Annotated in this window: 47 protein-coding genes and 2 pseudogenes (1 of these 49 cut by a window edge); 16 read left to right on the top strand and 33 right to left on the bottom strand. The window is 73.9% G+C overall.

Annotated features, from left to right (window positions below):
• Positions 1–593: 593 nt before the first annotated feature.
• The 12 genes from AC07FJ_RS31995 to AC07FJ_RS32050 all read right to left on the bottom strand — a co-directional run bounded on the left by AC07FJ_RS31995 (position 594) and on the right by AC07FJ_RS32050 (position 15,904).
• The gene (locus AC07FJ_RS31995) at positions 594–3,359 is read right to left on the bottom strand and encodes a SpoIIE family protein phosphatase (RefSeq protein ID WP_479052706.1); all 2,766 of its coding nucleotides are present in this window, start codon (positions 3,357–3,359) and stop codon (positions 594–596) included.
• Positions 3,360–3,416: 57 nt separating this feature from the next.
• On the bottom strand, positions 3,417–4,472 hold the full coding sequence (locus AC07FJ_RS32000) for an MBL fold metallo-hydrolase (protein WP_479052707.1): 1,056 nt from the start codon (positions 4,470–4,472) through the stop codon (positions 3,417–3,419).
• A gap of 224 nt (positions 4,473–4,696) precedes the next feature.
• On the bottom strand, positions 4,697–6,103 hold the full coding sequence (locus tag AC07FJ_RS32005; RefSeq protein WP_479052708.1) for an FAD-binding oxidoreductase: 1,407 nt from the start codon (positions 6,101–6,103) through the stop codon (positions 4,697–4,699).
• Positions 6,104–6,189: 86 nt separating this feature from the next.
• Positions 6,190–6,933 carry a GntR family transcriptional regulator gene (locus tag AC07FJ_RS32010; protein ID WP_479052709.1) on the bottom strand — a complete coding sequence of 248 codons (744 nt, stop codon included), beginning with the start codon at positions 6,931–6,933 and terminating at the stop codon, positions 6,190–6,192.
• A 23-nt stretch (positions 6,934–6,956) separates the two neighbouring features.
• Positions 6,957–7,958, bottom strand: a complete 1,002-nt coding sequence (locus tag AC07FJ_RS32015) for a proline racemase family protein (protein WP_479052710.1) — start codon at positions 7,956–7,958, stop codon at positions 6,957–6,959.
• 2 nt (positions 7,959–7,960) lie between these two features.
• The gene (locus tag AC07FJ_RS32020; protein WP_479052711.1) at positions 7,961–8,860 is read right to left on the bottom strand and encodes a dihydrodipicolinate synthase family protein; all 900 of its coding nucleotides are present in this window, start codon (positions 8,858–8,860) and stop codon (positions 7,961–7,963) included.
• Positions 8,857–10,224, bottom strand: coding sequence for an FAD/NAD(P)-dependent oxidoreductase (locus AC07FJ_RS32025; protein WP_479052712.1), 1,368 nt, complete (start codon positions 10,222–10,224; stop codon positions 8,857–8,859). The genes AC07FJ_RS32020 and AC07FJ_RS32025 overlap by 4 nt, the downstream gene beginning before the upstream one ends.
• On the bottom strand, positions 10,214–10,486 hold the full coding sequence (locus AC07FJ_RS32030; RefSeq protein ID WP_479052764.1) for a (2Fe-2S)-binding protein: 273 nt from the start codon (positions 10,484–10,486) through the stop codon (positions 10,214–10,216). The genes AC07FJ_RS32025 and AC07FJ_RS32030 overlap by 11 nt, the downstream gene beginning before the upstream one ends.
• A gap of 47 nt (positions 10,487–10,533) precedes the next feature.
• Entirely contained in the window at positions 10,534–11,733 is a 1,200-nt protein-coding gene (locus AC07FJ_RS32035) for an NAD(P)/FAD-dependent oxidoreductase (RefSeq protein WP_479052713.1), read from the bottom strand.
• Positions 11,734–11,813: 80 nt separating this feature from the next.
• Entirely contained in the window at positions 11,814–14,150 is a 2,337-nt protein-coding gene (locus AC07FJ_RS32040) for a collagenase (protein WP_479052714.1), read from the bottom strand.
• 153 nt (positions 14,151–14,303) lie between these two features.
• Positions 14,304–14,702 carry a RidA family protein gene (locus AC07FJ_RS32045; protein WP_479052715.1) on the bottom strand — a complete coding sequence of 133 codons (399 nt, stop codon included), beginning with the start codon at positions 14,700–14,702 and terminating at the stop codon, positions 14,304–14,306.
• Positions 14,699–15,904 (bottom strand): acyl-CoA dehydrogenase family protein, encoded by a 1,206-nt coding sequence (locus tag AC07FJ_RS32050; protein WP_479052716.1) that lies wholly within the window; start codon positions 15,902–15,904, stop codon positions 14,699–14,701. Before AC07FJ_RS32050 ends, AC07FJ_RS32045 begins: the two co-directional genes overlap by 4 nt.
• A gap of 137 nt (positions 15,905–16,041) precedes the next feature.
• Between AC07FJ_RS32050 and AC07FJ_RS32055 the strand changes: the two genes are divergently transcribed.
• Complete coding sequence (locus AC07FJ_RS32055) at positions 16,042–17,655, top strand: AMP-binding protein (protein WP_479052717.1); 1,614 nt, start codon at positions 16,042–16,044, stop codon at positions 17,653–17,655.
• Positions 17,656–17,675: 20 nt separating this feature from the next.
• Positions 17,676–18,494, top strand: coding sequence for a PaaX family transcriptional regulator (locus AC07FJ_RS32060; protein WP_479052718.1), 819 nt, complete (start codon positions 17,676–17,678; stop codon positions 18,492–18,494).
• On the opposite strand, the gene AC07FJ_RS32065 is transcribed toward AC07FJ_RS32060, so the two are convergent.
• Positions 18,472–20,760, bottom strand: coding sequence for a bifunctional salicylyl-CoA 5-hydroxylase/oxidoreductase (locus AC07FJ_RS32065; protein ID WP_479052719.1), 2,289 nt, complete (start codon positions 20,758–20,760; stop codon positions 18,472–18,474). The two genes, AC07FJ_RS32060 and AC07FJ_RS32065, sit on opposite strands and share 23 nt — an antisense overlap.
• Positions 20,761–20,766: 6 nt before the next feature.
• The gene (locus AC07FJ_RS32070; protein ID WP_479052720.1) at positions 20,767–21,594 is read right to left on the bottom strand and encodes an enoyl-CoA hydratase family protein; all 828 of its coding nucleotides are present in this window, start codon (positions 21,592–21,594) and stop codon (positions 20,767–20,769) included.
• A 371-nt stretch (positions 21,595–21,965) separates the two neighbouring features.
• On the opposite strand from AC07FJ_RS32070, the gene AC07FJ_RS32075 reads away from it, so the two are divergent.
• Positions 21,966–22,397: an ATP-binding protein gene (locus AC07FJ_RS32075; protein WP_361424502.1), complete on the top strand. Its 432-nt coding sequence runs from the start codon at positions 21,966–21,968 to the stop codon at positions 22,395–22,397.
• Here the strand turns inward: AC07FJ_RS32075 and AC07FJ_RS32080 are convergent.
• The 4 genes from AC07FJ_RS32080 to AC07FJ_RS32095 all read right to left on the bottom strand — a co-directional run bounded on the left by AC07FJ_RS32080 (position 22,369) and on the right by AC07FJ_RS32095 (position 28,326).
• Positions 22,369–23,814 carry an amino acid permease gene (locus AC07FJ_RS32080; protein ID WP_479052721.1) on the bottom strand — a complete coding sequence of 482 codons (1,446 nt, stop codon included), beginning with the start codon at positions 23,812–23,814 and terminating at the stop codon, positions 22,369–22,371. The two genes, AC07FJ_RS32075 and AC07FJ_RS32080, sit on opposite strands and share 29 nt — an antisense overlap.
• A gap of 166 nt (positions 23,815–23,980) precedes the next feature.
• Positions 23,981–24,979 (bottom strand): ornithine carbamoyltransferase, encoded by a 999-nt coding sequence (gene argF, locus AC07FJ_RS32085; protein WP_479052722.1) that lies wholly within the window; start codon positions 24,977–24,979, stop codon positions 23,981–23,983.
• Positions 24,980–25,185: 206 nt separating this feature from the next.
• Positions 25,186–26,418, bottom strand: coding sequence for an arginine deiminase (locus AC07FJ_RS32090; RefSeq protein ID WP_361424493.1), 1,233 nt, complete (start codon positions 26,416–26,418; stop codon positions 25,186–25,188).
• Positions 26,419–26,502: 84 nt separating this feature from the next.
• Positions 26,503–28,326, bottom strand: a complete 1,824-nt coding sequence (locus AC07FJ_RS32095; RefSeq protein WP_479052723.1) for a hypothetical protein — start codon at positions 28,324–28,326, stop codon at positions 26,503–26,505.
• A gap of 334 nt (positions 28,327–28,660) precedes the next feature.
• Between AC07FJ_RS32095 and AC07FJ_RS32100 the strand changes: the two genes are divergently transcribed.
• Both AC07FJ_RS32100 and AC07FJ_RS32105 read left to right on the top strand, forming a co-directional pair.
• Entirely contained in the window at positions 28,661–30,124 is a 1,464-nt protein-coding gene (locus tag AC07FJ_RS32100) for a 3' terminal RNA ribose 2'-O-methyltransferase Hen1 (RefSeq protein ID WP_479052724.1), read from the top strand.
• Complete coding sequence (locus AC07FJ_RS32105) at positions 30,121–32,685, top strand: polynucleotide kinase-phosphatase (protein ID WP_479052725.1); 2,565 nt, start codon at positions 30,121–30,123, stop codon at positions 32,683–32,685. Before AC07FJ_RS32100 ends, AC07FJ_RS32105 begins: the two co-directional genes overlap by 4 nt.
• A 28-nt stretch (positions 32,686–32,713) precedes the next feature.
• Here AC07FJ_RS32105 and AC07FJ_RS32110 read toward each other — a convergent pair.
• Both AC07FJ_RS32110 and AC07FJ_RS32115 read right to left on the bottom strand, forming a co-directional pair.
• Positions 32,714–32,803 (bottom strand): annotated as a pseudogene (locus tag AC07FJ_RS32110) (RidA family protein); the annotation flags it as partial.
• A 14-nt stretch (positions 32,804–32,817) separates the two neighbouring features.
• Complete coding sequence (locus AC07FJ_RS32115; RefSeq protein ID WP_479052726.1) at positions 32,818–33,741, bottom strand: LLM class F420-dependent oxidoreductase; 924 nt, start codon at positions 33,739–33,741, stop codon at positions 32,818–32,820.
• 170 nt (positions 33,742–33,911) lie between these two features.
• On the opposite strand from AC07FJ_RS32115, the gene AC07FJ_RS32120 reads away from it, so the two are divergent.
• Positions 33,912–34,094, top strand: a complete 183-nt coding sequence (locus AC07FJ_RS32120; RefSeq protein ID WP_361424479.1) for a hypothetical protein — start codon at positions 33,912–33,914, stop codon at positions 34,092–34,094.
• Between the two features lie 157 nt (positions 34,095–34,251).
• Here AC07FJ_RS32120 and AC07FJ_RS32125 read toward each other — a convergent pair.
• The 4 genes and pseudogenes from AC07FJ_RS32125 to AC07FJ_RS32140 all read right to left on the bottom strand — a co-directional run.
• Positions 34,252–34,761, bottom strand: a pseudogene (locus AC07FJ_RS32125) (DUF6099 family protein); the annotation flags it as partial.
• 124 nt (positions 34,762–34,885) lie between these two features.
• Positions 34,886–35,254 (bottom strand): nucleotide pyrophosphohydrolase, encoded by a 369-nt coding sequence (locus tag AC07FJ_RS32130; RefSeq protein ID WP_479052727.1) that lies wholly within the window; start codon positions 35,252–35,254, stop codon positions 34,886–34,888.
• Entirely contained in the window at positions 35,251–36,405 is a 1,155-nt protein-coding gene (locus AC07FJ_RS32135) for an AAA family ATPase (RefSeq protein ID WP_479052728.1), read from the bottom strand. The genes AC07FJ_RS32130 and AC07FJ_RS32135 overlap by 4 nt, the downstream gene beginning before the upstream one ends.
• Before the next feature lie 54 nt (positions 36,406–36,459).
• Positions 36,460–36,861, bottom strand: a complete 402-nt coding sequence (locus AC07FJ_RS32140; RefSeq protein WP_355364334.1) for a cell division protein SepF — start codon at positions 36,859–36,861, stop codon at positions 36,460–36,462.
• Between the two features lie 97 nt (positions 36,862–36,958).
• Here AC07FJ_RS32140 and AC07FJ_RS32145 point away from each other — a divergent pair, with 97 nt between their 5' ends.
• Complete coding sequence (locus tag AC07FJ_RS32145) at positions 36,959–39,664, top strand: SpoIIE family protein phosphatase (RefSeq protein ID WP_479052729.1); 2,706 nt, start codon at positions 36,959–36,961, stop codon at positions 39,662–39,664.
• Positions 39,665–39,673: 9 nt separating this feature from the next.
• Here AC07FJ_RS32145 and AC07FJ_RS32150 read toward each other — a convergent pair whose 3' ends face one another.
• A complete protein-coding gene (locus tag AC07FJ_RS32150) occupies positions 39,674–39,916 on the bottom strand; it encodes a hypothetical protein (protein ID WP_479052730.1) in 243 nt (80 codons plus the stop codon).
• Positions 39,917–39,967: 51 nt separating this feature from the next.
• Entirely contained in the window at positions 39,968–40,291 is a 324-nt protein-coding gene (locus tag AC07FJ_RS32155; RefSeq protein WP_361424461.1) for a hypothetical protein, read from the bottom strand.
• Between the two features lie 285 nt (positions 40,292–40,576).
• Here AC07FJ_RS32155 and AC07FJ_RS32160 point away from each other — a divergent pair, with 285 nt between their 5' ends.
• Both AC07FJ_RS32160 and AC07FJ_RS32165 read left to right on the top strand, forming a co-directional pair.
• The gene (locus AC07FJ_RS32160; RefSeq protein ID WP_479052731.1) at positions 40,577–41,380 is read left to right on the top strand and encodes a lantibiotic immunity ABC transporter MutE/EpiE family permease subunit; all 804 of its coding nucleotides are present in this window, start codon (positions 40,577–40,579) and stop codon (positions 41,378–41,380) included.
• A 3-nt stretch (positions 41,381–41,383) separates the two neighbouring features.
• Entirely contained in the window at positions 41,384–42,142 is a 759-nt protein-coding gene (locus tag AC07FJ_RS32165) for an ABC transporter ATP-binding protein (protein ID WP_479052732.1), read from the top strand.
• A gap of 69 nt (positions 42,143–42,211) precedes the next feature.
• Here the strand turns inward: AC07FJ_RS32165 and AC07FJ_RS32170 are convergent, their stop codons facing one another.
• From AC07FJ_RS32170 to AC07FJ_RS32200, 7 genes are all read right to left on the bottom strand, one after another.
• Positions 42,212–43,006, bottom strand: coding sequence for a helix-turn-helix transcriptional regulator (locus AC07FJ_RS32170; protein ID WP_479052733.1), 795 nt, complete (start codon positions 43,004–43,006; stop codon positions 42,212–42,214).
• 111 nt (positions 43,007–43,117) lie between these two features.
• On the bottom strand, positions 43,118–43,540 hold the full coding sequence (locus AC07FJ_RS32175) for a DUF2511 domain-containing protein (RefSeq protein WP_479052734.1): 423 nt from the start codon (positions 43,538–43,540) through the stop codon (positions 43,118–43,120).
• Between the two features lie 13 nt (positions 43,541–43,553).
• Complete coding sequence (locus tag AC07FJ_RS32180; protein ID WP_479052735.1) at positions 43,554–44,456, bottom strand: ABC transporter ATP-binding protein; 903 nt, start codon at positions 44,454–44,456, stop codon at positions 43,554–43,556.
• The gene (locus AC07FJ_RS32185) at positions 44,453–45,247 is read right to left on the bottom strand and encodes a hypothetical protein (RefSeq protein ID WP_479052736.1); all 795 of its coding nucleotides are present in this window, start codon (positions 45,245–45,247) and stop codon (positions 44,453–44,455) included. Before AC07FJ_RS32185 ends, AC07FJ_RS32180 begins: the two co-directional genes overlap by 4 nt.
• Positions 45,244–45,888, bottom strand: coding sequence for a hypothetical protein (locus AC07FJ_RS32190; RefSeq protein WP_479052737.1), 645 nt, complete (start codon positions 45,886–45,888; stop codon positions 45,244–45,246). The genes AC07FJ_RS32185 and AC07FJ_RS32190 overlap by 4 nt, the downstream gene beginning before the upstream one ends.
• Before the next feature lie 239 nt (positions 45,889–46,127).
• The gene (locus tag AC07FJ_RS32195) at positions 46,128–47,168 is read right to left on the bottom strand and encodes an anti-sigma factor (protein WP_479052738.1); all 1,041 of its coding nucleotides are present in this window, start codon (positions 47,166–47,168) and stop codon (positions 46,128–46,130) included.
• Positions 47,165–47,722 carry an RNA polymerase sigma factor gene (locus AC07FJ_RS32200; protein WP_361424435.1) on the bottom strand — a complete coding sequence of 186 codons (558 nt, stop codon included), beginning with the start codon at positions 47,720–47,722 and terminating at the stop codon, positions 47,165–47,167. The genes AC07FJ_RS32195 and AC07FJ_RS32200 overlap by 4 nt, the downstream gene beginning before the upstream one ends.
• Positions 47,723–47,952: 230 nt before the next feature.
• Here AC07FJ_RS32200 and AC07FJ_RS32205 point away from each other — a divergent pair, with 230 nt between their 5' ends.
• From AC07FJ_RS32205 to AC07FJ_RS32235, 7 genes are all read left to right on the top strand, one after another.
• Positions 47,953–48,123: a gallidermin/nisin family lantibiotic gene (locus AC07FJ_RS32205; RefSeq protein WP_361424432.1), complete on the top strand. Its 171-nt coding sequence runs from the start codon at positions 47,953–47,955 to the stop codon at positions 48,121–48,123.
• A gap of 98 nt (positions 48,124–48,221) precedes the next feature.
• Positions 48,222–51,560, top strand: coding sequence for a lantibiotic dehydratase (locus AC07FJ_RS32210; RefSeq protein WP_479052739.1), 3,339 nt, complete (start codon positions 48,222–48,224; stop codon positions 51,558–51,560).
• Positions 51,557–52,903: a lanthionine synthetase C family protein gene (locus tag AC07FJ_RS32215; protein ID WP_479052740.1), complete on the top strand. Its 1,347-nt coding sequence runs from the start codon at positions 51,557–51,559 to the stop codon at positions 52,901–52,903. The genes AC07FJ_RS32210 and AC07FJ_RS32215 overlap by 4 nt, the downstream gene beginning before the upstream one ends.
• Before the next feature lie 14 nt (positions 52,904–52,917).
• Complete coding sequence (locus AC07FJ_RS32220) at positions 52,918–53,850, top strand: ABC transporter ATP-binding protein (RefSeq protein ID WP_479052741.1); 933 nt, start codon at positions 52,918–52,920, stop codon at positions 53,848–53,850.
• Entirely contained in the window at positions 53,847–54,653 is an 807-nt protein-coding gene (locus AC07FJ_RS32225) for an ABC transporter permease (RefSeq protein WP_479052742.1), read from the top strand. The genes AC07FJ_RS32220 and AC07FJ_RS32225 overlap by 4 nt, the downstream gene beginning before the upstream one ends.
• The gene (locus AC07FJ_RS32230; RefSeq protein ID WP_479052743.1) at positions 54,650–55,852 is read left to right on the top strand and encodes a DUF6895 family protein; all 1,203 of its coding nucleotides are present in this window, start codon (positions 54,650–54,652) and stop codon (positions 55,850–55,852) included. Before AC07FJ_RS32225 ends, AC07FJ_RS32230 begins: the two co-directional genes overlap by 4 nt.
• A 111-nt stretch (positions 55,853–55,963) precedes the next feature.
• Positions 55,964–57,010, top strand: the 5' portion of a protein-coding gene (locus AC07FJ_RS32235) for a vanadium-dependent haloperoxidase (RefSeq protein ID WP_479052744.1). It continues 348 nt past the right edge of the window; the window shows 1,047 of its 1,395 coding nt (coding positions 1–1,047); its start codon is at positions 55,964–55,966; its stop codon lies off the right edge, out of view.

A 57,010-nucleotide genomic window follows, 5' to 3' on the forward strand; every position in this document is an offset into this window, starting at 1 on the left:
GTGGGGGCGGGGTAGTCGTTGTCGTCGAGGTTGGCGATGTGGGGGAAACGGCCGGGGGGCATAGACCTCTTTTTTCGGGGACGTGTCGGGGGGCCTGGGTGCCGCACCGGCACCCGGGCCCCGAGCTTTCAACACCATCTACCGGCACACCGTGCCGGCCTTCTTCGTCCGCAGGTTCCGTCTGAAAGAGCGGGACTGCGGGGATCGCGGATGCGTGACCGGGGACCACCTTCCAATCCGGGGCCTGCGGTACCCGGGCGGCTACGTCCTCGCCCGGGCGATCCTGATGGCGTTCTGCTCCTTACCTCGGTTACTCGCTTGCACTGCTGGATACCGCGGGTACTGCTCACGGCCCCTGAGGCCGTGTCCTTCTCGACCTTCTTGCACGGCAGTTCGTGTCTGCCGTGCCCACTTCGACTTCCTGGGTACGAGGAAAACAGTAGCCCTGCGACGGGGCAATGTCTACCGTCGCCATGACAGATTTTCTCCAGAGCCGACGCATGTAGTTCTCCCTTGAGTACATCCGTAAAAGTGCTGCTCCGGGTTGCGGTCCGTTCGGCCCAGCGGGCACGACCGGAGCCTGGCGAGCCGTCTCAGAGGGAATCGTCGGCCCACTGGTCGAGGAGGGCGTCGGCCGAGAGCCCCGCGGCTTCCGGGGCGCCGTGGAGGGACTGCTCGGCCCAGATGACCTTGCCGGCGGGGGTGTAGCGGGTGCCCCAGCGTTCGGTGTACTGGGCGACGAGGAACAGGCCTCGGCCGCCCTCGTCCGTGGTCTTGGCGCGGCGGAGGTGGGGCGAGGTGCTGCTGGCGTCGGCGACCTCGCAGATCAGGGTCCGGTCGCGGAGCAGCCGGACGGTGATGGGCTCGGCGCCGTAGCGGATGGCGTTGGTGAGGAGCTCGCTGAGGACCAGCTCGGTGGCGAAGCCGATGTCCTCCAGGCCCCACTCCGCCAGGCGGCGGGCGCAGGCGGCGCGGACCGGGGCCACCGCCGAGGGGTCGCGGTCCACCTCCCAGTGGGCGACGTTCGCGGGGTCGAGCCGGCGCGTACGGGCCACGAGGAGCGCGATGTCGTCCCTGGGTCGGGCGGGCACCAGGGCCTCGATGGCCGCGGCGCAGGTGTCCTCGGGCGTACGGCCGGTTCCGGTCAGGGCGTCGCGCAGGATGTCCAGGCCGGTCTCGAGGTCCCTGCCGCGGTCCTCGACGAGCCCGTCGGTGTAGAGCACCAGGTGGGAGCCCTCGGGCAGGACGAGCTCCCTGCTCTCGAACGGCAGGCTCGCGCTCAGGCCGAGGGGAGGCGAGACCGGCAGCTCGGGGAAGTCCACGGTTCCGTCGGGGTGGACCACGGCCGGTCCGAGGTGGCCGGCGGTGGCGGCGGCCACCCGCCCGGAGACCGGGTCGTAGACGGCGTACAGGCAGGTGGCCCCGGTGATCCCGTCCCCGTCGTGCACGTCCCCGTCGTGCACGTCTCCGGCGCGTACGTCACCCGCGGTCTCGTTGGCGTCGATGTGGGCGACGAGCTCGTCGAGGCGGGTCAGCAGTTCGTCCGGCGGCAGGTCGAGGGTGGAGAAGTTGTGCACGGCGGTACGCAGCCGGCCCATGGTGGCCGCGGCGTGCACACCGTGGCCGACGACGTCGCCGACCACGAGCGCCACGCGGGCGCCGGACAGGGGGATGACGTCGAACCAGTCGCCCCCCACTCCGGCCTGGGCCGGCAGGTAGCGGTACGCCACGTCCAGCGCGTTCTGCTCGGGCACGCCCCGGGGCAGGAGGCTGCGCTGGAGGGTGACGGTCATGGAGTGCTCGCGGGTGTAGCGGCGGGCGTTGTCGATCGCGACCGCAGCCCGGGTCGCCAGCTCCTCGGCGAACGCCTTGTCCTGCTCCTCGAACGGCGGGGAGGCGCCCGCCCGCCGGAAGGCCGCCACGCCCAGCAGGGCCCCGCGTGCCCGGATCGGCACCGCCAGCAGCGAGTGGAAGCCCGGGTCCGGGGCGTCCGCGGTGGCCGGAGCCGTATCCAGGACCGCTCGGCCGCTGGTCACGGCGGTCGCGACGGGACCCGTGGGAGAGAACCGGACCGGCTCGCCGACCGGGTGGAGGGAGTGGTTCCCCTCCAGGCCCGCGCAGGCGGTGCGGCGCATCTCGAGGCCCGCCTCCGAGGCCGCTCCCGGGCGCACCTCCGGTGGCTCCTCGCCCCGCAGGACGGGCTCGAGCAGTTCGACGGTGACGACGTCGGCGAAGTGCGGTACGGACACCTCCGCCAGTTCCTCGGCGGTACGCGTGACATCCAGCGTGGAGCCCATCCGCGCCCCCGCGTCGTACAGCAGCTTCAGCCGCTCCCGCGCCAGCTGCGCCCGGCCGGTGACCGCGGCCAGCTCCGTGGTGTCCCGCAGCGTCACCACGCTGCCGGCCTGTCCCCCGTAGGGGGCGGTGGGCCGCTTGTTCACCGCCAGCAGCCGGTCCCCGACCAGCCGCACCGCGTCCGTGACCGGGTCCCCCGACGCCAGCAGCCGCGCCGTCTCCGCGTCCAGTCCAAGGTCGGCCAGGCTGCGCCGGTCCGCGTCCGCCGGAAGGCCGAGCAGCCGGCGCGCCTCGTCGTTGGCCAGGAGCACCCGCCCCTCCGCGTCGGTGATCAGCACGCCCTCGCGCACCGCGTGCAGCACCGCGTCGTGGTGCTCGTACATGCGCGTCATCTCCGCCGGGCCGAGGCCGTGCGTCTGCCGCCGAAGCCGCCTGGACACCAGCGCGGTCCCGGCGGTGGACAGGACGAGCGCGGCGGCGCCGGTGCCGAGGATGAGGGGCACCTGGCGTTCGACCAGGTCCCCCACGTTCTCCTCGGTGATCCCGGCGGACACCAGGCCGACGACCGAGCCGTCGGCCCCTCGCACCGGGACCACCGCCTGCACGGCGGTTCCCGTGCCGGCGGGCACCGGAGGGCCGCCCGCGCGCTCGACGACGGTGCGGCCTTCCAGGGCCGGCTGGATGGTGCCGACGAACTTCCTCCCGATCTGCCGGGGGTCGGGGTAGGTGAGACGGATGCCCTCGGTGTTCATGACGAGCACGAAGTCCACGCCCGCCCTCCGCCAGGCCGCCTCGGCGCGCGGCTGGAGGACGGCCGTCGGATCCGGGCCCTGGAGCGCCTCCGCCGTGCCGGGGGCGTTCGCGAACATCTCGGCCGCCGCGAGCGACAGGCGCTCGGCCTCCCGCGCGCTGCCGCGGTTGGCCTGGACGACCAGGGCCGTCACCGCGGCCGCCGTCAGCAGCAGCACGATCACGACCTGGAGAGCGAACACCTGCCCCGCGGCGCTGTGCAGCGACGCCCGCCACCACGGACCCTTCGGGCGCAAAAGGCCCTTTTCCCTCATGGTCACTTTCTAGCACCGGTGGCCGACCCCGGGCGAAGGAACGGGTGAGCCGGGTGCTCACAGCTTGGTGTCGGGTCCGTCCAGCTCGGGCAGGTCGGCGGTCGCGAGCGGCGGCCGCACGGTGACGTCGGCGCCGATGTCGACGGTCATGCGGTCCAGCGCCATGTGGAGGGGCCCGTCGTATCCGGCCTTCCTGGTCCGGGCCATGATGACGTCGTCGCCCGCCTTGCCGTGCAGGCCCTTCTTGGCGATGTGCGAGAAGACGGCGACGCGCGGCCGGGCTTCGGAGAAGACCCGCGCGGCCTGCTCGGGGGTGGTGAGCTTCTCCTCGACGGCCTTCAGCTTCCCGCTCCTGGTGAGCTCCTCGTCGAAGGCGATGACGTTGTGGACGAGCAGGTCCACTCCCTTGCCGTGTTCCACGACGTTCCTGTGGTACGTGGTGTCGCCGGACAGGAGCACGGACTTGCCGGCGTGGTCGAAGCGGTAGCCGTAGGCCGGGTTGCCGTCCTTGTGCTCGACCGTGAAGGCGGTCACCTTGAGGCCGTCCTGGTCGTAGACGGTCCCGGGCCGTATCTCGTGGACGCGGATGTCCAGGTATTCCTTCTTGAACAGGTCGTTCGAGCGGTGCTCCAGGTCATGGGCGTACATCGCCCGCATACCGGCGACCATCCCCGCGGTCCCGGGCGGCCCCCAGACCTCCAGCCGTTCGGTCCGCCCGAGCATGAACCACGGGTTCAGCCAGAGGCTCGGCAGGTCCTCGTAGTGGTCGTTGTGGAGGTGGGTCAGGAAGACCTTGGTGACGCCCTTGGGGTTGATCCGCGACTCGTACATGTTCTGGGTGGCTCCGCGGCCCACATCGAACAGCAGCCGGTGACCGCCGGCCTCGATGAGGGTGGACATGCCCTTGCGGCTGGTCGACATCTCCGGCCCACCGGTGCCGAGCAGGTGGACCTTCACGACGGGCCGCTCGCCCTTCGCGTCGGTGGCGCGGGCGGCCGGTACGGGTTCCTCGCCGGAGCGGTTCGACGTACAGCCCAGGAGGCCCAGGGAGAGGGCTGCCGCTCCGCCGAGCAGGGAGCGCCGGGCGGTCGCGGGACGGGAGGGGACGCTCATATCGTTCCTTGGGGGGACGCAGGGGTGAGCAGCGGACGCGCGGGGGGCGGCTCACGTGGAGCGGCTCAAGTAGAGCAACGCGGGCCTCTGCGGTGACATCGACGGTTCACACGAGACCGACGGAGGAATCCGGGGCTCCGCTTGTCTGTTCCGACAGCGCGAGCAGGCCCACCCGCCGCCCTCAAGCGTCCTCAAGGGGCGTCGGGCGAGGCATCGAGCGGGCGTCAGGCGGCGACCGCCGGGAGGATGTTCGCGTTGCGGTGGAAGACGTTGTCCGGGTCGTAGGCGGCCTTGATGCGGGACAGCCGGTCGTACTTCTCCGGTCCGTAGGAGCTGCGGACGCGGTCCTCCTCGAACTCGACCATGAAGTTGACGTAGCCGCCGGTGTTCGCCGCGTGCGGTGTCAGCTCGGTCCACAGGGCGCGGGCCCAGGCCGTGTCGGCCGTCAGGATGTCGGGGTCCGGGCTCATGGCGGAGCAGCTCATGACGTACATGGGCTCGCGCAGGCCGCCGAAGGCGGTGGCGTCCTCGTCGGGGTCGGTGTACGCGCCGGCCACGTGGAAGGTCGGGCAGAAGGACATCGGCGAGGTCTTGCGCGGCATGTACGCGCTCAGCAGGCCGATCACGTCGTCGTTCAGGTCGGTGTAGGCCAGCCCCTTGTCGTACGAGAGGATGCCGGTCGGCGCCGAGTCGTCCAGCATGCACTGGAGCGCGGTGTACGGCATGGGGGTGCGCAGCTCGAAGAGCGGGGGGAGGCCGTCGGCGAGCGGGGCGAGGGCGTCGGCGTGCTCGTCGGGTGTGCCGAAGCCGGCGATGATCAGGGCGTGGCCCGGCTTGCCCTGGTGTTCGGGCGGGACGAAGGGCGCGGGTGGGGCGCTCAGGCCGACGCCGATCAGGGCTCCGGCGGTGCGCGGCAGGCCGGGGACCAGGCCGGCGATGAGGTGCAGCGCCTCGGGGCCGTCGGCGAGGTCCCAGAAGAACAGGCCCAGCTGGATCTCGGGGCCGACGGGGTGCGCGCGGAAGGTGAAGGTGGTGACGACGCCGAAGTTGCCGCCGCCGCCGCGCAGGGCCCAGAACAGGTCCGCGTTCTCGTCCTCGCTCGCGCGGACGAGGCCGCCGTTCGCGAGGACCACGTCGGCCGCGACCAGGTTGTCGACGGTCAGACCGTGCTTGCGGGTCAGCCAGCCGAGGCCGCCGCCGAGGGTGAGGCCGGCGACGCCGGTGTGGCTGACCGTTCCGGCCGGGACGGCGAGGCCGTACGGGGCGGTCCCGGCGTCGAGGTCGCCGAGTTTCGCGCCGCCGCCGCAGCGCACGGTGCGCGCGTCCGCGTCCACCTCGACGCGGTTCATGTCGCTCAGGTCGACGACCAGGCCGTCGGGGCAGACGGAGGCGCCGGAGAAGCTGTGGCCGCCGCCGCGGACGGAGATCTCCAGGTGTTCGTCGCGGGCGAAGCGCAGCGCCGTGGCGACGTCCTGCGGTGACGCGCAGCGGGCGACCAGGGCCGGCCGATGGTCGATGGCCCCGTTCCACAGGGAGCGGACCTGGTCGTAGTCCGGGTCCGCGGGGGTGACGAGCCGTCCTTCGAGGCGGTCGCGCAGGGAGCCGACGGTCTGGTCGGTGAGGGTGGTCATGGCAGCCTCCGCGGATGATGTGCCGCCGCTCTGTCAACTTATCGACACCCGAACGGGTGGACAAATCGAGGCAAACTGAACACGACCTAGGCCCCTTCGGTACGCGTCCGGGCCCATGTGGAGCGCACGTGCCCCAGGTGGCGGGCCATGCACGCCTCGGCCGCCGCCGCGTCGCCCGCCAGCATCAGGTCGAGGAGCTCGTGGTGCTCCTGCGCCGAGGCGACCAGCAGGCCGCGCTCGTCCAGGGCCGTCAGGCCGTAGAGGCGGGAGCGTTTGCGCAGGTCGCCGACTGTCTCCACGAGGCGGTCGTTGCCGAAGAGGCCCAGCAGCGAGAGGTGGAAGCGGCGGTCGGCGTCGAGGTAGCCGATCAGGTCGTGGTCGCGGGCGCGGGCGACGATCTCCTCGGCGACTGGGCGCAGCTCCTCCAGCTGCCGCCGGGTGGCCGCGCCCGTGACGGCGCCGACGGTCGGCACCTCGATGAGCGCCCGCAGCTGTGTGTACTGGTCCAGGTCCCGCTCGCTGACCTCGGTGATCCGGAAGCCCTTGTTGCGTACGGGCTCGACCAGGCCCTCGCGGGCCAGCTCCAGCATCGCCTCGCGCACGGGGGTCGCGGAGACGCCGAAGCGGGCGGCGAGGCCGGGCGCCGAGTGGACCTCGCCGGGGCGCAGCTCGCCGGCGATCAGGGCGGCGCGCAGGGCGTGCGCGACGCGGTCGCTCAGCCGCTCGTGGGCGGCCAGCGTGGTCAGGGCCGTGGAGGGGGTGGGGGGTCTGGTCGGGGGTGCTGCCGTGGGTCCGGTCGGGGGTGCGGCCGTGGGTCCGGTCGTCGTCATGGTGTCGGTGTTCCTTTCGGCGCTCACAGCAGGAAGCCCGCCGGGAACGGATCCTCCGGGTCGAGGAAGTACTGTGCCGTACCCGTGATCCAGGCGCGGCCGGTGACCGTCGGTACGACGGCGGGCAGGCCGCCGACCGTCGTCTCGGCGACGAGCCGCCCCGTGAACTCCGTACCGATGAACGACTCGTTGACGAAGTCGCGGCCGAGCGGCAGCACGCCGCGCGCGTGCAGCTGTGCCATGCGCGCCGAGGTCCCGGTGCCGCACGGGGAGCGGTCGAACCAGCCGGGGTGGATGGCCATGGCGTGCCGGGATCGTACGGCGTCGGAGCCGGGGGCGGCGAGGTACACGTGCTTGAGGCCGCCGATCTCCGGGTCCTCGGGGTGGGCGGGGCGGTCTTCGGCGTTGACGGCGTCCATGAGGGCGAGTCCGGCGGCGAGGAGGTCGTCCTTGCGGGCGCGGTCGAAGGGCAGGCCCAGCGCGTCGAGCGGGACGATGGCGTAGAAGTTGCCGCCGTAGGCGAGGTCGTAGGTGACGGTGCCGTACCCGGGGACGTCGACCGTGCGGTCGAGGGCGGCGCAGAAGGCGGGCACGTTGGTGAGGGTGACGGACTTCGCGGCGCCGTCCTCGACGCGGACGTCGGCGGAGACGAGTCCGGCCGGGGTGTCGAGGCGGACGGTGGTGACGGGCTCCGTGACAGGCACCATGCCGGTCTCGACGAGCACGGTCGCGACGCCGATGGTGCCGTGGCCGCACATCGGCAGCAGCCCGGACACCTCGACGTACAGCACGCCGTAGTCGGCGTCGGGGCGGGTCGGCGGCTGGAGGATCGCGCCGCTCATGGCGGCGTGGCCGCGCGGCTCGCACATCAGCAGCGTGCGGAGGTGGTCGAGGTGGGCGGCGAAGTGGCGGCGCCGCTCGGCCATGGTGGCGCCGGGAACGGTGCCGACGCCACCGGTGACGACGCGGGTCGGCATGCCCTCGGTGTGCGAGTCGACGGCGTGGTAGACGTGCCGGGTGCGCATGGCTAGGCGAGTCCCTCCGCGAGTGCCTTCTCGGTGGCGGCGCGGAGGGCGGCGTACCGCTCCGGGTCGAGGGCGGTGCGGGGCGGGCGGCACGGCCCGCCGTGGCGGCCGGCCAGGTCCATGGACGCCTTGATGGCCTGGACGAACTCCGGTCGGGAGTCCCAGCGCAGCAGCGGGTGCAGCGACCGGTACAGCGGCAGGGCGGTGTCCAGGTCGTGGGCGGTGGCGGCGCGGTAGAGGGCGGCGCACGCGGCGGGGAGGGCGTTGGGGTAGCCGGCGATCCAGCCGACGGCACCGGCCACCGCCAGCTCCAGCAGGACGTCGTCGGCGCCGATCAGCAGCTCCAGCCCGGGGGCGGCTTCGGCGATCTCGTACGCGCGGCGCACGTCGCCGCTGAACTCCTTGACGGCGACGACGCTGCCGTCGCCGTGGAGCTCCGCCAGCAGCCCGGGCGTCAGGTCGACGCGCGTGTCGTGGGGGTTGTTGTACGCGACGACCGGCAGCCCGGCGCGCGCGACCTCGGCGTAGTGGGCGCGTACGCCCCCCTCGTCGGCGCGGTACGCGCTGGGCGGCAGCAGCAGGACGGAGCCGGCGCCCGCATCGGCGGCCTGCTCGGCCCAGTGGCGGGCCTCGGCGCTGCCGTACGCGGAGACGCCGGGCATCACGCGGGACCCGTCGCCGGCGGCCTCGACGGCGACGCGCACGAGGCGGGCGCGCTCGTCGTCGGTGAGGGTCTGGTACTCGCCGAGGGAGCCGTTGGGGACGACGCCGTCGCAGCCCTGGGCGATCAGCCAGGCGACGTGTGCGGCGTAGGCGTCGTAGTCGATGGTGAGGTCGTCGCGCAGCGGCAGGGCGGTGGCGACCATGATCCCGTGCCAGGGGGAGGTGCGGTGGTCCATCATGCGGCTCCTGGTGGTTGTGCCAGATGGCTGAGCGGGACGGGGCAGGAGAGCGGGCGCCGGTCGGGCGCCGGGTCCTCGCCGGCGAGGCGGGCGACGGCCTGGCCGCACACGCGGCCCTGGCACCAGCCCATGCCGGCGCGGGTGAGCAGCTTCACGGTCCGGGTGTCGTGGGCGCCGAGGTCGGTGACGGCCTCGCGGATCCGGTCGGCGGTGACCTCCTCGCAGCGGCACACCTCGGTGGCGCCGTCCAGCCAGCCGGTCCAGCCGGGGCCGGGCCGGTGGGCGGCGGCCATCGCCTCGGCGAAGGCACGCAGGCGGGCGCGGCGGCGGACGAGGGCTCGCGGCGGGTGCCGGCCCGCGACGGAGAGGGCGGCGATCTCGCCCTCCGTACGGGCCAGTTCGGCGCCGCCGACACCGCAGGCCTCCCCGGCGGCCCACACGCCGGGCACGGAGGTGCGCTGCTCGGCGTCCACGTCGACGGCGGGGGTGGCGTCGGCGGTGCGGCGCGTGGCGCAGCCCAGGCCGGTGGCGAGCTCCAGCTGCGGTACGAGGCCGTGGCCGACGGCGAGCGCGTCGCAGGGGATGCGGCGCCCGGTGCCCGGGACGGGCCGCCAGTCGCGGTCGAGGCGCGCGACGGTAACGGCCTCGACGCGGGCGGTGCCGACGCGGGCGGTGCCCTGCGCCGTACCGTGCGCCGTGCCGTGGACCGCGGTGACGGCGTGGCGGGGCAGCAGCCGCGTGGAGCGGCGCAGCAGGGCGGCGCCGTGCCGCGCGCCCTCGACGAGCTTGCCCGGGTTGCGGGCCAGCGCGGCGGCCTCGCGAGCGTACGCCGTGTAGTCGGCGGCCTCGACGACGGCGGGTACGCGGGCGCCCGCGGCGGCGAGCGTGGTGGCGACGGCGAGCAGCAGGGGGCCGCTGCCCGCGACGACCACGCGGCGGCCGGGCAGGACGCCGCCGGACTTGAGCATCGCCTGGGCGCCGCCCGCGCCGACGACACCGGGCAGGGTCCAGCCGGGGAAGGGCAGCTGGCGCTCGTAGGCGCCGGTGGCGAGGAGGACGCCGCGGGCGCGGACGGTGGCCGCCCTGTCGTCGGGTCCGGCGACGCAGTGGAGGAGCCAGGTGTCGCCGTCCCGTACGACGGTCCACACCTGGTGCAGCGGCAGGTGGCGTACGCCGTCGGCGAGGCCGCGCACGAGATCGCGGGCAGCGCGCGGGACGGGCCCGTGCGCCGGGTGCCGGAAGATCTGGCCGCCCGCCCGCTCCCCCGCGTCCAACAGCGTGACGCGCAGCCCGAGTCGGGCGGCGGTGCCCGCGGCGGCGAGCCCGGCCGGCCCGGCCCCGACGACGGCGAGGTCAGCGGTCATGGCCCGTGCCCTCCTGGGTGGTGACGGTGTCGCCGGGGCGGGCCGGGGTCAGGCAGGCGCGTTGGTTGGGGCGGCCGTTGACGGTCGCCAGGCAGTCGAAGCAGGTGCCGATCCCGCAGAACGCGCCGCGCGGGGCGCCGCCGCCGCGGGTGGTGCGCCAGGCGAGGATGCCATGGGCCCAGAGGACGGCGGCGACGGTCTGCCCGGGCCGGGCGGTGAGGGGCCGCCCGTCGAAGGTGAGGGTGAACGGGGTCGCGGGCACTGCGGGGGGCTCGGGGGTCGGTGTCGCGGGGGGCGGGGTCGCGGGTCTCACGCGGTGGCTCCTTCCGGTGCGGCGAACCGGTCCGGGCGGAACGGCTCGGCGTCCAGCGGCGCCGGGCCGCCGCTCAGCGCCGCCGCGACGAGCAGCCCGGTCGCCGGGGCGAGGCCGATGCCCGCGCCCTCGTGGCCGCAGGCGTGGTGGAGGCCCGGCACGCGCAGGTCGGGCCCGATGGCGGGGAGGTGGTCCGGCAGGTAGGGGCGGAAGCCGTGGTACGCGCGGATGGCCCGTACGCCGCCGAGCACCGGGAAGAGGGCGGTCGCCTGCGCCGCGAGCCGCCGCAGCGCCTCGGTCGACAGGGTCCGGTCGAAGCCGACGCGCTCGCGCGTGGCGCCGATGAGGAGGGGGCCGGCCGGGGTGGACTCGATGACGGCGGAGGACTGGAGGGCGGCCGAGCCGCTGGCGACGTCGGCGACGTAGTCCGCCGCGTACACCTTGTGGCGTACGAGGCCGGGCGGCAGCGGTTCGGTGACGAGGACGAAGCCGCGGCGGGGCAGCACGGGCAGGTGGACGCCGGCCAGTGCGGCGAGCGCCCCGCCCCAGGTGCCGGCCGCGTTCACGACGGCGGGGGCCTGGAGGTCGCCCCGGGTGGTGCGTACGCCGCGGACGGCGCCGCGCCGGTCGGTGAGCACGGCCGTGACCTCCTCGCCGAGCCGGACGTCCACGCGGCCGGCACCGGAGGCGCGGGCGGCGCGCAGCAGCCGGGCGGCGGCCTGGGCGGGCTGGACCTGGGCGTCCTGCGGGTAGTGGAAACCGCCTGCGAGGCCGGGCGCGAGGTGGGGTTCGAGGTCGGGCAGCCGGTCGGCGGGGAGCTCGCGCGCGTCGACGCCGGAGGCGCGCTGCCCGGCCGCGAAGGCGCGCAGCGCCGTGAGGGCGGCCCCGTCGGATGCGACGACGAGACCGCCCTTGGGCTCGTACTCGACCTCCGGTGGGAGGGTTTCGGCGAGTTCGCGCCACAGTCGGGTGGACAGCAGCGCGAGGTCGAGCTCCGGGCCCGGCTCCTTGTCGGAGACGAGCAGGTTGCCCTCGCCGGCGCCGGTGATGCCGCCCGCGACGGGGCCGCGGTCGACGACGGCGACGGCGAGTCCCGCACGGCCCGCGTAGTAGGCGCAGGCCGCACCGACGACTCCGGCGCCGATGATCACGGCGTCCAGGGCGGCCGGCACATGACTCACATGTCGCGTGGGCACGGCAGTAATATTTCACGCACTACTGCCACGCGTACAGGGTCCGTACGAAGAATTCCCGTTCGCGGCCGGTGAGTTGGCGGTCAGGTGCGCAGCGGGCCCTCGCAGGTGTAGGGCGAGGTGCCGCCGGTGTGGTCGGGCCGGATCTCCACCTCACCGAAGGAGCAGTTCATGTCGGCGAGGTTGGTGGCCGCCGGGCGCGCCCGGTCGAGGAGGAAGTAGTCGACGGTCTCCGCCATGTCGTGGAAGACCAGGTCGGGGCTGGCGGCGTCCGTCAGCCGTGCGGTGATCCGGCCCGTGCAGAGGAAGCGGGGCCTGGCCGGGTCGGCGGTGGCCGTGCAGCGCGGATCGGCGCCGGTCGCCGCCGCGAAGGCGGCGCGGATGCCCTCGGCGGAGGCGTGGTCGAGCCGGTCGTGGGGGACGTAGCGGGTGTCGGGCACGAACAGCTCGTCGGCCTTGGCGATCCGCGCGTCGAGGAAGGCGTCGTACCCGCGCTGGAGCCCGGCGTCCCGGCCTACCCGGTCGCGCCAGGCGTCGAAGGCGGCGGGGTCGTCGGCGCGCAGGTGCCGGTACATCTCGCGCAGCAGGGCGGGCCGTTCGGTCCACAGGTACGAGAAGAAGGTGCCCGCGTAGGCGTAGAAGCGGAAGCCGTCGCCCGCGTAGGTGGCGTGCAGCAGCTGGTCCACGCTCATGCGGGGGCTGCCGTCGGCGGTGTCCGCGATGATGCCGCGCACGAGCGACCTGCGGACGGCGACGCCGTCGTCGCGGGTGGCTCCGGCGAAGGACTCGGCGGTTCCCTCGTCCATCGCGGTGGTGCGGTCGCCTTCGTACCAGGGTCCCTCACCGAAGTAACCCGGCACGGCGAAGCGGCCGTTGAGGTAGTGCGTGTACTCGTGGCGGAAGAGCTCCTCCAGGGTGAGCGAGGAGTCCTGCGGGACGCGGCGCTGGTAGGTGTAGAAGGTGGCGCCGCGCTCGATGTAGATGCCGCCGTTGTCGGTGTCCATGCCGGTGAGGAGCGGGTGGTAGTTCTCGTAGTCGGCGCGGGAGGCGTACAGCACGATGGTCAGGGCGGTGTTGGTGTCGCCGGCGAGCGGCTCCTCGGTGCCGAGGACGCGGTGGAACTGCGCCTTGACCTGCTTGCCCGCGTAGTACAGCTGGTCGACGGTGGCGGCGTCGAGACCGGTGCGGACCTTGATGGCGCCGGTGTCGTAGCGGTACGCGTGCGGGAAGATGCGCCGCTCGATGTCGTCCTTGCAGACGCGGTACGGGGCGCACGCCTCGTAGAAGACGAGCCAGCCGGCGAGGCGCGCCCAGGGCGCGCTGCCCTCGCCGAAGTTGCGGACGACGGGGTCGAGCAGGGCGCCCACGTCCGGGACGATCTCCGCCTTTACGGCCGCGATCTGGCCGAAGCGGCCGTACTCGGCGAGCGCGTCGCGCACCACCCACTCGTTGGGCGTGCCCTTGAGGTGCGTGTGGTCGGCGAAGGCGCGGAAGGCGGCGCGGTACGCGGTGTTCCGGGCGGCCAGGGTGTGGAAGGCGGTGTCCCGGTTGCCGGGGTACACGCCGAGGTAGTTGACCGAGAGCGCGGCGAGGGCGGCGCCACCCCAGGCGGGGTCGCGGTAGGTGGTGGTGTGGTACCGGTCCATGGTGGCCAGCACCTTCTGGATGAGCCCGAGTTGCGAGTGGCGCAGGCCGGCGGCGCTACCGGTGTAGAGGGCCTCGCGCAGGGTGTCGGCGTTGGTGCGGGTGGCGCGGAAGGAACGGGCGGCCGAGCCGAAGGCGTGGATGGCGCGGCGCATGGCCTCCGTGGTGGGCGGGTCGGTGACGTCGATCTCGCCGCGCGAGAAGTCGTGGTACACGACCGCGTGCAGGTAGGTGAGCATCTCCAGCAGGTGGGTGCCGTTCGCACCGTCGTGCGCCGGGGCGAGGGCGGAGACGCGGCGCGAGACGGCCTGGACGTGGGCGTCGGACATGACGGGGGCGAGGCGGGCGTCCCAGGTCCACAGCAGGGTGCGCAGGCAGCCGTCGGCGGTGACGGCCGGGTCGGCGAGGAAGTCGGCGAACTCCTCGGGGCGTAAGCCGGTGACGCCGTCCAGGGTGCAGGCGGGGACGGCGGCCGTGGCGGTGGTGGCCGGAACCTGCGGCGTCTGCGGCCCGGGGACACGGGCGTCGTCGGCGCGTTCCCCGGGCGCGGGGGCGGGGCGCGACGCCGGCCGCGGCGCGGTGGCCAGGCGTACGACCTGGTCGTGCGGCGCCTCGCGGGGGTCGGGTGCCGCGACCGCGGCACGGGCGGTGGGGGCGTGGGCGTGGGCGGTGGGGACATCGAGGCCGGTCACACCGCCGCCGAGCAGGGTCGCGGTGGCGACCGCGGCGGCGAGGAGGGTTCTGCGGAGGGGGCCTGGTGTCGTGGGCTGGGGCACGTGCGACTCCTGGATGAGGTCGGATTGTCGAGTGCATGCCACTGCTGTACGACGCGTAACATAGTAATGTGATATTGCACTGACAACCCGTCAGGAGCGGTCTTTGTACCGCGGGAGCGGTCCGCGTGCCGCCGCTGACGCGGAACCGTTCGTTCAGTCCAGCACCGCGAACCCGTCCAGCTCCACCAGCGCCTCCTCGTCCCAGAGGCGCACCGCGCCGATCACCGCCATCGCCGGATAGTCACGCCCCGCCAGCCGCCGCCAGATCCGGCCCAGTTCCGGGGCGCGCGCCCGGTAGTCGGCGACGTCGGTGGCGTACACGGTGACGCGCGCGAGGTCGGCGGGGGTGCCGCCGGCGGCCTGCAGGGCGGCGAGCAGATTGCCGAGCGCCGTCTCGAACTGCTCCGGCAGGCTCTCCCCCACCACCCGGCCGTCGCCGTCGAGCGCGGTCTGCCCGGCGAGGAACACCAGCCGGGAGCCGGTGGCGACGACGGCGTGCGAGAAGCCGGTCGGCGGCGAGAGGTCGTCGGGGTTGACGCGCTCCAGGCTCATGAGGCCGACTCCTCGACAGCGTGCGGCTCATGGGCGGCCCGCTCGCGCGCCTCCGGCTCCTTCACCTCGGGCCCCTTCGCGTACAGCTCCTTCGCGATGATCGTGCGCTGCACCTCGGTCGCGCCCTCGTAGATGCGCGGCGCCCGCACCTCGCGGTAGAGGTGCTCCAGCAGGTGGCCGCGTTGCAGGGCGCGGGCGCCGTGGAGCTGGACGGCGGCGTCGACGACGTACTGCGCGGTCTCGGTGGCGAGCAGCTTCGCCATGGCGGCCCGCCGGGGCACGTCGTCGCCCGCGCCGTCGCCGCCCTCCCCCGCGTCGTACGCCGCCGCCGCCGCGTACACCAGCAGGCGGGCCGCCTCCGTGCGGGTGGCCATCTCGGCGACCTGGTGGGCGACCGCCTGGAGGTCCTTCAGCACGCCGCCGAAGGCGCTCCGCCGCGCCGTGTGCGCGAGCGTCGCGTCCAGGGCGGCCTGGGCCATGCCGACGGCGAAGGCGCCGACGCTGGGCCGGAAGAGGTTGAGGGTGGTCATGGCGACGCGGAAGCCCCGGTCGACCTCGCCGAGCACGTCCGCGCGCGTGACGGGCACGCCGTCGAAGCGCAGGGTGCCGATGGGGTGCGGGGAGAGCATGTCGAGGTGAACGCCCGTCAGGCCCGGGCGGTCGGCCGGCACGAGGAAGGCGGTGACGCCCCGCGCCCCGGCGCCCGGGGTCGTCCGGGCGAAGACGGTGGCGAAGTCGGCCTCCGGCGCGTTGGAGATCCAGCACTTCTCGCCGGCCAGCCGCCAGCCCTCCCCCTCCGGTACGGCTTCCAGCGCGAGCGCCGCCGCGTCCGACCCGGCCTCCGGCTCGCTGAGCGCGAAGGCCGCCACCGCCCGCCCGGCGGTGACCTCCGGCAGCCAGCGCGCCCGCTGCTCCGGCGTGCCGAAGGCGGCGACCGGGTGGGCGCCGAGGCCCTGGAGCGCGAGGGCGGTCTCCGCCTCCGTACAGGCGCGGGCGAGGGACTCGCGCATCAGGCACAGGTCGAGGGCGCCGGAGCCGAAGAGCCGGGAGATCAGCCCGAGTTCGCCGAGCGCTGCGACGAGCGGGCGGTTGACGCGGCCCGGCTCGCCCTTCTCGGCGAGGGGGCGCAGGCGTTCGGCCGCGAGGACACGCAGCTCCTCGCACCATGCTTTCTGTCCCGGATCAAGTGAGAATGCGGGCATTCGCGCCCCCTCCGAAGAATCCGCCAGAGCTCGGTCTATCGCGCACCGTTGACTGTCGTCACCTTCACGATACGCTCGATGGGCGTTCCCATCACCCATAGGAGTCACCCGCAAGGGTCTTCCACAGGGGGCGAATCATGGAGCTGACCGGATCGGCCCACCTCGACACCTTCGCCCGCGACCATCTGCCGCCCCGCGCGCAGTGGCCCGAGCTCCTCTTCGACCTGCCCGAGCTGCGCTACCCGGAACGGCTCAACTGCGGTGCCGAGCTGCTGGACCGCACGATCGAGCGGTTCGGCCCGGACCGCCCGGCCTTCCGGGACGGCGCGGGCGGCGTGTGGACGTACGGTGACCTGCGCACGCGGGTCGACCGGATCGCCCACGCCCTCACCCGCGACCTGGGCGTGGTGCCGGGCAACCGCGTGATGCTGCGCGGCCCGACGACCCCGTGGCTGGCGGCCTGCTGGCTGGCGGTGATGAAGGCGGGCGGCGTGGCCGTCACCGTCCTGGCGCAGGCGCGCGCCGGGGAGCTCGCCGTGATGTGCGAGATGGCCCGGGTCAGCCACGCGCTGTGCGACGTCCGGTCGGTCGACGACCTGGTGAAGGCCGAGGTGGAGGGGTTGCGCGTCACGGCGTACGGCGGTGACGCGCCCGACGACCTGCTGCGGCTGGCGGCCCGTCACCCGGACGCGTACGACGCCGTCGACACCGCAGCCGACGACGTCGCGCTGATCGCCTTCACCTCCGGGACCACCGGACGGCCCAAGGGGTGCATGCACTTCCACCGCGACGTGCCGGCCGTCGCCGACACCTTCTCCGCGCGGGTGCTGCGGCCGGAGCCCGACGACGTCTTCGCGGGCAGCCCGCCGCTGGGCTTCACCTTCGGGCTCGGCGGCCTGGTGATCTTCCCGCTGCGGGCGGGCGCCTCGGCGCTCCTGCTGGAGCAGGCGGGGCCGAAGCAACTGCTGCCGGCGATCGCCGAGCACCGGGTGTCGGTGCTGTTCACGGCGCCGACGGCATACCGGGTGATGCTGGAGAACCTCGACGGGCACGACACCGGCTCGCTGCGCCGCTGCGTGTCGGCGGGCGAGAACCTGCCCGCCGCCACCTGGCGCGCCTGGTACGAGCGGACCGGGCTGCGGATCATCAACGGGATCGGCGCGACCGAGCTGCTGCACATCTTCATCTCGGCGGCCGACGACGCGATCAGACCCGGGGCGACCGGCGTGCCCGTGCCGGGCTGGCAGGCGCGCGTGGTGGACGGCTCCGGACGGCCGGTCCCAGACGGCGAGGAGGGCCTGCTGGCCGTGCGCGGCCCGGTGGGCTGCCGCTACCTGTCCGATCCGCGGCAGACGGAGTACGTCAGGGACGGCTGGAACCTCACCGGTGACACGTACGTCCGCGAACCGGACGGGTACCTGCGCTACGTCGCCCGCGCGGACGACATGATCATCTCGGCGGGCTACAACATCGCGGGCCCGGAGGTCGAGGACGCGCTCCTCGCCCATCCCGACGTGGTCGAGGCGGCGGTGGTGGGCCGGCCGGACGAGGTGCGCGGCCAGATCGCCGTGGCGTACGCGGTGGTCCGGGAGGGCGTCGCGCGCGACGACGCCACGGCCGAGGAGCTGCGCTCCTTCGTCCGCTCGCGCCTCGCCCCGTACAAGTGCCCGCGCGAGATCGTCTTCCTGGACGCCCTTCCCCGGACGGCCACGGGCAAGCTCCAGCGCTTCCGGCTGCGCGCGCGGCCCTGACCCCGTCCTAGAGTGATCACGTGGCCGAGCAGCACACTCCGCGTTCCCTGATCGTCTCCCTGTACGGCGCGTACGGGCGGACGCCCGACAACGCCCCGCTGCCGGTGGCCGAGCTGATCCGGCTGCTGGCGGTCCTCGGCGTGGACGCCCCGTCCGTCCGGTCCTCGGTGTCCCGGCTCAAGCGGCGCGGCCTGCTGGAGCCGCGCCGCACGGCGGACGGGGCGGCCGGGTACGCCCTGTCGGCGGACGCCCGCCAGCTCCTCGACGACGGCGACCGGCGCATCTACGCGGCCGGCGAGCCGCCCGAGGAGGAGGGCTGGGTGCTCGCCGTCTTCTCGGTCCCCGAGGCCGAGCGCCACAAGCGCCACCTGCTCCGCTCCCGGCTGGGCCGCCTCGGCTTCGGCACGGCGGCCCCGGGTGTCTGGATCGCCCCCGCGGCCCTCCACGAGGAGGCCCGCCACACCCTCACGCGGCTGCACCTCGACCCGTACGTGGACCTGTTCCGCGGCGAGCACCTCGGCTTCGCGCCGACGGCCGAGGCGGTGGGCCGCTGGTGGGACCTGGCCGCGATCGCCAAGCTGTACGAGGAGTTCCTCGACCTCCACGAGCCGGTCCTGCGCACCTGGTCGACGCGCGAGCCCTCCCCCGAGCAGGCGTACCGCGACTACCTGCTGGCCCTGGACACCTGGCGGCGCCTCCCGTACGCGGACCCGGGCCTGCCGGCCGCCCTGCTCCCGGCGGGCTGGCCGGGCGGCCGGGCGGCGGCCGTCTTCGGCGGGCTGCACGGGCTGCTGCGGGACCGGGGCGAGGACTTCGTCAGGGGCGCGGGGACAGGCTGAGGCGCGGCTTCGGCGCGTCCGTGCGGCCCGTCGGGGGCTTGCGGCTGCCCGCGCGGTACGGGGCCGGCCAGGGGGCGGCGGGGCCCTCGTAACCCTGGTCGGCCGCCGCGTGCAGCGTCCAGTGGGGGTCGTACAGGTGCGGGCGCGCCAGGGCGCACAGGTCGGCACGGCCGGCGAGCAGCAGGGAGTTGACGTCGTCCCAGGAGGAGATGGCGCCGACCGCGATGACCGGGACCTTCAGCGCGTTGCGGATCTTGTCGGCGTACGGGGCCTGGTACGAGCGGCCGTACTCGGGGCGTTCGTCGGGGACCACCTGGCCGGTGGAGACGTCGATGGCGTCGGCGCCGTGGGCGGCGAAGGCGCGGGCGATCTCGACGGCCTCCTCGGCGGTGGTGCCGCCGGGCGCCCAGTCGGTGGCCGAGAGCCGTACGGTCATGGGCCGCTCGCCGGGCCAGGCGGCGCGGACCGCGTCGAAGACCTCCAGCGGGAAGCGGAGCCTGCGCTCCAGGGAGCCGCCGTAGGCGTCGGTGCGGCGGTTGGTGAGCGGGGAGAGGAAGCCGGAGAGGAGGTAGCCGTGGGCGCAGTGCAGTTCGAGCAGGTCGAACCCGGCGCGGGCGGCGCGGCGCGCGGCGGCGGCGAACTGCTCCCTTATGTCGGTGAGCGCCGCCCGGTGCAGCTCGTGCGGGACCTGGTTGACGCCGGGGCGGTACGGCAGGGGTGAGGCGGCGACGAGCGGCCAGTTGCCGGAGTCGAGGGGCTGGTCGATGCCCTCCCACATGCGCTTGGTGGAGCCCTTGCGGCCGGAGTGCCCCAGCTGGACGCCGAGGGCGGTGCCGGGTGACTGGCGGTGCACGAAGTCGGTGATCCGGGACCAGGCGGCGGCCTGCGCGGGCGTGTACAGGCCGGCGCAGCCGGGGGTGATGCGCCCTTCGGGGCTGACGCACACCATCTCCGTCATGACCAGCCCGGCGCCGCCCAGGGCGCGGGCCCCCAGATGGACGAGGTGGAAGTCGCCGGGGACGCCGTCGACGGCCGAGTACATGTCCATCGGCGAGACGACGACGCGGTTGCGCAGGGTCAGCCCGCGCAGCCGGAACGGCGTGAACATCGGCGGGGTGCCGGGCGGGCAGCCGAAGTCGCGTTCGACGGCGCCGGTGAAGCGCGGGTCGCGCAGCCGCAGGTTGTCGTGGGTGACGCGGCGGCTGCGGGTGAGGAGGTTGAAGGCGAACTGGCGCGGCGGCTGGTCCAGATAGCCGGCGAGCTCCTCGAACCAGCGCAGGCTGGCGGCGGCCGCGCGCTGCGTGGAGGCGACGACGGGCCGGCGTTCCGCTTCGTACGCCGCCAGCGCCCGGTCCAGGTCCGGCTGCTCCTCGACGCAGGCGGCGAGCGCGAGGGCGTCCTCGACGGCGAGCTTGGTGCCGGAACCGATGGAGAAGTGCGCGGTGTGGGCGGCGTCGCCGAGCAGGACGGTGTTGCCGTGGGACCAGCGCTCGTTGACGACGGTCCGGAAAGCGGTCCAGGTGCTGTTGTTCGAGGTGAGGGGCCGGCCGCGCAGCGCCTCGGCGAAGATCTTGGCGCAGCGGTCGATGGACTCCTGGGTGTCGAGCTCGTCGAACCCGGCCGCCCGCCAGACCTCCTCGCGCATCTCGACGATGACGGTGGAGGCGTCCGCCGAAAAGGGGTAGCCGTGGAGCTGCATCACGCCGTGCTCGGTCTCCGCGATCTCGAAGCGGAACGCCTCGAAGGCGAAGTCGGCGGCGAGCCAGATGTAGCGGCAGCGGTGGGTGGTCAGGGTCGGGCGGAAGACGTCGGCGTGGGTCTCGCGGGTGCGGCTGTGGACGCCGTCGGCGGCGATGACCAGGTCGTACGCGGCGGCCAGCTCGGCGGCGGGCGGCGCCTCGGTGCGGAAGCGGAGCCGTACGCCCAGCTCGGCGCAGCGGGCGTGGAGGATCTCCAGCAGCCGGCGGCGGCCGAGCGCGGCGAAGCCGTGGCCGCCGGAGGTGAGGGTGCGGCCGCGGTGGACGATGTCGATGTCGTCCCAGCGGACGAACTCCGCCTGGAGCGCGGCGTACACGGCGGGGTCGGCGTGCTCGATGCCGCCGAGGGTCTCGTCGGAGAGCACGACGCCGAAGCCGAAGGTGTCGTCGGGGGCGTTCCGCTCCCAGACGGTGATGTCACGGGCGGGGTCGAGGCGCTTGAGCAGCGCGGCGGCGTACAGGCCGCCGGGCCCGCCGCCGATGACGGCCACGCGCAGGGCACGGCTCACGGCGGGTCACCGCCCCCGCCACTTGGGAGGACGCTTCTCGGTGAAGGCGGCGTGGAACTCGGCGTAGTCCTCGCCGTTCATCAGCAGGGCCTGCGTCGCCGCGTCTAGCTCGACGGCGGCGGCGAGCGGCATGTCGAGCTCGGCGGTGAGTAGCGCCTTGGTCTGGGCGTACGCGAGGGCCGGGCCCTCGGCGAGGCGGCGGGCGAGCGCGGCGGCGCGCTCGTCGGCGCGGCCCTCCTCGGTGAGCTCGCTGATCAGGCCGATGCGCTCGGCCTCGGGGGCGCGGACCGGTTCGCCGAGCATCAGCAGCCGGGTGGCGTGGCCGAGGCCGACGACCCGGGGCAGGAGGTACGCGGCGCCCATGTCGCCGCCGGAGAGGCCGACCTTGGTGAAGAGGAACGCGAAGCGGGCGGAGGGGTCGGCCACGCGGAAGTCCGCGGCGAGGGCCAGGACCGCTCCGGCGCCGGCGGCGACGCCGTGGACGGCGGCGATCACGGGGAAGGGCGCCTCGCGCAGGGCCCGCACCACCTGGCCGGTCATCCGGTTGAAGTCGAGGAGCTGAGCGGTGTCCATGGCGAGGGTGGCGCCGATGATGTCGTCCACGTCGCCGCCGGAGCAGAAGCCACGCCCCTCCCCCGCGAGGACCAGGGCCCGCACGGCGCGCTCGCGGGACAGCTCGGCGAGCAGGTCGCGCAGGTCGGCGTAGGCGCCGAAGGTGAGCGCGTTCAGCTTGGCGGGGCGGGCGAGGGTGACGGTGGCGACGCCGTCCTCGACGGTGAGCCTCAGATGGCGCCACTCGGGGGTCCGGGGCGCGGAGCTGGTGAAGGGGCTCATGGGGTGCGGCCTCCCTCGGCGAGCGGATTGCCTGGCGAGTACCTGCCCGTCGACGGTATCACTCAACCGTGACCACCGTCACGTACGCGCGATAGGGGTACGCGGACCGCGACGGCCGTGCGACAGGTGTGGCACAGGTCTCCTGAAGGGAGGCCCGAGGCTCTGGTGGCGTCGGTTGCGGACCGTAAGGTGGAGGGAGGAAAACCGAACGACCGAACGACCACCGGACAGACGTCGCGGACCCCGCCACGGAGCCGGCGGACACCACCGCGGAGCAGCGGACACCACCGCGGGGCCGGCGGACGCCCGCCGAGACCCAAGACACCGCAGAGACCGAAGAGACCGAAGAGACGCAACGGAGGACCGCCACCGTGCTCGAAGCCTCCGGCCCCGCCTACTGGCGCCTGGCCCTGCCGCACTCCGCGGCCGCCGTGCCACTCGCCCGGGCGCTGGTACGGAAGGCCCTCGCGGACCTCGACGCTCCGGCGTCGGCGGACACCGACACGGCGGAGCTGCTGACGGCGGAGCTGGTGGCGAACGCGGTGAAGCACACCGATCCCGGCGACCCGCCGATCGAGCTGGTGGTGGAGCTGCTGGAGACCGGGTGCCAGGTCGAGGTGCACGACCGCGACCCGGCGCCGCCCGGTGACCTGTCCCCCGCCCACACCACGCCACCGGACCCGTGGCAGGAGCACGGCCGCGGCCTGCTCCTGATCCGTACGCTCAGCGCGGCGTGCGGCCACCGCCGTACCCCGCAGGGCAAGGCGGTGTGGTTCACGCTCCCGGGGCTCGGGACGACGTGACCTCCCCCGCCTCCGGCACGGCGCCGGCGCCGGCGGCAAGGCGCGAGTTGCGGCGCCCGTAGCCCGCGTACACCAGCGCGCCGGCCAGCAGGAAGACGGCGAACTGCAGCCAGGTGGTCCAGCCGGTGCCCCACATCAGGTACAGGCAGAAGGCGACACCCAGGACCGGGCTGACCGGGTAGAGCGGCACCCGGAAGGTGCGCTCGAGGGCGGGGTGGCGGCGGCGCAGGGTGATCACCGCGATGTTGACCACGGCCATGACGGCCAGGGTGCCGATCGTCGTCAGGTTCATCACGACGTCGAGGGGCACGACGGCGGCCGGGACGGCGAAGACGGCGGCGACGATCCAGGTGTTCGCGACGGGGGTGGAGGTCTTCGGCGAGACCTTCTCGAAGACGCGCGGGATCAGCCCGTCCCGGGACATCGACATCAGGATGCGGGTCTGGCCGTACATCACGGCGAGGACGACCGAGGCGATGGCGACGACCGCGCCGAAGGCGATGATCCCGCCGCCGAGGGCGGAGCCGGTGACCTCGTCGACGATGAGCGACAGCGCGGCCGGCTGGTCGGCGACGTCGTCGGCGGACATCGCGCCGATCGCGGCGAGGGCGACCAGCCCGTACAGCAGCGTGACGGCACCGATGCAGATCATGATCGCGAGGGGGATGTTCCGGCGCGGGTTCTTGACCTCCTCGCCGGCGGTGGTGATCGCGTCGAAGCCGATGTACGAGAAGAAGGCGAGCGACGCACCCGAGGTGACCCCGGCGAGGCCGTGCGCCGCGAACGGCGAGAGGTTGCCCGAGCGGAAGGCGCTGAACGCGAGCGCGCAGAACAGGATCAGGATCGCGATCTTGACGACGGCCATGGCGGCGGTGGCGCGGGCGCTCTCGCGCACGCCGCGCACCAGCAGCACGGCGGCGAGGGCGATCACCACGACGGCGGGGACGTTCACGATGCCGCCGTCGCCGGGCGGGGCGGAGAGGGCGGCGGGCAGCTGTACGCCGATGAGGCTGTCGAGCAGTTCGTTGAGGTACTGGCCCCAGCCGACCGAGACGGCGGAGACGGACACGCCGTACTCCAGCAGCAGGCACCAGCCGGTGAGGAACGCGACGCGCTCGCCGAGGGCGGCGTACGCGAAGGAGTACGAGCTGCCGGAGACCGGGATGGCGCTGCCCAGCTCGGCGAAGGAGAAGGCGGTGAAGACGCAGGTGATCGCGGCGAGCACGAAGGAGACGACGACCGCGGGGCCCGCCTCGGCGACGCTGTCGGAGAGCCCGACGAAGATGCCGGTGCCGACGATGGCGCCGACGCCGAAGCACACGAGCTGGAAGAGGCCCATGGTGCGCTTGAGGCCATGCCCCTCCAGATCGGCGCCGGATTCGGCGACCAGTTGGGCGGGGGTCTTGAGGCGCTGCATGGGTGGTTCTCCCGGCGGTGGTGCGGGCTCGTGCAGGGGTGGCGCACAAGCGGAAGGGGTCCGGACATGTGAGCCCGGACCCCACCTTCTGTACCGAGACTAACCGGTACCGCGCATATTCACCCCATCGCCCGCATGGCCATCCCGCCCCCGGGCCGATGCGGAATCAGCCGAGGGTGGCGACCAGCACCGCCTTGATGGTGTGCATGCGGTTCTCGGCCTCGTCGAAGACGACGGAGTGCTCCGACTCGAAGACCTCGTCCGTGACCTCCAGCTCGGTCAGGCCGTGCCGCTCGTGGATGTCGCGGCCGACCGCCGTGCCCAGGTCGTGGAAGGCGGGCAGGCAGTGCAGGAACTTCACCCCGGGGTTGCCGGTGGCGCGCAGCACGTCCATGGTCACGGCGTACGGGGCGAGGGCCGCGATGCGTTCGTCCCAGACCTCCTTCGGCTCGCCCATCGAGACCCAGACGTCGGTGGCGACGAAGTCCGCGCCCCGGACCCCCTCGGTGACGTCCTCGGTGAGCGTGACGCGCGCCCCGCTGGCCTCGGCGAGCTCGCGCGCCTTCGCCACGATGTCGTCGGCCGGCCAGTACGCCTTGGGCGCCACGATCCGTACGTCCATGCCGAGCAGGGCGCCGGTGACGAGGTAGGAGTTGCCCATGTTGTAGCGGCCGTCGCCCAGGTAGGCGAAGGCCACGGCCTCCAGGGGCTTGTCGGTGTGCTCGGTCATGGTGAGCACGTCGGCGAGCATCTGGGTGGGGTGCCAGTCGTCGGTCAGGCCGTTGTAGACGGGCACGCCGGCGTACGCGGCCAGCTCCTCGACGGCCGCCTGCGCGTCGCCCCGGTACTCGATGGCGTCGAACATGCGGCCGAGGACGCGGGCGGTGTCCTTGACGGACTCCTTGTGGCCGATCTGCGAGCCGGAGGGGTCCAGGTAGGTGGTGGAGGCGCCCTGGTCGGCCGCCGCGACCTCGAACGCGCAGCGCGTGCGCGTGGAGGTCTTCTCGAAGATCAGCGCGATATTCCGACCCCGCAGCCGCTGGACCTCGGTCCCCGCCTTCTTCGCCGACTTGAGTTCGGCGGCCAGTTCGATCAGGCTGCGGAACTCGTCGGCGGTGAAGTCCAGCTCCTTGAGGAAGTGGCGGCCGGTGAGATCGGTGGCCATGGGGCGCTCCTGGGTTACGGCGGGTCGGGGACTATGGAAGTCTATACGAAGGTCAGCATTTCTATTCGCTCGCTTCCGTGAGGTGCCCCTCAGCGGCGCGGCGGCATGGGCGAGGCGCGGACGCCAGCCCGGCTCATGGGCGAGGCGCGGGCGCCCGGCCCGGCTCATGGGCGGGGCGCGGGCGCCCGGCCCGGCTCAGGCGCGCCTCATATGGCGTCACGCTCGACCGGGCAGCTCATGCAGCGCGGACCGCCCCGGCCGCGCCCCAGCTCACTGCCCGGGATCTCGATCACCTCGATGCCCTCCCGCCGCAGGTGCGTGTTGGTGGTGACGTTCCGCTCGTACGCGACCACGACCCCGGGCTCCACCGCCAGCACGTTGCAGCCGTCGTCCCACTGCTCCCGCTCGGCCGCGTGCACGTCCTGCGTCGCCGTCAGCACCCGGATGGAGGTCATGCCGAGCGCCGCCGCGATGGCGCTGTGCATGTGCTCGGGCGGGTGGTCGGAGACCTTGAGCGTGCCCATCCGGTCCCCGGGGTCGATGGTGTACGAGCGGAGCATGCCGAGCCCCGCGTACTGCGTGAACGTGTCCGGCGCCACCATCGTCATCACGGTGTCCAAGTGCATGAACGCGCGGCTCTTCGGCATGTCCAGCGCCACGATCGTGCGCGCCGAGCCGGCCGCGAACATGCCGCGGGCCAGCATCTCCACCGCCTGCGGGGTGGTCCGCTCGCTCATCCCGATCAGCACCGCGCCGTTGCCGAGGACCAGGACGTCGCCGCCCTCGATGGTGGACGGGTAGTCGTCCTGCCCCTCCGACCAGTGGTGGAAGGCGCCCGCCTCCGGGCCGGTGAAGAGGGGGTGGTGTTTGTAGATCGCCTCGAAGTGCACGGTCTCGCGCTGCCGGGCGGGGTAGCGCATGGCGTTGATGGCGACGCCGTTGTAGATCCAGGCCGAGGTGTCCCGGGTGAAGAGGTGGTTCGGCAGGGGCGGCAGCAGGAAGTCGTCCAGGTCCATCACGTGGAACCGGACGGAGGTCGGCTCGGGGTGGCCGGCGAGGTACTCGCGCTTCGTCATCCCGCCGACCAGCGCTTCGACGAGCCTGGCCGTCTCCATCTCGTCGAAGACGGCCCTAAGGTGGTCCGTGGCGAGCGGCCCGTACTCCTTCTCGTCGAAGACCCGGTCGAGGACGAGCTTCCTGGCGGCCGGCAACTCCAGTGCCTCGCGCAGCAGATCGCCGAAGAGGTGGACCGTCACGCCTCGGTCGCGCAGCACGTCGGCGAACCCGTCGTGTTCCTGGCGGGCTCGCCGCACCCAGAGCACGTCGTCGAAGAGGAGCCGCTCCTTGTTGCTGGGCGTGAGCCGCTTCAGCTCCAGGTCGGGCCGGTGCAGGATGACGCGGCGGAGCCGCCCGGTCTCGGAATCGACATGGAATCCCATGCACCCATCCTGGCCGAGCCGCGCGCTCGGCGCGCCCCCGCGTGCGGCACGAACGTCCCCGGGGTCGTGACCGCGAACGTACCGTCAGAACGCCGTCAGCAGCGTGATGAGCACCAGGAGGAGGACCACGAGGGCGGCGCTCAGCCCGTAGAGGACGAGGCGGCCGTCCTGCACGGAGAGCCCGGCGGGCGCGGGCTGGGGATCCGACGGGGGCTGCGCCCGGGGTACGGACTCGGGTTCCGCCGCCGATTCCGGTTCCGGCTTCGGGCCCTGCTTGGGCTCCTGCTCCGGCTTCGGCTTCGGCTTCGGTTCCTGCTCCGGCTTCGGCTTCGGCTTCGGCGGAGGCTCGGCGGTGTAGGAGGCCATGAGGAGGGCCTGCCACGCCGCCTCGGGCAGGCGCGGCTCGTCGCTCTCCACGATCCGCCGGACCGCCGCCCGGGCGGCCCGGTGCGGGCCGGTGCTGAGCCGGGGCAGCAGGACCGCCACCCGGTCGGCGACGCGCGGGTCGCCCAGCAGCGGGCGCACCGCCCAGCGGTAGACGGACGCGGCGTTGGCGGCGCGCACCTCGCAGTCGGGGTCGCCGAGGCCGACGGGCCGGTCGGTGAGGAAGAGCTCCTGGTCGAGCAGGACGACGCACAGCTGGGTGCGCGTCTCGCGGTTCCAGGACGGCCACCGCTCGACGGCCTCCTCCATGAGCCGCGTCAGCACCTCGTACGGGACGGGCCGGCGCAGCGCCCGCAGGAGTTCGGTGTCCGGGGCCACCGCCGCCGCCTCGCGCGGCAGCGGCACGCCCGCCTCGGCGACGGCGGCGAGCGCGGCGGGCAGCCGGCCGGGGCGCCGCGGGCCGGAGCGCCCTACGCGGTGCAGCGGCCCGCGCGGCCCGCGCCGGGGCACCGGCCAGTCGGGGGCGGCGGGGCTTCCTGGTACCGCCGCCTGCGTCCGGGTGCGCGTAGGCGTAGGCGTAGGCGTACGCGCACGGGTCGCCGGCTCGTTCTCGAGCAGTGCGAGGGCGCGTTCCGCGATGTCCAGCAGCGTGCCCGGCCCCTGCTCCGCGGCGGCCCGGAACGTGGCGCCGACGTCGGACCGCAGATGGCTCGCCACCAGTTGCCGCGCGATCCCGTCCGCCCGGTCCGCGCGCCGTTCCAGGGGGTCGGTCCGCCGCCGCGTGCCGCCGCCCGGCGGCGCACCAAAACCGGCCAGGCTCCCGGCGAAGACGAACCGCACGTCCTCCGTCTCGGCGGTGTCGCGCGTGGCGAAGGTCCAGCCGTCCCCGGTCTCGCCCTCGGCGGCGAACCCGGCCCCGGCGGCGTACGCGCCGAAGATCTCGTGCAGGCCCCACAGCACCCGGCAGGCCGTCTCGCCGCCCGACGGGTCCAGCAGGGTGAAGCGGGCGCCGGGGTCGCGCAGCAGCTCGGCGACCGCGCCCGTCAGCTCGTCCCGCGCGCGCCGCAGCGTCCGTGCCAGCAGCGTCCGGCCCTCGCGCGCCGTCGGTTCCAGCGCGGCCAGGGGCACGGGCGGGAGCGTCCCGCTCACCCGGGGCGGCAGCTTGCCGCCCTGCCAGCACCAGCCGTGCAGCCCCAGGCAGGTCACCGGAGTGAGGAGCTCCGCCGGTCCGACGAGCGCGTGGCAGAGGGGCCCCGTCCCGCCGCCCGTGTCGCGCCACGGCGACCGGTGCACGAGCAGGACGTCGTCCCCGTACCGCAGGCGCAGCAGCGCCGGCCCGGTGTCCTCGCCGCCGGGGCCCGGCAGCAGGGCGGCGGCCCGGTGGAAGACGGCGTCGGCCATGTCGCGGCTGTGGGACCAGGCGACCGGACCGAACCCTCCGTCGGCGTGGGGGCGGAAGACGATCTGGTGCACCGTCGCGGGCTCGGGGCGGTCAGGTGGTGGTGGCGCGGTGCGCGGGCTCATGTGCCGTCCCAGTCGTCGGTTCGTCGGGGTGGCGGTGGGCCGTCCCCTCCCTCGGTCCACCGCCACCGGTAAGGGGAGACATCGTCCCTCCCAACTGACCCTTTTTCAGGCCCAGTTGGGAGGCCGTCACTCCACGCGTCCACGAACGTACGGGCTCGTCCCGACCTGCGTCAACACGCTCCGGGGGCCACGAAACGGTGCACCTTTCCATGCCCCCCGTGCGCCTCCCCGCGCCTCGGCGCGCGCCTCCCCCGCCCGCGTCCCGTACCTCCGCGGCGATCCGCGACCGAAATTCCATGGTTGGAGAAGGCCGCCTCGGTCGATACTCGGACACGTGTTCCTGACGATCAGTACGACCGGTACCCCTGAACGCCCCGCCACCGACCTCGGATTCCTCCTCCACAAGCATCCGGACAAGGCGCAGGCGTTCTCCACCTCCTACGGCACGGCCCACGTCCTCTACCCGGAGGCGTCGCCCGAGCGCTGCACGGCGGCGCTGCTGCTGGAGGTGGATCCCGTCGCGCTCGTACGACGAGGCAAGGGCAAGGGGCGCGGCGGCGCACCCGACCAGGCGCTCGCGCAGTACGTCAACGACCGGCCGTACGCCGCCTCCTCGCTGCTCGCCGTCGCCCTCGGCAACGTCTTCTCCAGTGCGCTCAAGGGGCAGTGCCAGGCCCGGCCGGAGCTCGTCGGCCAGGCGCTGCCGCTGCGCGTGGAGGTGCCGGCGCTGCCCGCGCGCGGCGGCGCCGAGCTCGTACGGAAGCTGTTCGAGCCGCTGGGATGGGCGGTGACGGCGGAGCCGGTCGCGCTCGACGAGCGGTTCCCGGAGTGGGGCGAGTCCCGCTACGTCCGCCTCGTACTGGAGGGCGAGCAGCGGCTCGCCGACGCCCTGCGTCACCTGTACGTACTGCTGCCGGTGCTGGACGACGCCAAGCACTACTGGGTCTCGCCGGACGAGGTCGACAAGCTGCTGCGGGTCGGCGAGGGCTGGCTGCCCGGGCACCCGGAGCACAAGCTGATCACCAGCCGCTACCTGGCGCGCCGCTGGTCGCTGACGCGCGAGGCGATGGAGCGCATCGAGCTGGCGCGGCTGGCCGCGGCGGACGACAGCGACGTCGAGGAGATCGACAACGCCGTCGACGAGGACACCGACACGGAGGAGCGCCCGGTTCCGCTGGCGGTCCAGCGGCGGGAGGCGATCATCGAGGCGCTGCGCGGCGCGGGTGCGAGCCGGGTGCTCGACCTGGGCTGCGGGCAGGGCCAGCTGGTGCGCGAGCTGCTGAAGGACCCGCGCTTCACCGAGATCGTCGGTGTCGACGTGTCGATGCGGGCGTTGTCCCTGGCGGCGCGGCGGCTGCGGATCGAGCGCATGGGCGAGCGGCAGTCGGAGCGCGTACGGCTCTTCCAGGGCTCGCTCGCGTACACCGACAAGCGGCTCAAGGGGTACGACGCGGCCGTGCTCAGCGAGGTCATCGAGCACCTCGATCTGGAGCGGCTGCCCGCGCTGGAGTACGCCGTGTTCGGCGCGGCCCGCCCGGCGACCGTGCTCGTGACGACGCCGAACGTCGAGTACAACGTCCGCTGGGAGACCCTCCCGGCCGGACACGTACGCCACGGCGACCACCGGTTCGAGTGGACGCGTGCGGAGTTCCGCGACTGGGCCGCGGCGGTCGCCGAACGGCACGGCTACGGCGTGGAGTTCGTGCCCGTCGGGCCCGACGACCCCGAGGTCGGCCCGCCGACGCAGATGGCCGTGTTCACCCTGGCCGCCCCCGTATCCGAGGAGAAGGCCGCATGACCGAGACCGAAACCATCACGCGCAGGCTGCCGGTCACCGACCTGTCCCTCGTCGTCCTCATCGGCGCCACGGGCTCCGGCAAGTCGACCTTCGCGCGCAAGCACTTCAAGCCGACGGAGATCATCTCGTCGGACTTCTGCCGCGGCCTCGTCGCCGACGACGAGAACGACCAGAGCGCGAGCCGCGACGCCTTCGACGTCCTGCACTACATCGCCGGTAAGCGCCTCGCGGCAGGCCGGCTGACGGTGGTCGACGCGACCAGCGTGCAGCAGGAGAGCCGCCGGCAGCTGGTGCGCCTCGCGCGCGAGCACGACGTGCTGCCCATCGCCATCGTGCTCGACCTGCCGGAGGAGGTGTGCGCGGCGCGCAACGCCGCCCGGCCGGACCGGGCGGGCATGCCGCGCCACGTCATCCAGCGCCACCGGCGCGAGCTGCGCCGTTCGCTGCGCGGCCTGGAACGCGAGGGCTTCCGCAAGGTGCACGTGCTGCGCAGCGTCGAGGAGGTGGAGGCGGCCGAGGTCGTTCTGGAGAAGCGGTTCAACGACCTGCGGCACCTGACCGGGCCGTTCGACATCATCGGCGACATCCACGGCTGCTCCTCCGAGCTGGAGACCCTGCTCGCCAAGCTCGGGTACGTCGACGGCCACCACCCCGAGGGGCGTACCGCCGTCTTCGTCGGCGACCTCGTCGACCGGGGGCCGGACAGCCCGGGCGTGCTGCGGCGCGTCATGGGCATGGTCGCCGCGGGCGACGCGCTGTGCGTGCCCGGCAACCACGAGAACAAGCTGGGCCGCTGGCTGAACGGCAAGAACGTCCAGCACACGCACGGCCTCGCCGAGACCATCGAGCAGCTGGAGCGCGAGAGCGACGAGTTCCGCACGCAGGTGCGGGAGTTCATCGCGGGCCTGGTCAGCCACTACGTCCTGGACGAGGGCAGGCTCGTCGTCTGTCACGCGGGCCTGCCGGAGAAGTACCACGGCCGCACGTCCGGGCGGGTGCGCTCGCACGCGCTGTACGGCGACACGACCGGCGAGACCGACGAGTTCGGCCTGCCGGTGCGCTACCCGTGGGCGGAGGACTACCGGGGCCGGGCGGCCGTCGTCTACGGCCACACGCCGGTTCCGAACACCTCGTGGATCAACAACACCATCTGCCTCGACACCGGCGCGGTGTTCGGCGGCAAGATGACGGCGCTGCGCTGGCCGGAGCGCGAACTCGTCGACGTACCGGCCGAGAAGGTCTGGTACGAGCCGGTCAAGCCGCTCGCCACCGAGGCGCCCGGCGGCCACCAGGGGCGGCCGCTGGACCTGGCCGACGTGCACGGGCGCCGGGTCGTCGAGACGCGGTACGCGGGCAACGTCGGTGTGCGCGAGGAGAACGCCGCGGCGGCGCTGGAGGTGATGAGCCGCTTCGCCGTCGACCCGCGGCTCGTGCCGTACCTGCCGCCGACCATGGCGCCCACCGCCACGTCGAGCCGCGAGGGCTACCTGGAGCACCCGGCCGAGGCGTTCGCCGCCTACGCCGCCGACGGGGTGGCGCGGGTGGTCTGCGAGGAGAAGCACATGGGGTCGCGGGCCGTGGCCCTGGTGTGCCGGGACGCGGAGGCGGCGCGGGAGCACTTCGGCGTGGAGCCGGGGCCGACCGGGGCCACCGGGCCCACCGGGTCCCTGTACACCCGCACCGGGCGGCCCTTCTTCGACGACGCCTCGGTCACGGAGGAGATCCTCGGCCGTCTGCGCACGGCGCTGACGGCGGCCGGGCTGTGGGAGGAGCTCGACACGGACTGGCTGCTGCTCGACGCCGAGCTGATGCCCTGGTCCCTCAAGGCCTCCGGTCTGCTGCGCACGCAGTACGCGGCGGTGGGCGCCGCGTCGTCGGCCGTCTTCCCCGGTGCGCTCGCCGCGCTGGAGGCGGCCGCCGCGCGCGGGGTCGAGGTCGGCGGGCTGCTGGCGCGGCAGCGCGACCGGGCGGTCGACGCGGCCGCCTTCACGGAGGCGTACCGCCGCTACTGCTGGACCACGGACGGACTGGACGGTGTCGAGCTGGCGCCGTTCCAGCTGCTCGCCGCGCGGGGCCGCAGCCTCGCCGCGCTCCCGCACGACGAACAGCTGGCCCTGATCGACCGCATGGTGGAGCACGACACCACCGGTCTGCTCCGGACCACCCGGCGTCTCTACGTCGACACCGGCGACGAGGCGTCGGTCGCGGCCGGTGTCGACTGGTGGCTGGAGATGACCGGCCGCGGCGGCGAGGGCATGGTGGTCAAGCCGCTCCAGGCCCTCGCCCGCGACGGTAAGGGCCGCCTCATCCAGCCCGGCATCAAGTGCCGGGGCCGCGAGTACCTGCGGATCATCTACGGCCCCGAGTACACGCGCCCCGACAACCTCGACCGCCTGCGCTCCCGCTTCCTCGGGCACAAGCGCTCCCTCGCCCTGCGCGAGTACGCCCTGGGCCTGGAAGCCCTCTCCCGGCTCGCCGACGGCGAACCCCTGTGGCGCGTCCACGAAGCGGTCTTCGCGGTCCTCGCCCTGGAGTCGGAACCGGTGGACCCGCGGTTGTAGCGGGCGTCGAGGTCACCTCACGCGACGGTCACGCGACGGCGGTCCCCTCCAGCTCCACCAGCTGGCCGGGGACCGCCAGCCGTGTCACCCCGAGCATCGTGGTGGCCGGCGCCACCCTCAGTCCAGGCGGCCTCAGTCCAGCTGCGACTGCACCTGCGACGAGATCAGCTCCAGGTGGTCCAGGTCCGTCAGGTCCAGGAGCTGGAGGTAGATCCGCGACGAGCCCAGGCTCGCGTAGCGGCCGATCTTGTCCACGACTTCGGCGGGTGAGCCCGCGAGGCCGTTCGCCTTCAGTTCGTCCACGTCCCGGCCGATGGCGGCCGCGCGGCGGGCGACCTCGGCGTCGTCCTTGCCGACGCAGACGACCAGGGCGTTGGAGTACACGAGGTCGTCCGGGCGGCGGCCGAACTCCTCCGCGGCCGTCCGGACCCGGCCGAACTGCTCCCGTGTGGCCTCCAGCGAGGCGAACGGGATGTTGAACTCGTCGGCGTACCGCGCGGCCAGCCGCGGGGTGCGCGTGGCGCCGTGGCCGCCGATCAGCACCGGCACCTTGGCCTGGGCGGGCTTGGGCAGGGCGGGCGAGTCGGTCAGCTGGTAGTACCTCCCCTCGTACGAGAACGTCTTGCCGGCCTCCGTCTCCCACAGGCCGGTGACGATGGCCAGCTGCTCCTCCAGGCGCCCGAACTTCTCCTTCGGGAAGGGGATGCCGTACGCCTGGTGCTCCTCCTCGAACCAGCCGGCTCCCAGCCCGAGCTCGACGCGGCCGCCCGACATCTGGTCGACCTGCGCGACCTGGATCGCGAGCACGCCCGGCAGCCGGAAGGTCGCGGCGGTCATCAACGTGCCGAGGCGGATCCGCTTGGTCTCGCGGGCGAGGCCGGCCAGCGTGATCCAGGCGTCGGTCGGCCCGGGCAGGCCGTCCACGGACCCCATGCGGAGATAGTGGTCCGAGCGGAAAAAGGCGTTGAATCCGAGTTCCTCGGTCGCCTTGGCGACGGTCAACAGGGTGTCGTAGCTCGCCCCTTGCTGGGGCTCGGTGAAGATGCGGAGATCCATGCCCCCCATCCTGCCCGTTCGAACGGGCGTCATTTCACGGGCTCGCCCGGGTGAAGATCCATGAACCTGGTGACTCGCCGCCCGTACCCGTCGTTGGCTCGGCTGGAGCCGGACCGCCCGGCCCGCGTGCCGGCGGCAGCTGTCGGCACGTCGTTGCCGAGGAGGCCCTCATGTCCCAGGAAGCAATGCCCGAGCAGCAACAGGGCGCCGGCGCCCCCAAGGGCCTGCTGCAGCAGATGGAGGAGTTGATGGCGGCGCTCACCGCCGACCTCTCGCAGCTCGACGCCGACCTCCAGGGCTCGGCCGACCGCGGCCGCGCCGCCGGCGAGGCCGCCCCCGAGCGACCGGCCTGACACTCGGCCCGGCGCTCCCTCCGGCGTCCCGGCGGCGCACCCCCGGTCATGGCGGACCCGCCATCGAGTCCGCCGCGTCCGTCAGATCGGTCGACAGGCCGGTCAGCTCCCCCAAGTCCTTTAAGCCCTTCAGGTCCTTCAGGTCCTGCAGCTCCGACGGATCCACCGGGTCGCGCGCCGACCGTTCCTCGCCGGGCGGCCCGGGCGATCCGGGGGGTCTGCCCGACTGCCGCGCCGTGAGTCTGCGCAGCATGACGCGCACCCGGTCACTGGACTCGTCGGCGGCGTCGATCGCCTCGATGCACTGCCAGTACAGCCCCTCCTCGTCGGTGGCGCAGGCGACGCCGACGAGCGCCATGCCCACCTCGCCCAGCAGCGCGCCCAGCGCCCGTAACGTGCCTCGCACATCGGCGACACCCGTCAGGCGGGCGGCCCGCACGCCCCCGTCGCGCAGCCCGGGATGGTCGGGCACGGTGCCGCCGCGCCCGCCGATCTCGCTGAGCCCCCGCGCGTCGTTGCGCAGCTCCGGCGGCCCGGTCAGCGCCAGGTGACGGCCGATGGCCTGGGCGAGCGCCTGTGCCTGCCAGGCCTCCGCCACGATGTCGAGCGCCACCCGGCTCTCCGCCAGTCCACCCCGACCCGCCGTGATCAGTCGTTCCGCGTCCATGCGAGCCGCCCCCGTTCGTACGTCTGTCCGCCACTCTTTCACTACCCAGAGTGAGGCTGAACGGACCCAAAAGCCAGGGGAATTCGGAAATCTGTGGACAGGAAACTCAGTGTGAATAACTCGATCACTCCGGAGAGTGACGATCGTCCCGTGCGGTGCGCCCCGGTGGCCGCCCCACCGGGAACCGGAGCTCGTTGCGGTCGATCTTCGCGGAGAGTGCCGCCAGTGGGTCGACGCCCAGCACGCCGCAGAACTGCAGCAGGTAGGCGAGCACGTCCGCGACCTCGTCGGCGACCCGGTGCGCCGTCTCCGGCTCCTCCATGACCCGCGCCGCTTCCTCGGGTGTCAACCACTGGAAGATCTCCAGCAGTTCGGCGGCCTCGACGCTCAGCGCCGCGGCCAGGTTCTTCGGCGTGTGGTACGGCTGCCACGCGCGCGCCGCCGCGAACTCCGCCAGTCGGCGCTGCAGTTCTCGTACATCCGGTTCCGTCACGGCCCCAGGTCTACCACCGTCACCCCCTCCCGCCCGCGCACGGCCCCCGCCACCGCCTCACCGGCCGTCCCCACCAGCCGCATGTGGCCCTCCCCGCAGATGAGGGCGGCCAGCCCCACCAGTTCCCGCGCCTGGCGCCCGTCCAGGTCCCGGTCGAAGCCGTCCGCGAGGACGGTGAGGGTCTGCAGCGCTCCGGGCACCTCCACCGCCTGGTCGACGGCGAGCACCCGCGGCCCGGTCAGCAGCACCAGCGCGAGCGCCAGGTACCGCAGCTCGCCGTCGCCGAGCCGCTCCAGCGGCGTGCCGTGCCGCGACGCACCGGCGCCCCGGTCGAGTACCGCGCGCACCCTGCCGTCCGCGAGCCGTTCCACGCCCACGTCCCGCACCGGCCCCGCGCACCCCGCACGGGCCGCGGCCGCCAGCCGGGCGTGGCGCCGCGCGCAGTCGGCGCGCGTACGGTGCAGCACCTCCGCGAGGTTCTCGCAGCCGCGCCGCAGCCGGCCGTCCCCCGGCTCCACCGGTGCCCGCATCCGGTCGGGCCGCGGCTGGCACGGGAAGACGGACCGCAGCGCCAGGACGACCTGTTCGGCCGCGGCCAGCACCCGCCGCTGCCCGTCCGTCCGCCCCGCCACCCGCAGCGGCAGCAGCGCCGTGCCGAGCCGGTCGTCGGGCAGCTGCTCACGCGTCATGGACGCCGGGCCGGCCGTGAGCCACTCGGCCCGCACGGTGCCCCGCCTCGGGTCGTGCGGCGCGGTGGCCAGCAGCACCCGCCCGTCGGCGTCCGTCAGCCGCTCGCTCACGATGCGGGGTTCGGGTTCCGCCTGCACGGCGAGGTCGAGCCGTACGGGGCCGGCCGGGCCGTCCACGGTGCAGCCGATCCGGAACCCCCGCCGCCCCTGCGCGTCCGCCGCCGCGCCGTCCGGTACGCAGCCGGCCGGGTCCGGGAACGCCCGGCCGAGCGCCGCTCCCCCGCCGAGCAGCGCGAGTGCCTCGTACGCCTGGACCGCACTGGACTTGCCGCTTCCGCTCGGCCCCGCGAAGAGGGTGACGGGGCCGAGCGGGAGGGCCGCCCCGCGGTGCGCTCTGAAGGCGGAGAGCCGCAGCTGCGTGAGGGCGGGACGGGCCGGGTGCGTGGTGTGGGTGCGGTCCATGGCCGGACCGTACGGTCACGCGTGCGCGGCGAACCGATTCACCCGGACGGGCTCCTACGAATGGGGGACGGCCGTCTCGGCCGCCGCGCCCTCGACCTCGGTCCCGACCGGCGCCAGCAGGAAGACGTTCCGGTCCACCCGGTGCATGCCGCTGCCGAGCCCGAAGACGACGCCGCTGCTGAAGTCGAGGATCCGCTTGGCGACTTCGGTGTCCGCCCCGGTGAGGTCCAGCAGGACCGGGATCTGTGCGATGAGGTACTCGGCGACCTCCCGCGCGTCCGCGAAGACCTGCACCCGCAGTACGACCATGCGGCGCTGCTCGGCGGCCTCGTAATCCTGCGGGATCGTCCGGTGGTCGATCCTGGACGGCCACTCGTTGCGCCCCCGAAGCGGGACCACCTGGGCCAGGCCCTCCCACTGTTCGTCGGTGACGTCGTACCTCTCGTACCTACTCATGGACCTATCCTCGCCCGCCTCACCCGTTCGGCCCAACTACGACACTCAGCGTGTCCCGCGCGGCGGAGGCCGGAGGGCTCATATGAGAAAATGAGACATGGCCGGACCTTTCGGCCGCTTGCGTTCGCGCTTGAGCACGCGTGCCGTCGCCAGCCAGGTGTTCGCCCTGCAAGCGGCGGTGGTGCTGCTGCTCGTCGTCGCCGCCGTGGTGGCGCTCGTGCTGCAGTCGCGCACCGACAGCGAGCGCGAAGCGCGTCAGCGCTCGGCCGCCGTGGCCGAGACCTTCGCGAGGGCGCCCGGCGTCGCCGCCGCCCTGACCGGACCCGACCCGTCCGCCGTCCTCCAGCCGCACGCCGAACGGCTCCGCGAGGCGTCCGGCGTGGACTTCGTCGTCGTGATGTCCCCCGACGGCACGCGTCACACCCACCCGGACCCGGACCTGATCGGCGAGCGGTACATCGGCACCATCGCCCCCGCCGTGGCCGGCGGCACCGTGACGGAGACGGTCGACGGCTCCCTCGGCCCCGCCATCCAGCACGTCGTCCCGGTCACCGGTCCCGGCGCCCGGGTCGTGGGGCTCGTCTCGACCGGGATCACCGTCGACGAGGTGAGTGGTGTCGTCGAACACCAGCTGCCCGTCGTCTTCGGCTCCGCGGCCGCCGCCCTCGCCCTCGCGACGGCCGGCGCCGCCCTGGTCAGCAGGCGGCTGCGGCACCAGACCCATGGCCTCGGGCCGGCCGAGATGGCCCGGATGTACGAACACCACGACGCCGTCCTGCACTCCGTACGGGAGGGCGTGCTCATCCTCGACGGCGGCCACCGGCTCCTGCTCGCCAACGACGAGGCGCGCCGACTGCTCGGTCTGCCCCCGGACGCGGAGGGCCGCCACGTCGGCGACCTGGGCATCGAGCCGGGGATGGCCCGGCTGCTGGACTCCGGGCGGCCGGCCACCGACGAGGTCCGCCCGGCCCGCGACCGGCTTCTCGCCGTCAGCCTGCGGTTGACCGGCGACCGTACCGGAGGGCCGCCCGGCGCCGTCGCCACCTTGCGGGACACCACGGAACTCCGGCAGGTCACCAGCCGGGCGGACCGCACCCAGAGCCGCCTCGAGTTGCTGTACGACGCGGGCGTGGAGATCGGCACCAGCCTCGACGTCGTACGCACCTCCCAGGAGCTCGCCCGGTTCGCGGTACCCCGGTTCGCCGACTACGTCACCGTCGACGTCCCCGACGCCGTGCTGCGCGGCGGTGAGCCCACGGGCACCGGCTCCCCGCGCGAGATGCGCCGGGTCGCGTACTGCGGCATCCGGGACGACACGCCGCTCCACCCCGCCGGCACCCTCATCCGGTTCCTGCCGCACACTCCGCAGGCGCGCGGCTTCGACACCGGCAGCGCCGTGCTGGAGGCGGACATGACCGCGTTCCACGGCTGGCAGTCGCAGGAACCGGACCGGGCCCGCCGGCTCGTCGCGTACGGCATCCACTCGATGATCGCCGCCCCGCTGCGGGCGCGGGGCGTCATCATGGGCGTGGCCACCTTCTGGCGCGCCGACGAGCCCGAGCCCTTCGACGAGGGCGATGTGTCCCTCGCCGAGGAACTGGTCGCCCGCGCGGCCGTCAGCATCGACAACGCCCGCCGCTACACCCGCGAACACGCCATGGCGGTCACCCTCCAGCGCAGCCTGCTGCCCCGCTCCCTGCCCGGGCACACCGCCCTGGAGATCGCGCACCGCTACCTGCCCGCGCAGGCCGGGCAAGGCGGACAGGGGGGCGTCGGCGGCGACTGGTTCGACGTCATCCCGCTGCCCGGCACGCGGGTCGGTCTCGTCGTCGGAGACGTGGTGGGGCACGGCATCCGGGCCGCCGCCACCATGGGGCGGCTGCGCACCGCGGTCCACAACTTCGCCGCCCTCGACCTGGCCCCCGACGAACTGCTCTGGCACATGGACGAACTGGTCGCCCGGATCGACCAGGACGACAGCGGGGACGGCGACGCGCTGACGGTCACCGGGGCGACCTGCCTGTACGCCGTGTACGACCCGGTCGCGGGCGTGTGCACCATGGCCCGCGCCGGACACGTCGAACCCGCGATCGTGTACCCCGACGGGCGCGCGGAGTTCCCGGGCCTGCCCACCGGGCCGCCGCTCGGGCTCGGCGGCCTGCCCTTCGAGAGGGCCGAGGTGCGCCTGCCCGAGGGCAGCAGCCTGGTGCTCTACACCGATGGACTGCTGGAGGACCGCGACCGGGACCGCGACCTCGACGAGGGCCTCCGGCTGCTGCGCCGCACCCTCGCGCACCCGGACCGGACACCCGAGGAGACCTGCCGCGCGCTCCTGGACGCCCTGCTACCCGAGCGGCCCCGTGACGACGTCGCGCTCGTCGTCGCCCGGACGCGGACGCTGGCGCCGGACCGCACCGCCACCTGGGACGTGCCCGCGGAACCTGCCGCCGTGGGGCGCGTCCGGGCGGAGGCCCGGCGGACGCTGGAGGCGTGGGGGCTGGCCGACGAGGCGTTCTCCATCGAGCTCGTCCTCGGCGAGCTTCTCACCAACGCCGTCCGCCACGCCGCCGCCCCGATCCGCGTACGGCTGATCCGTGACCGGGCGCTGATCTGCGAGGTCTCCGACGGCAGCAGCACGGCACCGCACCTGCGGTGGGCGGCGGAGACGGACGAGGGCGGACGGGGGCTGTTCCTGGTGTCCCAGTTCGCGGAGCGCTGGGGCACCAGGTACACCGGGACGGGCAAGGTCGTCTGGGCGGAACACCCCCTGCGCGAGCGGACCTCGGGAGTCCCGCGGCCTTAGCCGAGCGCCTTACTCGCCGTCGCGGTCCTCGGCTGCGGCCCCCTCGATGCGGGCCTGGTCGAGGAGCTCCTCGTACGCGTCGTCGAGGTCCGTCCCGTGCAGCAGCATCACCGACCACGGGACCGGGCAGGGCGGCGCGTGGTCGGGGTCCGGGCACAGCAGCCTGGTGATGCGCTCCTTGACCTCTTCGGCCTGCTTCTCGGTGGCGTAGATACCCAGCCGTACTTCCCAGACACTCGGGTCCTCGGACATCGCGCACCTGTTCCTGTGCCAGTTCGTGCCGGTGAGAAGGGACGTTCGACGCTACCAGACGCGCTTGGTGTCGCAGTGGCGCTTGTAGTGGCCCTGCGGGACGGGCACGTTGCGCTGCGCGTCGTGGATGGCCGCTTCCTTGCTGTTGCCCGTGCCGTCGGCGCGCTCGTACCCGACGACGTTGTTGTCGCTGATGCGGACGATCTGGCACTGGACCGTGGCGTGCCAGGTCTTCATGACCTGGATCCCGCCGAGGGTGGCCGGTGCCGCGGGGGCCGCGGGGGCCGCTGAGGCGGCGGGCGCGAGGAGGCCGCCGAGGGTGAGGGCGAGGGCGGCCGCCGCAAGGGTGCGGTGGAGCGGGCGGAGTGTCTTCATGGGTCCTCCCCGAGGACTGGTGGGACGACGATGAGCCATGCCCCGGACCGGCCGACGGGGGATTCGACCGGTCCGGGCTCTACGACCCTGGCACTCCGGCACCGCCCCGTGCGCCCCCTGGCAGCGGGGTTGGCAGTCCCGTGTCAGCTGTCCGCCGACTGCCAGCCGACGCGGCGCACGGTGGCAGCATCCGGCGTTCCCGGCGGTGAACCGGGCCGCGCGGCCGCGCTACGTACAGGGCGTAACCGCAAGCGGCCAGGCCCACGGGGCCGGGTAGGAGAACCCATGGCGTACGACACGGCTGCCCCGCCCCTGGCGGGTCGGCGCGACAATCCCTCGCTGGTGACCGTGGTGGGCACCGAGCTCGCCCGCCACAAGCGGGGGTTCCTCCCCTGGTACCACCTCCTCGCGCCCGTGATCATCACGGTTCCGCTGTTCCTCGGCGCGCTCGGCTCGTCCGAGGCGAAGGCGGGCCAGACCTTCGAGGTCTTCCGGAACGTGACCCTGGAGTTCTGGGGCGTGCTCGTGCCGATGACGGCGGGCCTGGCCGCGGCGCTGTCGGTCCGGGCCGACCAGGACGCCTGGCGGCTGCTGCTGTCGTACGGCGTGCCCCGCGGGCGGTACTTCGTCGGCAAGGTCGCCGCACTCGGTGTCCTCGGGTTCGTCTCCTCGACCGTGCTGCTGGTCATGCTCTCGCTCGGCGCGGCGGTCAGCGGGCGGTTCCCGGGGGCCCTGGGGACGGTGGTCGCGGCGGTGTACCTGCCGTGGCTGGTGGGTCTGTCCATGACGGCCCTGGCCGTGCTCGTCGCCGTGGTGTGGGGCATGGGCCCCAGCATCGGCGTGGGCGTGGCCGGGCTGCTGAGCGGGGCCCTCGTCTCGGACAAGGACTTCTGGTACGCGGTGCCCTTCGCCTGGCCCATGCGGGTGGTGCTGCCGCTCGCCGGGATCGGGCCCAACGGTGTACCGCTGCCCAAGGACAGTCCGGTGACGGCGATGTCCGCCATTCCGGTCGCCGTGGTCCTCGCCTTCGCCCTGACCGCGATCCTGCTGGTCGTCGGCAGTCTGCACATGCGCCGTAAGGAGATCTGACCCATGACCACGCCGACCACCCCCGCCGCGCAGGGCTCCCCCGTCACGCCGATGCCCGCGCTGCGCATCCGCGAGCTCCACAAGCACTACGGCTCCCACCGCGCCCTCGACGGGGTCGACCTCACCGTCGGGACGGGCGAGGTCTACGGCCTGCTCGGGCCCAACGGCGCCGGCAAGACGACCCTGATGAAGGCGCTGCTGGGCCTTCAGCGGCCCACCTCGGGATCCATCGAGATCTTCGGCAAGCCCGTGGGGCGGGAGTCGCTGGCCGATGTCGGCGCCCTGATCGAAGTACCGGGGCTGTGGCCGACCTTGACCGGGGACGAAACCCTCAAGGTCCACGCCCGGCTGCGGTGCGTGCCCGAGGAGTGGATCGAACCGGCGCTCAGCCTCGTCAAGATGACCGACGCGCGTGATCGGAGGGTCGGCGCCTACTCCCTGGGCATGCGCTGGCGGCTGGGCATCGCCGTCGCCCTGCTGGCCCGGCCGCGGCTGATCGTCCTCGACGAGCCGACCAACGGCCTCGACCCCGTCGGCATCCGCGAGATGCGGGGCATCATCCGCTCACTGGCCGGCGAGGGTGTGGCCGTGCTCATCGCCAGCCACCAGCTCGCCGAAGTCGCCCAGGTCTGTGATCGGGTCCAGGTCCTGGCGTCGGGCCGCACCCAGTACGAAGGGCCGCTGGCGGGCCTCGCCGTCGACGGAGACGTGGAAGCCGGCTTCTTCCGGCTGCTCGAAAGCGCCGATGCAGGTATCCGCTGACCGCCCGGTGGACGGCACCGCTGATGGGCCCCGCCGACGCGAGCGTCACGGGGCCCATCAGCGGGGGCTTCAGCCCGCGCGGGCCGTCAACGCCTGGCGGCCCGGGCTCAGGCGCGCACCCAACACGGCGGCCATCGACATCAGTTCGGTACGGCCGGTGACACCCAGATCGTCATACAGCCTGCGGATGCGGCGGTACATGGACCGCTCGGAGCAGTAGTGGCGTCGGGCGATCTCCGACACGGTCATCGACGTACAGAGCATGCGCGCCAGCTCCAGGTCTCCCTCGCACAGGGCCGGCAGGTGCGACGCCTGTTGATACGTCCTGGGGCGGGCCGGCTCCTCGGGCTGGTGCTGGTGCTGGTGCTCGTCGTGGCTGCGGATGGCCTGGAGCCAGGGCGCGGCAGGTTCGGCCGCAGCCGGGTCGGCTTGTTCCGCCGGTTCGGTGGGCTCGCACCGGGTGGCGGTCATGCTGTGGGCCCGCAACTGCGCGTACAGCATGTCGATTTGGCTTGCGGCCGGTATCGCGAGGTTGAGGACGAAGTTCGCACCGGAACGGATGGCGTAGTAGGTGCGGTATCCCGAGACGTCGGTGGTGACGGCGATGAGCAGGGAGAGGGGGTGCCGTACGCGTACGGCACGGAGGCCTTCGGCCTGGAATTCGCTGGTGACCGGTATCAGTACGGGCAGTTCGATGGCGTCGCCCGGTGCGGTGAGGTCTTCGTCGTCGACGAAGTCGACGCGGTCGAGGATGGTGCGGACCGTGCTGAGTGGGGCGTTCGGGGAGTCGAGGTGGGTTTGCAGGCCAGCGTGGGCGAGGACGTGGATGTGGATGTGGCTGGTGTGTGTGGCGTGCGGGTGCAAGGGCGTGTCCCCCGTGGTCGTCCCGTGGTCATCGGTGGTCGGGCCGATGATCGGGTGCGTGGTGCTGCTGGTGGGGTGCGCGTGCCCGGCGGTGTCCCGTGCCGGGTGCTGTCACCGGGAGAATCGGCAGAGTTTCATGGTGGTGCTGAGAAGGGTGCCGAGGCTGACTTTGTCGCCGCCGTCGCCGGTGGCGCGTACGGCGTCGATATCGCGGTAGCCGGCGTCTTCGGCGCGGTCGTTGAGGGCGTAAGTGGTCCCGTCGGGGGCGGTGAAGACGGCTTGTTCGCCTTTTCGGCATTCGGCGGTGCCGTGGTCGACGGTCAGGGGCCACATGTAGCCGAGGTTCTTCTCGCTGAGCTGCTGGCTGGCGGCGGTGGGGCTGGGCAGGGGGACGGGTTCTTTGGTGGCGGGGTCGGTGCGGCCGCCGCCTCCGCACGCGGTGAGGCCGACGGTGACGGTGAGGGTGAGGCCGCTGAGGAGGAGGGCCAGGGTGGTGTGGGTGCGGTGGCGGGTGGTGGTGTGTGTGGTCTTCACGGGTGTGGCTGCCTCACTGTCGGAGTGTGCTGGTGGGCTGGTGGGTGGCGCCGTCGGCGGCCAGGAGGGCGGCGTAGCCGTCTTCGAGTGAGGGCTCGACGGGGCGTGCTCCGGCGGGCGGGGTGGTGGTGACGATGCGGTATTCGGTTCCTTCCGCGGTGGTGACGGCGCTGACGACTTCGGCGCCGGCGGGCGGGCCGCCGGGGCCGGTGGCACGGGTGGTGTAGGTGCAGCCGGCGGCCTGGCTGACGAGGGCGCTGGTGGTGTCGTGGAAGACGAGCCGGCCGGTGGAGAGGACGGCTACTTCGGGACAGGTCTGGGCGACGTCGTCGAGGATGTGGGTGGAGAGGAGGACAGTGCGGCCGTGGCCGAGTCCGGCGAGGAGGGTGCGGAAGCGCATGCGTTCGTGCGGGTCGAGGCCGGTGGTGGGTTCGTCGACGATGAGGACGGATGGGTTGCCCATGAGGGCTTGGGCGATGCCGACGCGGCGTTTCATGCCGCCGGAGAATCCGGCGAGGCGTTCGCGGGCGCGGTCTTGGAGGCCGACCTCGGCGATGTGCTCGTCGACTTGTCGGCGGCGTTCGCGTTTGTCGTGGATGCCTTTGAGGACGCCGATGTAGTCGAGGAACTCACGGGTGGTGAGGTCGGGGTAGAGGGCGAGTTCCTGCGGGAGGTAGCCGAGGGTGCGTTTGACGGCGGTGAGGCCGGCGCTGGTGGACAGGTCGTGTCCGGCGACGGTGACGCGTCCGGAGGTGGGGCGCAGGACTCCGGTGAGGATGCGGAGGAGGGTGGTTTTGCCTGCGCCGTTGGCTCCGAGGAGTCCGACGGTGCCGCTTTCGATGTGGAGGTCGACGGCGTCGAGGGCGCGGCGGCCGCCGGGGTGGATTTTGGTGAGCTGCTCGGTGGTGATGTTCATGATGCTCCGTGGTGTGTGGCGCGGGCGACGAGGTGTCCGAGTGCGTAGCAGACGGCGGCCATGGCGAGGACGAGGGCGACGTTCAGCAGGGCGGTGGTGTCGCTGACGGCGGGGCGCAGCGCGCCGGTGCCCTGCCGGGTCGCCCACACGTGCGGCGCGTGTGCCCACGCCACCAGGGCGTATCCGCCGAGTGGTGACAGGACGGTGCCGGTCGCGGTAGGGAGCGGTGAGAAGGCCGGCGGGAAGTGGCAGGCCCAGAGCCACAGTACGGCGGTGACGGCGCGGGCGGCGGCGACTGGCAGGAGTACGCCGAGGAGTCCGGCGAGCGCGGTGACGAGGAGCGCGGCGGGGAGCACGGCGGTGGTCAGGGCGACGGCGGCGGAGCCGAGGGGGGCGGGGGTGCCGCTGGTGGCCGAGACGACGGTGGCGTAGAGGAGGAAGAGGGCGGCGACGGGGCCGAGGGCGGTGAGGAGGGGTCCGGCGAGGGCTCCGGCGGTGCGTGGGAGAAGGCGCGCCGGGGTGGCGGCGAGCAGTTCGGGCATGCCGCGGGCTTCGATGTCGCGGCGGAGGCGGTCGGCGAGGGCGAGGCCGACGCCGAGGGTGCAGAGGGTGTTGACGAGGACGGCGGCGGCGCCGGTGCGGGCGGCGGGGTCGCCGTGTCCGGTGACGACGGGTGAGGTCGCGGCGAGCAGCAGGCTGAGCAGGGCCAGGGGCAGGACGGCGCCCCAGACGATTTTGCGGCGGGCGGCCATGAGGGCCTCGTACCGCAGGGTCCACAGCAGTGCGGTCATGCTTCCTCCCGGGTGCCGAGGTGCGGTCCTGCGGTGTGGCGCAGGCGGGTGCCGGCCGGTCCGCCGGGGCCGAGGGCGCGCAGGGCGAGGGCGGTGAGCCAGGCCCCGGCGAGGAGGGCGGGCACGGCTTGCGCGGCTCCGTCCGGTACGACGCGGTCGACGAGCAGGAGTTTGGCGAGGACGGCTGCGACGACGAGGCCGGTGGCGGGGGCGGCGGAGCCGGTCCGTACGGTCGCCCAGACGGCGGCGCCGCTCAGCAGGGCGGCGAGCCCGGCCAGTTCGAGCAGGGCGGGTGCGGGGTCGAGGTCGCGCCCGGTGGCCGCGAGGAGTGTCACGAGCGCGATGGCGGCGACGAGGGTGACGGTGGCGGGCCAGGCGAGGCGGCGGGCGACGGTGCGTGCGTACGGCGTGGGCAGGGAGAGGTGCAGTTCGAGCATCGGCTCGCGGGCGACGATCGCCGCGCAGGCCAGTGCGGTGGCGGCGGGCAGCGCGGTGGTCAGCAGGGCGCGGCCGAGGAGCGCGCCGCCGCCGGGGCCGGTGGCCATCGCCGCGTACGCGAGGAGGGCGGCGAGCAGGGGCAGTGCGTAGGCCTGCCTCCCGCAGCGGCGCACCTCGTGCGTCCACCAGGTGGCAGCGGTCATGGCGGCTCCTCCCGTTTCGGCTCCCTCCTCAGGGGGCCGGCCGTGCGTGGTGTACCGCCGCCCGGTGTCGGCTACCGGGATGCCGGCCGGAAGCGGCGGTACACCCTGTACGTAGCGGCGCGGCCTGTGGTGGTTCACGGTCGGCGCGTACGAATGCGCCGACGTGGGCGACGAGCACAGGCCGCGGGCGCGGGCCGCAGGCCGCGGGCGCGGGCGCGGGGGTGTCGGGCGGGCGGGGCCTACGACGACGGTGTGGTGGAGGCGCCGAAGGAGCGCATGGCGGTGGCGGCCCAGGCCAGCAGGGCGGCGGCCAGCAGGAGGGTCCACGGCGTGGTGGCCAGCAGGACGTCGAGCAGGCCGTCGAAGGGGGTGGCGAGGATGCCCTGGGGTCCGCCGAACACGCCCAGCATCCAGAGTGTGGCGCCGGATGCCGCGCCGACGGCCGGTGAGTGCCGGACGGCGAGGGCGAGGGCGAGGGAGGCGGCGAGCAGGGCTTCGCCGAGCCAGCTGGACACCACGGGCCACCACCCTGGCCCGTCGACGAGTGTCGAGCAGGCCATGGCGAGGGCCACGTCGACGGCGAGCACCACGGTGAGGCGGGCGAGGAACACGGCGGCCGGCGGCACGGGGAGGCTGAAGAGCAGTTCGCGCCGGGGGTCCCGGGCGGGCGAGGCGACCATGAGCGCGCCGAACATCACCAGGAGGACGGCCACGGCGCCGAAGAGCCGTACGGCGAACCGGTCCGGTACGTGTGCCGACGCGAGGAGGGCGGCTCCGACGAATCCGGCGGCGCTGAGGGGCGCCCAGAGGCTGGGCATCAGCGTGGCCTGTCTGACGGCGAGTTGCCATGCGGTGCGCCAGGGGCGGGCGACGCCGGGGGTGTGGCCCGGGGCCGGGGGCAGGGCCGGGACCGGGGCCAGGGACGGGGAAACGGCTCGACGAGGGCCGCCGCTGGTGGCGGTGGTGGCGCTGGGGCTGGTGAGGTCGGCGAGGGCGGGGCCGAGCAGGGCGTCGAAGGGTGGCGGGGTGATGACGGCCTCGGTCGGGGTGGCCGCTTCGGCCGGTGCCGGGGTTTCCGTGACGCGTACCGCCGCGCCGATGTCCTGCCAGAGGGCGAGGCGGGTTCGGCAGTCGGGGCAGTGCGTGAGGTGCGCGCGGTGGGGGGTGGTGTCGTCCGGGCGGGGGGTGCGGGTGGCGAGGCGCGCCAGGACGTCGTCGGTGAGGTGTTCGGTGAGGGAGTGGGGCTGATGGGGCTGGTGGGGGTGGTGGTGGTCGGTCATCGTCGTCCCGTTCCTTCCAGCCGCGTGGCGGCGAGCATGCTGCCCAGCCGCCTTCGCGCGTGGGACATCCGGCTTTTGACGGTACCCACCGGGATGGCGAGCACGGTGGCCACTTCGGGGTAGGCCAGTTCCTCGATGAGGACGAGCGCGAGCACTTCGCGGAGGTGTTCGGGGAGGGCGCGTACGGCTGCGGCGAGTTCGGTGCGTTCGGCTTCTTTCAGGATGTGGTCCTCCACGCTGGGTGCGGGGTCGGGGACGTCCTGGGCTTCGGCGAGGTCGGTGAGTTGTGGCCGGGATCTGCGGAGTTGGTTGTGGGCTTGGCGTCTGGCGACGCCGAGGAGCCAGCCGCGCACGCTGGAGTCGCCTCGGAAGCCGCCCGCCGAGCGCCATACGGCGAGCCATGCCTCTTGGAGGATCTCCTCGGCGACTCCCTGGTCGGAGGTGAGTCGGCGGATGAGGCGGAGCATGGCGGTGGCGTGCCGCTCGTAGAGGGCACGGAGGGCGGTTTGGTCGCCGCGGGCCACGGCGGTCAGCAGAGCTTCGTCCGAACACACATCACGTACGTATCCAGATCGGGCGCGTCGGTTCACGGTGCCGCGCCACCGAATTGATGTACGACCGGAAAGCGACGTGCGGGCGAGGGCGGTGCGGCCGTCCTGCCAGCGAACTGCCATGACTGCCAAGCCGGGCGGAAGCCATTGATCGGGCATCTCGCGGCGTGATTCCGTGGGGCACCGGATCGCGGTCCACGAACATCCATTCGGTTTCAACGGAGGAGTTCAGCATGGGAATCAACGCCCCTGCTCCGTCGCAGAACGACGGAAACCTGTTCGACCTGGACCTGGAGATCGGCGTGGAGCAGTCCGTCGCCGGCCCGGCCATCACGAGCATCTCCTACTGCACCCCGGGCTGCACCAGCGAGGGCGGCGGCTCCGGCTGCAGCCACTGCTGCTGAACCGCCTAGCGTGACGCGTCCGTGGGGCCGGGGCCGGCGGGTCGCCCGTCCCGGTCCCACGGGCGTTCAGGGCCGTACGGAGGAGGAGAGGGAGACCCGTGGGGGAAGCGGCACCGGAGACATCATCGGCACGGCCGGCACTGTTCGAGGCGAAGGACGTCTTCCTGCACCGGGCACCGCTGGCCCCGGAGACGGCCGGTACCAGCGGGTCCGGAGAATCCCGCGAGACGCGTGAGACCCATCAGACGCCGGAAGCCCCTTTCGGCGCATCGCAAGCCGGCGCACCGCAAGTCAGCGCACCGCAAGCCGGCGCACCGCAAGCCGACGGCCCCCTGGACCTCGGCGCGTGCGCCGCGGTGCTCGCCCGCGCCGCCGCCGACCCCCTGCTCGGCGAGGCGCTCGAACTCGCCTCCCCCAGCCTCAGCGCCCTCGTCCGCCGTGTCGCCGAGCAAGGCCCCGGGGGCCTCAAAGCGGCCCGGCTGCGCCGGGCCGCGCTCGCGGTGTCGCGCTACGACATCAGGATGCGTACCCGCCCCACACCCTTCGGGCTGTTCGCGGGTGTGGCGGCCGGGCACTTCGACTCGACCGCCAAGGTGGCGCGCGGCACGGCCCACCGCACCCGCACGCACGTCGACCTGCAGTGGCTCACGCGGGTCGTCCACCGCCTGGAGCGCGACCCGGCCGTCCTCGTCGCGCTGACGGTCCAGGCGCACCAGGCCCTCGTCGTACGCGGGGACCGGCTGGTCCTGACCGCGCCCTCGAATCAGGGCGTACGGCTCCCGGAGACCGGCGAGGGCCGCTCCACGGTGTCGGTGCGGCACACCCCTGTCGTCGCGCGGGCGGTGGCCGGGGCCGTGGCGCCGGTGCCGTACGAGGAGCTCGTGCGCCACACCGCGCAGGGGTTTCCCGGGGCGCCCGCCGAGCGGGTCCGGGGGCTGCTGGCGGAGCTGGTCCGTCAGGAGGTCCTCATCACCGCGCTGCGCCCGCCCCTGGACGGCGGCGACCCGCTGCACCACGTGCTCGGGCTGCTCGCGACCGTGCGGGGTGCGTCCGCCGAGACGCGCCGCGTGCACGAGGGCCTGCTGGCGGTGGAGCGCGAACGGCACGCGTACGACGCCCGCCCCGTCGGGGCCGGACACGCCGAGCTGGGCCGGCTGCTGGCGACGGCGCGGGCGGTGGAACCGGACGACACGCCGCTGCACATCGACACCCGGCTCGACACCGCGCTCCACCTCCCGTACTCCGTACGGGAGGTGGTCGAGCGAGCCACCGAGGTGATGTGGCGGCTGTCCCGGCCCAAGCTCGGGCTCTTCGCGCTGCGCGACTACCACCGCCGCTTCCTCGACGTGTACGGCGCCGACCGACTGGTACCGGTCCTGGATCTCGTCGACGAGTCGACGGGGCTCGGGGCACCGGCCGGTTACGGCTGGCCCAACAGCGAGGCCCCGCCCGGGGAACCGGACGATCCGCGCACCGCGCGCCGGGACCGTGCGATGGCGCGGCTGGTCGCGGGCGCACTGCGCGCCGGACGGCGCGAGGTCGTCCTGGCCGAGGAGGACCTCGCGGAGCTGCACCACGAGCGCCACGGCGACGCCGACCGGGCGTCCGACCCCACCGACCTGCCCCTGCCGAGCTCCTGCGAGGTGACCGTCCAGGTCGTGGCCCCGTCCGTGGAAGCGCTGGACGACGGGGTGTTCCGGGTCTTCCTGGCGCCGTCGCCCGGTTCGCACCGCGCCGGGTCGACCTTCGCCCGCTTCGCGGACCAGGACCCGGCCTGGCGCGCTGAGTTCGCGGCGCTGCACCGTGACAACCCGGTGCACGTCGAGGGGGCGGTCCCGGTGGACCTGGCGTTCCGGCCGCGCTCGGGCCGGGCGGCGAACCTGGCGCACACCGTCCCGGCCACCGGCCGCCGCATCGCCGTCGGCGTACCCGACGTGCCGGATGGCGGCGTCGAGGAGCTGCGGCTCGCCGACATCGGCATCGGCGCGACGCTGGAGCGGCTGACGGCCGTGCACCTGCCCACCGGCCGCGAGATCGTCCCGGTCCTCGGCAACATGGTGAGCGCGCCGGCCCAGGCGCCCAACGCCGTACGGCTGCTGTGGGAGATCGGCCTGGAGGGGCAGCGGCTGTGGGAGCCGTGGAACTGGGGCGGGCTCGCCGACGCGCCGTTCGTGCCGCGCGTGCGGTACGGGAGGTTCGTCCTGGCCCCGGCCGTGTGGCGGCTCGACGCGCTGCGGGACGCCGACGAGGAGAGCTGGTCGCGCGCGGTGGCCGACTGGCGCGCCGCCTGGGGCGTGCCGCGCCGAGTCCTGGCCGTCACGGCGGACCAGCGGCTGCTGCTGGACCTGGACGACGCGTTCCACCGGGAGCTGCTGCGGGACCAAGTCGCGCGCCACCCGGACCTGGTCGCGCAGGAGGTGCCGGGCGAGTACGAGGGCTGGCTGGACAGTCCGTTGGCCGGGCATCTGGCGGAGCTGGTGGTTCCGCTGAGACGCCGCGATTCCGGGGGGCCGCGTCGCCGCCCGTACGCCGGGAGCCACCTGCCCGCGCGGGCCGTGCACGGCCTGGGTGGCGAGTGGCTGTACCTGAAGCTGTACGGCGCGGCGCGGACCCAGGACGACCTGCTGCGCGACCACGTTCCGGAGCTGGTCGCGGTGGCGGCCAGGCACGGCGCCGACGGCTGGTTCTTCATCCGCTACACCGACGAGGGCGGCCACCACCTGCGGCTGCGGCTGCACGGCCCCGACCCGGGGCGGCTGTGGGGCGAGGCGGCACCCGCCGTGGGGGCGCTGCTGGCGCGGTGGCGGGAGCGGGGGCTGGTGCGCGGGCACGCCGTGGCCGCGTACGACCCGGAGGTGGAGCGGTACGGCGGCCCGGCCGCGCTGCGGCTCGCGGAGCGGGTCTTCCGGTACGACAGCGAGGCCGCGCTCGCGCTGCTGCGGCTGGCGAAGGACCCGGGCAACGCGTACGGCGTCGACGATCTGGCCGTCGTCTCGTGCGCCGCGCTGGCGCACGCCTTCGGCCCTCCGGACCCCGGTCATCGGCTCCTCGCCGAGGACTGCGGTGACGACGCGGCGGCGGCCTGGCTGTCGATGACCGGCGGGCGCCGCGACCTGCCGGCCGCGTACCGGGGCCGCGCCGCGCACTGGGGGCGCACGGTCGATCCGTACGGCGGCTGGCCCGCGTTCACCGGCGGCGGGGACCCGGCCGGTGCCGCCGCGCTGGAGGCGCTGCGCCCGCGCGACGAGGCGGTGCGCGAACTGGCCCGCGTCGTACGGGAGGCGGGCGGTACGCCCGAGGGCCGGGTCGTGGGCAGTCTGCTGCACATGGTGTGCAACCGCCTCTTCGGCGGGGAGAGCGCCCGCGAGCTGACCGTGCTCGGGATCGCCCGGGGCGCCGTACAGGACCACCTCAACCGGCGGAGGCACCGGTCATGACGACAGCGGTCGGTACGGCGGAGGCCGTGGAGCGGGTGGCGGGGCGGCTCGCCGACCCGGAGCGGGTCGCGGCGGTCGCCTCGCGCGACGACAACCGGGACCCGGTGTACGACGCCGTGATGTGGGGGCCGTTGACGCTCGCCAACGGGCTGCCCGGCACCGCGCTGCTGTACGGCGAGCTGGCGCGCGCCGACGAGGCGTGGCGGCCGGTGGCGCACCGGCATCTGGCGGCGGCCGGGCGGGTGATGCACACGGCGCCGAACCGGGGGCTGTTCTCCGGTCCGGCCGCGCTGTTCGCCGCCGCGCAGACCTGCGCCGGGCCGGAGGGGCACTATGCCGGGCTGCGCCGGAAGCTGGCCGACTGGCTGGCCGAGGACCAGCTGGACCGGCTGGCGGTGTTCCGTACCCGTACCGGCCCGGGCGTGGACTGGGCGGCGTACGACCTGATCAACGGCGTCTCCGGGACGACGCGGCTGCTGCTGGACGCGGCGGCCGACCCGGCGGAGGCCTCACCGGTCGTCGCGTCGGCGTTGACCGCGTCCCTGGGGCACCTGGTGCGCCTGACCGAGCCGGTACGGGTCGACGGGCAGGAGGTGCCGGGATGGTGGGTGCCGCCGGAGCTCCAGGTCAGCGAGCGGGACCGGCGCGACTATCCGCGCGGGGACCTCAACCTGGGGATGGCGCACGGGATCGCCGGCCCCCTGGCGGTGCTGTGCTCCGCGTACGAGGCGGGACGCGAGGTGAAGGGCATGCGTGCGGCCGTCGGGCGGATCGCCGACTGGCTGCTGGGCTGGACGCTGCGCGACGAGGCGGGCCCGTACTGGCCGGCCCGCGCGGGCCTGGAGCACGAGGTGGCGGAGCGGCGTCCGAGCGCGCTGTTCACGCGGACGGCGTGGTGTTACGGCACGCCGGGCGTGGCCGCGGCGCTGCTGCGGGCCGGGCGGGCGATGGGCCGGCCGGAGTGGTGCGCGGCGGCCGTCGAGGGGCTGCGGGCGGCGCTGCGGCGCGACGAGGCGCTGTGGGCGATCGAGGGCGCGACGGTGTGCCACGGCTACGCGGGCCTGTTGCGGATCGTGGCGCGGGCCGCGGCGGCGACGGGTGACGCGGAGCTGGTGGCGGGGCGGGAACGGCTCGTGGCGAAGGTGCTCGCGTGTGCCGATGAGGAGGCGCCGTTCGGCTTCCGGCATCTGATGCGCTTCCCGGCGGCGGCGCGTTCGCCGGTGCCGCACCGGGCCGTGGACACGGCGGGGATGCTGGAGGGCGCGGCGGGTGTGGCGCTGGCGCTGCTGCCCGTCGAGGACGGCGTACCGCTGCCGTGGGACCGGACGCTGGGGCTCGCATGAGGGAGGCGGCGGAGGTGGTGAACTGGAGGGCCGACGGAACACCGGCGTTCGAGCTGGCCGACGTGGTCGTGCGCCATGGCCGGGTGACCGCCGTCCACGGGGTGTCGATGGCCTCTCCCCCGGGCCGGATCACGGCGCTGCTCGGGCCCAACGGCGCGGGCAAGTCCAGTCTGCTGGGCGTGTTGTCGACGGCCGCGCGGCCCGACGCCGGGACGGTACGGATCTTCGGGCACGACGTGCGCGAGGCGCCGATGGCCGCGCGCCGCCGCCTGGGGCTGGTGTTCCAGGAGCGGACGCTGGACAAGGAGCTGTCGGTGGAGCGCAACCTCTGGTTCCACGCGCGGCTGTTCGGGATGCGGCGGGCGGACGCGCGGGAGCGGATCGCGCTGCTGCTGGACCTGTTCGAGCTGGCGGACCGGCGCCGCCAGCCGGTGGAGGAGCTGTCGGGCGGGCTGGCCCGGCGGGTGGAGATCGCCCGCGCCCTGCTGCACCGGCCCGGTCTGATCGTCCTGGACGAGCCGACCAACGGCCTGGACCCGGCCGCGCGCGCGACCGTCTGGGCGGACCTGCTGCGGCTGCGCACCGAGCTGGGCGTGACGGTGCTGTTCGCGACGCACTACATGGACGAGGCGGAGTACGCCGACGAGATCGTCATCCTGCGCGGCGGCCGGGTCGTGCGGCGCGGCGGGGTGGCGGAGCTGAAGGGCGCGCTGGAGGCGTCGCGGATCGTGGTGAGCTGCGCGGACGAGGAGGCGGCGGTGCGGCAGTTGCGGGCGGCGGGCTTCGAGGCGCTGGTCGAGCCGGGCGGGGTGGCGGTGCACTGCCCCGATCCGGAGGCGCGGATCGCGGCGGTGGTGCGGGCCCTGGACGTGCCCGGTCTGACCGTGTCCGTGCGCCATCCGTCCATGAACGACGTGTACGTGGCGGCGGCGGGGAGCGCGTCATGAGCGCCGCGACCACGGCCGCGCCTGCGCGGGTGACCTCCGTCAGGCCCTCGCTCGCCGCCATCGGGGTCATCGCCCACCGCGATCTGCTGCGGCAGGTGAAGCGGCCGGGGGTGCTGTTCAGCCAGGCCGTGCAGATCCTGTTCTTCGTGCTGGTGTACGCGGTCGGCTTTGACGGCATGATCGGCTCGGTCGACGCGGTGGGCGCCGCGCCCGTGCCGTTCAGCGCGTACGTCTTCCCGGGGATCGTCGCCATCCAGGTCGTCTCCATCGGGGTGGCGTCGGGGCAGTCGTACGCGTGGGACCGGGAGTTCGGGGTGTTGCGCGAGCTGCTGGTGGCGCCGGTGCCCCGCGTGTGCCTGCCGTTGGGGAAGGTGGTGGCGGGGGCCGGGACGGTGACCGCGCAGAGCGTGCTGATGCTGGCGTTCGCGCCGCTGATGGGCGTGGAGCTGACGGCCGGCCGGTTCGTGGCGGCGGTGGGGTGTTACGCGCTGGCGGCGACCGTGTTCAGCGTCATCGGGCTGTGCCTGGCGACCGTGATCACGCGGATGCAGACGCTCCAGGCGACGGTGCAGCTGGCCATGTTCCCGATGCTGTTCCTGTCGGGCTCGGTCTTCAGCGCCGAGGACGCGCCGCGGTGGCTGGCGTGGCTGATGTACGCCAACCCGATGACGTACGCCGTCGATCTGGCCCGGCAGACGCTGCTGGGCGGGGGCGGGCTGCTGCCGTGGTGGGCGGATCTGGGGGTGCTGGGCGGGATCCTGGTGGCGGTGCTGGCGCTGCTGCGGGTACGGAGCGGGCGGTGAGAACAGGAGTGGAGGTGCGGGTGGGACCGGCGGACCGGCGGGTGCTCGCGGGGGCGCTGCGCTGGGTGGAGGCGAACCTGGAGTGGTTCGCGCCGGGCCGGTGGGAGGAGTTCCTGCCGCGGCGGCCCTTCCGGCCGGGCCCGCTGCTGGAGTTGCTGGGCCTGGTGCGGGTGCTGGACCGGGCGGGGGTGGTGGCGAGGGACGCGCCGCTCGCGCGCCGGGCGCTGGACCTGGCGGAGGAGGCCGTCACGGAGGCGGAGTTCGGGCGGGGGCTGCGCCGCGGTGACGAGCTGTTCCCGTACCACCTCAACCTGGTGGCGCTGCTGGAGGTGCTGGGCCGGCCGCAGCCGGGGCCGCGCGCGGTGTGCGAGGAACTGCTGGCGGCGGACGCCGGGGGCCACTGCCGCGCGTACAAGCCGGTGCTGGGGCGGCTGGAGCTGCGGTACTTCGCCGACCGCGGCGGCTTCACGGCTCCGGCGCGGCTGCCGGACCTGGGGACGCTGTACCGGCGCAGCGTCGCGGCGCTCGACCCGGACGTGCTCCAGCTGACGGCGAGCGAGACGTACGCCCTGACGCACGCGCTGTTCTACGCCACGGACTTCGGCCACCGCCGGGACCTGCTGGGCGGGGCCGGGGAGGTGGCGCGGCTGCGCGGGACGGTGCGGGTGCTGCTGGGCGCGCAGCTGGTGCGCGGCGGGCTGGACCTGCTGGCGGAGCTGCTGCTGTGCGACACCGCGCTCACCGGGGCGTACGGGTGTGACGCGCTGGTGTACGACGCGTGGGCCGCGCTGGCGGGGGCGGCCCGGCCGGACGGCGCGGTGCCGAGCCCGGTGCACCGCCCGGAGGTGCTCGCCGGACTGGACGGCGACAAGGCGGCGGCGTACGTCTTCGGGACCTGCTACCACACGACGCTGGCCGCGGCGCTGGCCGCCGCCGTCCGTGCCGGGCCCGTCGCGGCCGAGCGGCCGCCGGGGTGCCCGCCGCTGCCGGGGGCGGACGCGGCGGGGATCGGCCGCTGGGCGCGCGGGGTGCCGGGGGCCGGCCCCGAGGTGTGGGCACCGCTGCTGGCGGCCGGTGTCCAGGCGCGGGACACGGAGGTCGTGGCCGCCGTGCTGGGCGCGGCCCGGCGCGCCGGACACGGTGACGATCCGCTGGTGGGTGCGGCGGCGGCGCTGTTGTCGGCGTGGGCCGGACCTTGAGGTGGCCGAAATCGGTCATTCCGCAGGCCGGTCGCGTGCGGGTGCGTGCCGGGGGTAGCACCTGCGCGACATCGCCTCAGCGCGTCTGGCTCCGCCGAAAGGATCAGCACCGTGACCTCACGCCGCCGTACCCACCGAAGACGCGTCGTCGCCTTCGCCGTCGCGCTGGCCGCGGCCGCCGGGACCTCGCTCGCGTTACCGCCGCAGAGCGCGGTCGCCGCTCCCCCGAACTACACCGGGGACCCGGTGCACTACTGGAACGACGTGCTGCTGCAGCTCATGCGCACGCGCGGCGGCGCCCCCGGTCCGCTGGCCCGCGCCGCCGCGATGCTGAACGCCGCGATGTACGACGCGGAGAGCTCGTACCGCCTGCGCTGGCACCGGATGACCTCGGAGCCGTACCTCGGCGCCTCGAACTACGCGGCCTGGAACGAGGGCCCGGGCGAGGAGGAGCGGGTGGTGGGGCGCACCGCCTACAACGTCCTGCTGGACCTCTTCCCGGAGCAGAAGGCGTACCTGAACAGCAGGTTCACGCAGCGGTTCGGGACGCAGCCGACCGACTTCGACCTGCTGGACACCACCGTGGTCAACCAGATGGTGACCCAGATGCGCAACGCCCGCGCCGGTGACAAGGCCGACGACCAGCGGGTGTACACGGCGGAAGGGGTGCCCGGCGCGTGGCGGCCGACGAGCTACCCCGATCTTCCCGACCCGGGCTGCGACCAGGCGAGCGAGGCGGCCACGCCGCGCTGGGGCGAGGTGAAGCCGTTCGCGCTCACCTCCGGCGCGCAGTTCCGGCCGCCGACGCCGGGCATGTACGGCACGTACGAGAAGATGCTGGCGAGCCCCGCCTACAAGAGCCAGGTCGATACGGTGCGGCGGCTGGGCGCGGCGAACTCGGCGGAGCGGACGGCCGATCAAACGGCGATCGCCTGGTTCTGGGCGAACGACCTTGACGGTACGTACAAGCCGCCGGGGCAGCTGCTCCAGCACACCAAGGAGGTCGCGCAGGCGCGCGGCCTGAACACGTACCAGAACGCGCGGCTGTTCGCGTTGGTGTCGATCGCCATGGCCGACGCGGCGATCGCCGAGTGGGACGTGAAGTACCTGACGCCGATCGACCTGTGGCGGCCGGTGTCCGCGATCCGGGACGGGGGC

Source organism: Streptomyces sp. NPDC045998 (assembly GCF_056430285.1).

Excerpts from the sequence above, each read along its gene's own strand:
- AC07FJ_RS31995 (WP_479052706.1), bottom strand. The coding sequence starts at position 3,359 with ATGAGGGAAAAGGGCCTTTTGCGCCCGAAGGGTCCGTGGTGGCGGGCG.
- AC07FJ_RS32000 (WP_479052707.1), bottom strand. The coding sequence starts at position 4,472 with ATGAGCGTCCCCTCCCGTCCCGCGACCGCCCGGCGCTCCCTGCTCGGC.
- AC07FJ_RS32005 (WP_479052708.1), bottom strand. The coding sequence starts at position 6,103 with ATGACCACCCTCACCGACCAGACCGTCGGCTCCCTGCGCGACCGCCTC.
- AC07FJ_RS32010 (WP_479052709.1), bottom strand. The coding sequence starts at position 6,933 with ATGACGACGACCGGACCCACGGCCGCACCCCCGACCGGACCCACGGCA.
- AC07FJ_RS32015 (WP_479052710.1), bottom strand. The coding sequence starts at position 7,958 with ATGCGCACCCGGCACGTCTACCACGCCGTCGACTCGCACACCGAGGGC.
- AC07FJ_RS32020 (WP_479052711.1), bottom strand. The coding sequence starts at position 8,860 with ATGATGGACCACCGCACCTCCCCCTGGCACGGGATCATGGTCGCCACC.
- AC07FJ_RS32025 (WP_479052712.1), bottom strand. The coding sequence starts at position 10,224 with ATGACCGCTGACCTCGCCGTCGTCGGGGCCGGGCCGGCCGGGCTCGCC.
- AC07FJ_RS32045 (WP_479052715.1), bottom strand. The coding sequence starts at position 14,702 with ATGAGCCTGGAGCGCGTCAACCCCGACGACCTCTCGCCGCCGACCGGC.
- AC07FJ_RS32050 (WP_479052716.1), bottom strand. The coding sequence starts at position 15,904 with ATGCCCGCATTCTCACTTGATCCGGGACAGAAAGCATGGTGCGAGGAG.
- AC07FJ_RS32055 (WP_479052717.1), top strand. The coding sequence starts at position 16,042 with ATGGAGCTGACCGGATCGGCCCACCTCGACACCTTCGCCCGCGACCAT.
- AC07FJ_RS32070 (WP_479052720.1), bottom strand. The coding sequence starts at position 21,594 with ATGAGCCCCTTCACCAGCTCCGCGCCCCGGACCCCCGAGTGGCGCCAT.
- AC07FJ_RS32080 (WP_479052721.1), bottom strand. The coding sequence starts at position 23,814 with ATGCAGCGCCTCAAGACCCCCGCCCAACTGGTCGCCGAATCCGGCGCC.
- argF (WP_479052722.1), bottom strand. The coding sequence starts at position 24,979 with ATGGCCACCGATCTCACCGGCCGCCACTTCCTCAAGGAGCTGGACTTC.
- AC07FJ_RS32090 (WP_361424493.1), bottom strand. The coding sequence starts at position 26,418 with ATGGGATTCCATGTCGATTCCGAGACCGGGCGGCTCCGCCGCGTCATC.
- AC07FJ_RS32095 (WP_479052723.1), bottom strand. The coding sequence starts at position 28,326 with ATGAGCCCGCGCACCGCGCCACCACCACCTGACCGCCCCGAGCCCGCG.
- AC07FJ_RS32105 (WP_479052725.1), top strand. The coding sequence starts at position 30,121 with ATGACCGAGACCGAAACCATCACGCGCAGGCTGCCGGTCACCGACCTG.
- AC07FJ_RS32115 (WP_479052726.1), bottom strand. The coding sequence starts at position 33,741 with ATGGATCTCCGCATCTTCACCGAGCCCCAGCAAGGGGCGAGCTACGAC.
- AC07FJ_RS32120 (WP_361424479.1), top strand. The coding sequence starts at position 33,912 with ATGTCCCAGGAAGCAATGCCCGAGCAGCAACAGGGCGCCGGCGCCCCC.
- AC07FJ_RS32135 (WP_479052728.1), bottom strand. The coding sequence starts at position 36,405 with ATGGACCGCACCCACACCACGCACCCGGCCCGTCCCGCCCTCACGCAG.
- AC07FJ_RS32140 (WP_355364334.1), bottom strand. The coding sequence starts at position 36,861 with ATGAGTAGGTACGAGAGGTACGACGTCACCGACGAACAGTGGGAGGGC.
- AC07FJ_RS32145 (WP_479052729.1), top strand. The coding sequence starts at position 36,959 with ATGGCCGGACCTTTCGGCCGCTTGCGTTCGCGCTTGAGCACGCGTGCC.
- AC07FJ_RS32150 (WP_479052730.1), bottom strand. The coding sequence starts at position 39,916 with ATGTCCGAGGACCCGAGTGTCTGGGAAGTACGGCTGGGTATCTACGCC.
- AC07FJ_RS32155 (WP_361424461.1), bottom strand. The coding sequence starts at position 40,291 with ATGAAGACACTCCGCCCGCTCCACCGCACCCTTGCGGCGGCCGCCCTC.
- AC07FJ_RS32160 (WP_479052731.1), top strand. The coding sequence starts at position 40,577 with ATGGCGTACGACACGGCTGCCCCGCCCCTGGCGGGTCGGCGCGACAAT.
- AC07FJ_RS32165 (WP_479052732.1), top strand. The coding sequence starts at position 41,384 with ATGACCACGCCGACCACCCCCGCCGCGCAGGGCTCCCCCGTCACGCCG.
- AC07FJ_RS32180 (WP_479052735.1), bottom strand. The coding sequence starts at position 44,456 with ATGAACATCACCACCGAGCAGCTCACCAAAATCCACCCCGGCGGCCGC.
- AC07FJ_RS32185 (WP_479052736.1), bottom strand. The coding sequence starts at position 45,247 with ATGACCGCACTGCTGTGGACCCTGCGGTACGAGGCCCTCATGGCCGCC.
- AC07FJ_RS32190 (WP_479052737.1), bottom strand. The coding sequence starts at position 45,888 with ATGACCGCTGCCACCTGGTGGACGCACGAGGTGCGCCGCTGCGGGAGG.
- AC07FJ_RS32195 (WP_479052738.1), bottom strand. The coding sequence starts at position 47,168 with ATGACCGACCACCACCACCCCCACCAGCCCCATCAGCCCCACTCCCTC.
- AC07FJ_RS32205 (WP_361424432.1), top strand. The coding sequence starts at position 47,953 with ATGGGAATCAACGCCCCTGCTCCGTCGCAGAACGACGGAAACCTGTTC.
- AC07FJ_RS32215 (WP_479052740.1), top strand. The coding sequence starts at position 51,557 with ATGACGACAGCGGTCGGTACGGCGGAGGCCGTGGAGCGGGTGGCGGGG.
- AC07FJ_RS32225 (WP_479052742.1), top strand. The coding sequence starts at position 53,847 with ATGAGCGCCGCGACCACGGCCGCGCCTGCGCGGGTGACCTCCGTCAGG.